This is a genomic window from Pseudomonas sp. NPDC087336 (assembly GCF_044744285.1).
Lineage (GTDB): Bacteria > Pseudomonadota > Gammaproteobacteria > Pseudomonadales > Pseudomonadaceae > Aquipseudomonas.
Genome location: NZ_JBIUYA010000016.1, coordinates 112,861 through 160,001 on the forward strand (window position 1 = coordinate 112,861; position 47,141 = coordinate 160,001).

Here is a 47,141-nt window from a genome sequence, read left to right on the forward strand (position 1 = left end):
TTTTTCGCCAGTTCCTGCCACAGCGCCTTGACCTCATCGTCTGCGGCCTTGGGCATTACGGCTTTGAACTGGATGAACAGGTAACCGCGCTCACCCGCCTTGTTCAACAGGCCGTGTCCCTTGGCGCGCATGCGTTGCCCGTTCTGGCTGCCCGCCGGGACCTTGAGGTTGATCTTGCCGGTCAGGGTCGGCACGGCGACTTCGGTGCCCAGCGCCAGCTCCCACGGTGCCAAGGGCAAGGTGATGATCAGGTTTTCGCCTTCGACGTCGAATTTCGGGTGTGGCGCAAAGCGAATGGTCAGGTACAGGTCGCCATTGGCACCACCGCCGACACCCGGAGCACCCTGGCCCTTGAGGCGAATGCGCTCACCATCGCTCACGCCCGCCGGGATCTTCACGTTCAGGCTTTTGCTGGTGTTGCTCACATGCTGCCCGGCCGCATTGTACTGTGGGACCTGGAAGGTGACCTTCTTCGACTCGGTCGACAGGGTTTCTTCCAGAAAAACCCCAAGTTCCATTTCCACGTCTTGCCCCCGACGCCCGGTGCTGCGACGCGAATGTTCTCCGCCGCCACCAAAACCGGGGCCGCGGTTACCGAAGATCGAACTGAAGAAGTCCGAGAAATCGCCAGTGTCCTGGCTACCGCCGAAGCCGCCACGGCTCTGCCAGCCTGGTGGGCCCTGGAACGGTTGGCCATGCTGGCCATAGCGGCGCAACTCGTCGTATTCGGCGCGTTTGTCAGCGCTTTTCAGCGCCTCATAGGCTTCAGAGGCGTCCTTGAACTTGGCCTCGGCGTCCTTTTCCTTGCTGACGTCGGGGTGGTATTTGCGCGCCAGCTTGCGATAGGCAGCCTTGATCGCCTTGTCGTCTGCCGTCGGCTCAACACCGAGAATCTTGTAATAGTCTTTGAAGTCCATCGCGGGAATCACCATCCGTTATCGAAATCGCGCCACCTGCCACAGCATGCGCCTGTTTGCAGCGCAGAGGTTGACCGATCTCAAGATTGTGACCGGGCAGCGCATCAGAAGTTTATCGGCAGCGTGCAGGGCGACTTGTGCTCGCCCCGGGGCTATCCGGTTGATGCAGGGTAGTTTGGGGGTGATGGCGCGTCTTTCAAGCGGTGAACGGCAAGATTTAGCGGATAACCGGCCTTCGATTCTGTGCCGCACTGACATACACTGCGCGGCCGTTTTTTAACCGGAACCCCAAAGACATGAAAAACGCATCTCCAGCCCGTGCCGTGGGTATCGACTTTGGCACGTCCAACTCCACTGTCGGTTGGCTGCGCCCCGGCATGGAAACGCTGATTGCGCTGGAGGATGACAAGATCACCCTGCCCTCGGTGGTCTTCTTCAACCTCGAAGAACGCCGCCCGGTGTACGGTCGACTGGCGCTGCACGAGTACTTGGAAGGGTACGAAGGTCGCCTGATGCGCTCGCTCAAGAGCCTGCTGGGCTCCAAGCTGATCAAGCACGACACCAGTGTTCTTGGCACGGCGATGCCATTCAAGGACCTGCTGGGCCTCTTCATCGGTCAGCTCAAGAGCCGTGCCGAAGCCGCCGCCGGTCGGGAATTCGAAGAAGTGGTGCTGGGCCGCCCGGTGTTCTTCGTCGACGATGATCCGATGGCCGACAAAGAAGCCGAAGACACCCTGGTGGACGTCGCGCGCAAGATCGGTTTCAAGGAAGTGTCCTTCCAGTTCGAACCGATTGCCGCCGCGTTCGACTACGAGTCGACCATCGAGAAGGAAGAGCTGGTACTGATCGTCGACATCGGCGGTGGTACCTCCGACTTCTCGCTGGTGCGCCTGTCGCCAGAGCGTCGGGGTTTGGATAACCGCCAGGATGACATCCTCGCCACTGGTGGTGTGCACATCGGCGGGACCGACTTCGACAAGCAGTTGAGCTTGCAGGGCCTGATGCCACTGTTCGGCTACGGCAGCCGGATGAAGAGCGGCGCCTACATGCCGACCAGTCATCACATGAACCTGGCAACCTGGCACACCATCAACTCGGTGTATTCGCAGAAGTCCCAACTGGCCCTGGGCAGCATGCGCTACGACATCGAAGACACCGGCGGCATCGACCGCCTGTTCAAGCTGATCGAGCAGCGCGCCGGGCACTGGCTGGCCATGCTGACGGAAGAAACCAAGATCGAACTGACCCATGTCGATAGCCGTATTGTCCCCCTGGATCGCATCGAGCCCGGATTGAGCGTGGAGTTGAGTCGGGCATTGTTCGAATCGGCCATCGACAATTTGCTGGAGCGTGTGCGCAACAGCGTCAGCCGGTTGCTGGCAGATGCCGACGTGAGGGTCGATCAGGTGGACACGGTGTTCTTCACCGGTGGTTCGAGCGGGATACCGGCGCTGCGCAACAGCGTTTCGGCGATGTTGCCGAATGCGCGGCATGTGGAAGGGAATATCTTTGGCAGCATTGGTAGCGGCCTGGCCATTGAAGCGGCCAAGCGCTACGGCTCGATGGACTGATCCAAAACCGAGGCGCGACATTCGCTGGCGAGCCAGCTCCTACAGGTAGTGCGTCCCTTGCAGGAGCGGGCTTGCTCGCGAAGACGTCAGTTCAGGCAACGCCTTGCGACCTGATCAAACCATCCCCACCTGCTTCAACTCGCTCTTCAAATACGCGTAATAAATCGGTCCTGCCACCACCCCCGGCAGGCCGAACGCGGCTTCGAACACCAGCATTGCCAGGAGCAACTCCCACGACTTGGCACTGATCTGCCCGCCAACGATCCGCGCGTTGAGAAAATACTCGAGCTTGTGGATGACAATCAGATAGCCCAGCGCGGCCATCGCCACCCAGATCGACAGCGACAGGCCGACAATGGTGATCAGGGTGTTGGACATCAGGTTGCCAATCACCGGCAACAGGCCGAGCAGGAAGGTCAGTACGATCAGGGTCTTGGTCAATGGCAGCTTGATGCCGAACATCGGCAGCACCACTGCCAGGAATATCCCGGTAAAGAACGTGTTGAGCAGGGAAATCTTGATCTGGGCGAACACGATGTTGCGAAACGCCTGCACCAGCAAGTGCAGGCGGTCGAACAGGGCCGCGGCCAACGGTTTGCGCTTGGTCAGGTCCGGAATTCGCTGCAGGGCAATGATCGCACCCAGCACCATGCCGATCAGCAACGTCACGAACATGTGCGCAGCGTCCTTGCCTACGAGCTGCAAGTCACTGAGGTGTTTACTGATCCACTCGCCGATCGCCACGCGGAACTCGGCGGCACTGGCGGGCAGGTAGGCATCGATGAAGGGTGGCAGCTGACCGCGCGCGCGATCGACCACGCCCATGAACTTGTCGAGAGAGGCGCCGGGGTTTTCCGCCTCGTGTAGCAGAAAGCTGATGGCGCCGGCAAAAATCAGCGCCAGCACACTGACAATCAAAGTCCCCAACAATGCCACCGCGAGCCACCGCGCACGCCGTCCTTCGATCAGCCGCTGCAACTGTGGGGTGAGCATGTTGACCAGCTCGAACACCAGCAACCCGGCCAACAGGCTGGGCAGCAACCGCAGTGGAATCACCAGCAGCAGTCCGCCGAAAATGATGACCCAGCTGATGACCAGCAAAACTTGGCGTTGAGAAAACGTTGGCATACAGCCTCAAAACGAACGGCGTAAAAGGATTGGCAGTCTGCCAGCGATCCGGTGTCAGCACTAGGAATTGTGTGAAGGCCTCATCGCGAGCAAGCTCGCTCCTACAATGAGCCGGACGAACCCGTTCAAATGTGGGAGCGCGTTTGCTCGCGATGGGGCTCACAGCCCCCGATGTTATTTTTTCTTCAGGCAGTCACTCATGAACGCCTTGCGCTCATCGCCCTTGAGGGCCTTGGTCGCAGCATCGGCATTGCAGGTTTTCATCTTCTCCTGCTGCGGGGTCAAGGCCTTGGCATCATTGACCGCTGGCGCCGCCTTGAGGCAATTGCTCATGAAGGCTTTGCGCTCATCGCCCTTGAGGCTTTTTGCCGTGGCGTCGGCGTTGCAGGTGGTCATCTTGTTCTGTTGGTCAGTGGCGGCGAAGCCTTGGGAACACAGGAGCAAACCGATCATCAGCAAAGGGGCACGCAGCATCTTCATGGAGTTTTCTCCTTGTCACCGCACCGAGGGGAACGGCCTTGCCTTGGATTGTAGACAACACCTATTAGACCTTCATCTTGTCTCCAGGTGGCTGCGTCGATACTGCTCCGGCGTACACCCTGCCTGGCGCTGGAACATGGCGATGAAGGCCGAGCCGGTGCTGTAGCCCAAATCGAAGGCGACGTCCTGGATGCTGCGGTGGCTGTCCAGCGCCTCGATCGCCGTCAGAAAGCGCAGGCGTTGGCGCCATTCTCCGAAACTCATGCCCAACTCACGGACAAACTGCCGCGCCAGCGTGCGTTCGCTGACATGAATCTGCGCGGCCCATTCGGCCAGTGGCCGGTTATCCCCAGGCTCGGCCTGCAGCGCCTCCAGAATGCCAAGCAATCGGTAACTGCTGGCGTAGGGCAGATAACACTCCTGCACCGGCGCTTGCTGCAGTTGATCCACCAACACCTGGGCCAGACGCTTGTCCGCGGCTTGCTCGGGGATCTTCACGTCCCGGGCGGCAAAGTCTTTGAGGATCGCCTTGAGAATGTCGCTGATGGCCAGTGTGCAGGCCTCTTGCGGCAGATCAGCGCACAGGGTGGGCGCCAGGCAGACCGCGCGATAATTGATCGGCTGGTTGCTGTAGAAGCTGTGCTCGGTTTCGGGGGGCACCCAAACCGCGTATTGCGGCGGTGACATGAAGCGACTGCCGCCAATTTCCATATGCAGCACGCCATGGGCCGAATACTCCAGCGTGCCCCAGGGGTGGCGATGCGCCGAGGCAAAACGATGTGCATCGAAATCGGCGTAGCGGAAGTACACAGGGGCGGGTAGCTCACTGAAATCCAGCAGGTCGATGTGTTTACTGGTCATGCTGTCCGGAATCAGGGGCGGGTTGTCTGGATCGAAGTATAGGCCTGTATCCAGACAAGGGATAATTACCCCTCATTAACGTTCTGGTTTTTCCCATGCAATACGCTTATCCGCTGCTGGCCATTTTCATCTGGGCCGGTAACACCGTGATCACCAAAATGTCGGCCGGGGCGATCTACCCCGCCGAGATCGGTTTTTACCGCTGGCTGCTGGCCGGGGTTTTGTTCACGCCCTTCATGCTCAAACCGGTGATTGCCCACTGGCCGTCGATTCGTCCGAACCTGGGCAAGATCTTTGTCCTCGGTGTGCTCGGCATGGCGGTTTACCAAAGCCTGGCGTACTTCGCCGCGAGCCTGACCTCCGCGACCAACATGGGCATCATCCTGTCGTTGATGCCCCTGATGTCGCTGGCTATGGCGATCATCAGTCTCGGCCAACGCCTGACGATCGGCGCACTGGCGGGTGCGGTGCTGTCGTTTGCCGGGGTTCTGGTGGTGGTCTCGTCCGGCAGCCTTGGCGTGCTGCTGGAGCATGGGGTGAACCTGGGCGACGCAATGATGCTGATCGCCACCCTGGCCTACGCGATCTACAGCACTTTGCTGAAAAAATGGCAGCTGCGTTTGCCGCCCTTGGTGTTGCTGTATCTGCAGGTGCTGGTAGCGGTGGTGGTGTTGTTTCCGCTGTTTCTCGCCTCGCCGAAAATCGGCCCGACCCTGCACAATATTCCGCTGGTGCTCTACGCCTGCCTGCTGGCCTCGATGGTCGCACCGCTGGCATGGATGCAAGCCGTGGTGCGCTTGGGGCCGAGCCGGACCACGCTGTTCTTCAATTTGCTGCCGCTGATTACCGCGCTGATTGCGGCGGTGGTGCTGCACGAGCAGTTGGCGATGTACCACCTGGTGGGCGGGTTGTTGACGTTGGGCGGGGTGATTCTTTCCGAGCGCTGGACCACCGTGCTGGGCCGCAAGTTCAGCGTTGCCTGATCTGGTGATCCTACAGGCCTGCAGCCTTTAGCCGCGCCGCATGCTCGACAAACAACCGGATCGGCTCAGCCCCCTTCCCCACCAGTCCCAACGACTGATTGACGATGTCGAAATGGTCCAGCGGATACTCGTCGCCAATCACTGTCCCCAGGTGCGAGCTGTAACGCCCGACCATCCCGTCGCAATGCCCGGCCTCGCGAACGAAGGCTCTGGCAAACAGCCGGCAACTGCGGTTGGTGCCATCGAACAGATTGCGTCCGCGGTTGGTCTTGCCCGGCTGCAAGGTGCCGGACCAGGAGTAGTAACGCACGCCGTTCACCTCTTCCGGTCCTTGCCCGCCCCAGGTGTCGGGCAGCCCCTGTGGATAACGTTGATTGAACAGCGCCACGCCCGCAGTGGTGAGTGAATGATGGGACGCATGGATATCCACCGGCAGCTTCACTCCGCGATAGCCGGTTTCCAGCAGACTCATCACCGCGGCGATCCACCGTAGTAACAAGGTCATCAACCGCCCCATGACACTGTCATGCGGATAGTGCTTATGTAGATAGTCGGCCAGTTCCGAACCATGGTTGGGCCCCGCCACCGAGGTCACCGAGGCGACCAGATCCGGGCGTTTGGCCGCCGCGTAGCGAGCGGTCAGCGAGCCTTGGCTGTGGCCGATCAGGTTGACCTTCCCGGCACCGGTCTGGCGCAAAATCTCTTCAATCCTCGCCAGCAATTGCTCGCCGCGCACTTCGCTGGAGTTGAGCGGCGAGACCTGCACCGCGAACACTACCGCACCACCACGGCGCAATGCCTCGGCGATCCCGTACCAGTACGGATAGAGCACCAGACGGATAAACCCGAGCATTCCCGGGACCAGCACCAGTGGGTAACGCGTGGCCGAACCTTGCGACATGGGCGAACATCCTTGTGATCGGTGGGGTGACGCCTGGCGGTGGCAAGACATCCGCCAAGCTTCGCCAGCGAACATGACAAACCGACGACCAGTCTAGGACATCCGCCCTACTTCAGCCCCACCACACCCGCCACGATCAGCCCGACCGACAGCAGCTTGACCGCGCTCAGGCTCTCACCGAGCAAGGCAAAGCCGAGTAACACCGTGCCCAGCGAACCGATGGCGGTCCAGATCGGGTAGGCGATGCTCACCGGCAATTCGCGCATGGCCAGAGTCAGGAAGTAGATCCCGCCCACCGCCGCGACGACGGTCATCAGAGAGGGCCAGAGCCGGGTGAAGCCTTCGGCGTACTTCATGCCCATGGCGAAGGTGACTTCGAACCCGGCGGCGATCAGCAAAAATAGCCAGGCCATCTAGAACGCCCTGGCCAGTGCCAATAAGCGCTGCTCTGCTTCGGCGGCAGAGACTTCGAAGGTGCGCACCTCGGACTCTTCACCTTCGGCGGCGACCACGGTGACATCGGTGATGCCGATGAAACCCAGCGCCGTGCGTAAAAGCGTATCCGCATGGTTCATGGCCTCCAATTCGCCGCCCGGGCCGAACCCGAAACCTCCGCGACTGGTCACGATCAAGGCCTTTTTACCCTGCACCAGTGGCTCGTACTGCGCGATACCGTTGTCCAAAGTGTGATTGAAGGTCAGCCCGAGTCGCACGATCTGGTCGATCCAGGCCTTCAAGCCGCTTGGCACGCTGAAGTTGTGCATCGGCGTGGAAATCACCAGCAGGTCATGCCCAAGCAACTCGCCGACCAGCGTGTCGCTGAACGCCAGGTCCGCTTGCATCGACAGCGGTCGTGCATCGGGTTGGGGGTAGAACGCGGCGGCTACGAACGCCTCGTTGACCGGTGGAATCAAGGCTCGGCCGACTTCGCGGCGCGTCAGCTTCGATTGCGGGTGACGGGCCTGCCAGGCCGACAGAAAGACTTCGGCCAAACGCCGGGAGTGCGATCGTTCACCGCGTGGGCTGGCGTGAATTGCAAGAACTGTACTCATCTTACTCTCCTGGGACTAAACTCAAATGGCTCGTGGCTTGCAGCTTGTAGCGCACAGCCGTCTCACTTCAACTGAACAAAAATCAGTCTGGATGAATCCATTTCATCCATGGAGTTGCCATGTTCGCTTCATTGCCATTGACCGCCCTGCGCGCTTTTGAATCCGCCTCACGCCTGCTGAGCTTCAAGGCCGCGGCTGAAGAACTGTCGGTCACTCCGACGGCGGTATCCCATCAAATCCGCTCGCTGGAAACCTGGCTCGGCGTGCAGCTGTTCGAGCGCCTGCCGCGCCAGGTACGCCTGACCGAAGGCGGCGAGCGCTTGTTCCACAGCCTGCACGGTGCTTTCCTGGAAGTGGCGCAAAGCGTCGACACCCTGCGCCCACACCGCAGCGGCACGAACCTGACAATCTCCACCACCGCCGCCTTTGCCGCCCTGTGGCTGGTGCCGCGCCTGGGGCGTTTCTATGCCCGACACCCGAACATCAGTCTGCGCCTGGACACCCATTGCGAGGTCATCGATCTGCATCAGGACGCCAGTGTCGACCTGGTGGTGCGCTACAGCCTCGATGACTATCCGAATCTGTATGGCCTTTGCCTGTTCGACGAGTCTTTCGGCGTTTACGGCTCGCCCGGACAAGTAGCCCTGGCTGCCCATCACACACCTACGCTGATCAGCGTGCGCTGGCACAACTCCAAACTCTACGCCCATGGCTGGGAGGCTTGGTGTACGCAGTCCGGTGAGGCCTGGCTGGCGGGTCAGCCCACCGTGCGCGAATACGATGAAGAGCACTACGCCCTGCAAGCGGCGATTGCCGGACAAGGCCTGGTGCTGGCGAGCAATATTCTGGTCTCCGAGAGCGTCGCCAGCGGTTTGCTGTTGCCTTATCGGGGCGATGTGCAGGTGGAGGGTGCCGGTTACAGCGCGCTGTGTGTGCCGGGACGCGAGCGACATCCGCCGGTTCGGGCTTTTTTCGCGTGGTTACGGGAAGAGGCAACCGTATCCGGTTTTGCCTTCGCGTAAGTAACGTAAGGCGGTGCTGCAAATTGGCAACGTCCTAATATTTTGCAGCGCCCCCCTTCTCAACACGCCAACCAACAACCAGAAGTTACAATCCCTCGGTAGACTTCGCCAAGAACAAACTTATTATAACAGCCACAACCCATCGGTTGTTTATATAAGCCAAGTAAAGGAATACTCATGCACATTGAAGAGCGGCTCGAATTCATCGATTCACTGGCGCCACTGCCAATCTTGAAAACTCGGTCCTTCGCCAACTTTCCAGATCAGTACAACGCTCCCCCCCACGATCCAAACAAACCAACCGCAAGTGTCATGCCTGATACAATTGACGCTTTTCTCCCGGGGGTATCCAAACAAGTTATCGACGACGTCAATCTCTGCAAATTAATCATGCAGAATGCTGCCGACCAACGATACCCCAAAGACGATCAACTCTTCGAGTGGTATAAATACTATGTTGATGGTCTGGGTAAACTGGGCTGGGTGATTCAAAACAAGAACCTCCAGGAGGTCACCATCAAGAAAATCGGCCTCACGATGGACCAGGTTGCCTTGGAGATCGTAGCAGGCTTAATCGGCCCTAATCCTGCGGCGACCCTGGCAAACGTTGCTAAAAAAGCGATAGAAGAGGTGAAGAAAACCCCTCAGGCAATTCAAGTCTTTGATAAAAACAGCAAACTCGGGACACAGGCCAAGTTCGACATTGCCCCTGTCTGGGTGGATAACAGCGGCATGCCGAACATGATCCTTAACTGCATCTCCCTGGATGCACGGGAAAGCAGCCGTGGCATCCTGTTCTGGAAGTCGACCCGGCAATCCACCACCATCAAATCAGGCGCCGTGCGCACTTACCTGGACAGTAAAGTTTTCTCCCGCCTGAGCGACATGCTGTATGACAAGTACACCGAGTCCGGGAAAAAATTCATTTTCGATCTGCCGGACCTTTAAGTTTTACTGAATTTTAAATCGGCAAGCCATTGCCGATTTAAATATCTTTTCGCGCGCCACCTCCCAGCAGAATCCATCATGAAAGAAAACAATTTTGACGCCTACCTGACTAATGGCAAAATAACGTTATTCTGTGGCATGCACACTAACAGTTTCAAAAACGATATTTTGCACGCCACCCTGTACGCTGATCTCCTTGCGACAAGGGGAGGCAATGACCAGGAAGTGTGGTGGCAAACCTATACTCAAACCCTGAACAGGTTTGGCTGTACCCTCAATAGCCGGGAGGTCCGGCGTCTTGAGTTTCACAACACCCGTTTGTTCAATATCGTCGTTGAAAGTACGGAGAGCGCCCTCTCGGAAAATGAACAACAAGCGCTGTCCAGCGTCTTCTCGGAATTGGGAACACTGCCGGCAAACTCCTTGGCCATTGAGGCGATCATCACCAGGCTTCAGGCCAATGCTTACAATGGAACCGCTGACATTGCGGACGCTCGCACAAAAAAACAACCGGTCTCGACAGCAATGCTGCTGACGATCGTTCGTAACGATAAAACCCTGTTGACCCTGCAAATTTCCTTCAAGACCAACGCAGGGATCACACCCGACACCCTGAACCAACCTGTGCTCACGACCATCAAGGATGGGAAAAACAATATTCGCCTGTTGCACAGCTCACTGGATGAACGTCAATACAGCCAGATCAGAGAGACCATCATCAATAAACTGGGCAACAAACTGCAAACCGACTTGCTACATCTCACCCCGCCACCCTGCCCGAACTGAAAGGGTCCAGGCAAGCCATTGCTCTAATCGCTCCCCACGCCCGAGTGGTGAGCGATCAGAGGCTTTTCAGCATCGGCTCAGTTCTTTACTGTCTTGGGCGCCTTACCCGCCTTCATCTGCTCCAGCAACGGTGCGCACTGGTTCGGCTCACCCCCGCTGGGTGCCACCAGCGCCAACAGCCCCGCCGCCGGTGCGGCGATCACGCCCAGTACAACCATTCCAGCCCCGCGCAACATCAAGGGGACGGCTTTCACTCCGGCATCGGGCTTGATGAACTTGCCCCGCACATAAAGTGGAGAACGCAACGAGATCAGCCGCCAGCCCTTGGATTCTGGCGTGATGGTCAGGTCCAACTGCTCGGTGGCCATGTTCGCCGTGCCATCAATGTAGACGATTGCGTTCTCGGTATCGAAAACGAACAACCGCGTAGTGGCCAGTCCGCTCTTGATGTCAAAGTCGGCGGCGGCGCAGTTGATCTTCACTTCCTTGTCGCCAAAGATCTTGCCGATCACATAGTTGCCGACGTTCAGTCCCGCCAGCTCCATCAGTTCCCGGCTGATGGCGCCGTCGTTGATCAGCATTTTCAGATTGCCATTGGCGCTGCCCAGCAACTTGGCCACAGAATTGCCGCGCCCGGTAATGTCGGCATCGCCATTGAGTTGGCCGAAGCTGGTTTTCATCGGTTCGAAGGTGGGGAACAACTGCTTGAGCCTGAATCCCCGTGCGGTGAGTTGTGCCCGGCCTTCCAGCGGTTCGGCGTGCCCGTTCAGGCGAATCTGCGCGTCCAGCTTGCCACCGGCCACGCCAAATCGCAGCGGCTCCAGACTGAGCACACCATCGGTGAGCACCAGGTGCGTGTAGAGATCGTTGAATGGCAATCTTTCGCTGTGGACGATGCGCTTGCCGGTGAATTCGACATCCGCGTCCATGTCGCGCCAGCGATCGGTCTTGAACTCCTCGACCGGTAGCACCTTGTCCGCCGGCTGCTTGCTCTCGCCACCACGGGCTTTCTGCTTGGCATTGGAGTCGGCGCCGATCAACGGGGCCAGGTCGGCGAACAACAGTTGATTGGATAACACTGACCCGCTGAGTTTTGGGCGTGGCTGGCCGGCGACGTAGGCCAGGCTGCCATGGATGTCACTCGCGCCGATCGTGCCGTTGAACGCTTCGTAACGAAACACCGCACCGCCCGGCTCATGCAGCTTGGCGATCAGATGGCCGTCGGTGGCGTAGGGCGGCGTATCCGGCAGGGTCACGCCAATCAGGGGGTAAAGGTTACCCAGGCTGGTGCCGGCCAGTTTCAGGCGTAGATCCAGGGCGCCCAGATTCATCGGATCGGTCAGCGTGCCAGCCAGCTCGACGCTGGTGTCGCCGATCTTCGCTTGCGCCTGCAACGGAAACGGCCGGGCCGCGTCCTGCAGCGCCAGCAAGCCGCCAATTTTGCCCTGGCCCGTGAGTTTCTGAGCGTGGTACTGGCCTTTGACCTTAATTGCAAACGCGTAATCCTGAGGCGAGGCGTCCTGCGCGGAGGCCGTTTTCGCCGCTTTGTCACCGACGATTTCGCTGAAGGGAATCGGCTTGCCCAGGGGATCGATCAGCAGGTCCAGTTGAGTCTTCAGCTTCTGGTCGTCGAGGGTGACATGTCCCTTGTCGAAGCCGATCGCGCCGATATCCACCACCCATGGCGAAGGCTCGGCGTTCGGATCTTTGGGGTCGAACTTGAAGGTCCAGTTGGATCGACCGTCGGCCAGGCGCTGTAACTGGGCATTGGGTTCGGTGAGGTCGATGCGCGGGATCACCACGCGCTGCGCCAACAAGGCCAAGGGTGAGATGCGTAACTCCACACGCTTGAGGCTGGCCATCTGCGGTGTCTTCGACCAGTCCGGGTTACCCAGGCTCAGATCTTGCGCCACCACGTGCGGCCAGGGCACCCAGGCAAACCAGCCGCTCTCATCGGGTTCGCGCCGCCAGACCACGGCCAGATCGCCGTTGATGGCAAACGGCCGGTGCAGCTCTTCGGACACCTTCGCATTGAGGGACGGTTTGATCCGGTTCCAGTCGAAAAACACGATGACCAGCACCAGCACGGCCAACAACACAACGAAGCTGGTGATGCTCCAGGCGAGAATCTTACGGGTGCGCGTCATTGCACAGGGCTCCTGATACGGCTGAGCGTCACGATCGCGATGCTCAGGAGAAACGCAGGGCCAGAACCGGCCCGTCATGCAATCTACGACTGGCAAATGGCCCGCAGGTTTAATCGAACATCCGATTTTGCCGCCATTGACCGATTGAACACGCCCCCTGCTCCCGGTCAGCGTTACCGCCCCCCGCACTTTTGCGTGGCGCAGTTGAGTCGAAAATACCCACCTCGGTGCGCCGCAAAGGCCCGATTTAGAAGGGCTGTAGAGAACAATCAATTCCGTTGATTATTAACATTGCGTTTATGAACTTTTATATCGACTTATCAAGAGTAGCATTGCCTTCGTACCCAATTTATCGCACTCCTACGGAGCACCCCATCATGAAACGCCAACTTCTGCTTAGCCTTACACTTTCAATGCTGGCCAGCACCGCTTTTGCGCTGCCAGCCGCTGACCAGGCCACTCCGCAAGTGAAAGATACTCACTCGGCGTTCAGCCAAACCGTCGCCGCTGATGGCTCCGACCGCACCCCAGGTCAAACCGTCGCCGAAGGTGGTAACGATCGCCTGAAAGAAAAAGGCCTGCTCACTGAAGACGGCTACGATCAAACCCCACAAGGTCAAACTGTGGCAGAGGACGGCTACGACCAGACTCCTCAAGGTCAAACGGTTGCCGCTGACGGCTCCGACCGCACTCCTGGCCAAACCGTTGCCGCTGATGGCTCCGACCGCACTCCTGGTCAAACCGTTGCCGAAGGCGGTGGTGACCGTGTCATCGAACGCAACAGTTCCATGAGCTAAGCCCATGGTGGCCGTGAAAAAAAGCCCAATCACCGGATTGGGCTTTTGATTTTCTGGTCATTGCCTTTGTAGAAGTTGCAACGCCCCGCCTGATCCCCCCTATGTCGTTCGACGCCGGCAAAGCCTATTTGCTAGAGTGCGCCGCAGTCCTTTTCAGAAAACGCCCTTGCAATGCTGCCCCGCGCCGAACAGAAACAACAAACCCGCAACGCCTTGATGGACGCGGCCCGCCATTTGATGGAGGGCGGCCGAGGATTTGGCAGCCTGAGCCTGCGCGAAGTCGCGAAAACCGCCGGGATCGTCCCCACCGGTTTCTACCGGCATTTCGCCGACATGGATGAACTCGGCCTGGTGCTGGTGAGCGAAGTCGGCCAGACCTTCCGTGAAACCATTCGCCTGGTGCGGCACAACGAGTTCGTCATGGGCGGCATCATCGACGCGTCCGTGCGGATATTTCTCGATGTGGTGTCGGCCAACCGTTCGCAATTCCTGTTTCTGGCCAGAGAGCAGTACGGCGGCTCGTTGCCGGTACGTCTGGCCATTGGTCGCCTGCGCGAGAACATCAGCTCCGACCTGGCTGCCGACCTGTCCTTGATGCCGAAACTGCAACATCTGAACATAGCCGGCCTGAGCGTCATGGCGGACCTGATCGTCAAAAGCGTGTTCGCCACCTTGCCGGACATCATCGACCCGCCAGTCCAAGCGCTACCCGAGCACTTGACGCCGCAAGCAAAGATCACCCAACAGCTGCGGTTCATCTTTATCGGCCTCAAGCATTGGCAGGGACTCGGCAGTACCGAATAAGCACCGCCAAGGCACACTCACCCGGCTTCAATTTGGTGCGCATGGAAAAGCCTGCGCACCAAATTCAGCCAAAATCCAGCGCGCCTCGAAACTTTTCCTACGCTGCCTACGGATATTTCCTACGAATCCCCTGATTGGCAAGCCCCTTGCTCTAGCCTGAGCATTGTCCATTGCTGGAAGCTTTCCGATGCTGGTGATTCATCGCAGAATCGACCCTCAACCCGACTGGGCCGCCGAGCTGCACCTGACCTTCGAAGCCCGGAGCAAAAGCCGGTTGCGCTGTTTCAGTGCCGACGGTGAGGACGTCGGGTTGTTTTTGGAGCGCGGTCAATCACCCTTGTATGACGGTGAATACCTGCAAGCCGAAGACGGCCGCGTCGTGCGTGTCTGTGCCCGTCCCGAGCAATTGCTGCACGTCACCTGCGCCAATGCCTTCGAATTGACTCGCGCCGCCTATCACCTGGGTAATCGCCATGTTGCCCTGCAAGTCGGCGACGGCTGGTTGCGCCTGCTCGACGACTACGTGCTCAAGGCCATGCTCGAACAACTCGGCGCGCAAGCCGAGCCCATCGAGGCGGCGTTTCAACCTGAACACGGCGCCTACGGCGGCGGCCATCACCATTCGCGCCACGGTGACGAAGACTTCAACTATCCGCCAAAACTGCACCAGTTCGGCGTGCGCCCATGAACCCCGCATGGGCTTTGCTGCGCCTGGCCAGTCCGCAATTGCCGATTGGCGGCTACAGCTATTCCCAAGGCCTGGAAATGGCGGTGGACAACGGCCGGGTGCACGATCCCGACAGCGCGCGACGCTGGATCAGCGATCAGTTGCTGCTCAATCTCGCCCGCTTCGAGGCGCCGCTGCTGCTCGCCCATTGCATGGCCGCGGCCGAGGAAAACTGGAGCGAACTGCTGCAGCACTGCGAAGAACACCGTGCCAGCCGGGAAACCCGCGAACTGCATCAGGAAAGCCGGCAAATGGGCTACTCCTTACAGCAGTTGCTCAACGGCCTGCCTGAACTCGATGCACAGGCCCGCGCCTTTCTCGTACAACGACCCGAACCCCACCTGGCCCTGGGCTGGGCGTTGGCCGCTCGCGCCTGGCAGATCAGCCCGCAGGATGCACTGGCCGCGTGGCTCTGGAGCTGGCTGGAAAACCAGCTGGCAGTACTGATGAAAACCCTGCCGCTGGGCCAGCAGGCCGCGCAGCGCTTGACCAGTGAACTGCTGCCGCTGTTGCAACAGGCCCAGCAGGACGCTACCCGAATCACCCCCGAACACTTTGGCAGCGCCGCGTTTGGCCTGTCCCTGGCGTGCATGGCCCATGAGCGCCAGTACAGCCGTCTCTTCCGTTCCTAGGGCCTGTTATTTTGGCCGCCCTTTTTTGGAGAACCACATGAACACACAACCTTTGCGCGTCGGCATCGGCGGCCCGGTCGGTTCCGGTAAAACCGCCCTGACCCTGGCCCTGTGCCTGGCCCTGCGCGAACGCTACAACCTGGCCGTGGTGACCAACGACATCTACACCCGCGAAGACGCTGATTTCCTGGTGCGCAACGAAGCGCTGGCGCCGGAACGCATCATCGGCGTGGAAACCGGCGGCTGCCCGCACACGGCGATCCGCGAAGATGCCTCGATCAACCTTGAAGCCGTGGATCAATTGAACCGCCGTTTCCCGGGGCTGGACCTGATTCTGGTGGAGTCCGGTGGCGACAATCTCTCGGCCACCTTCAGCCCGGAGCTGTCCGATCTGACCATCTACGTGATCGACGTTTCCGCTGGCGACAAGCTGCCGCGCAAAGGCGGGCCGGGGATCTGCAAATCCGACCTGCTGGTGATCAACAAAATTGACCTGGCCCCCCTGGTGGGAGCCTCGCTGACGCTGATGGACAGCGACACCACGCGCATGCGCAACGGCAAGCCGTTCGTGTTCAGCAACCAGAAAACCGGCCAGGGCCTGGACGCGATCATCGCCTTCATCGAACGCCAGGGCCTACTGACGGCAGCTTGATCATGACTTATCAACAAGGAAGCTTCTGCATGACACTTAAACGCATTCTGGGCGCCATGGCCCTGCTGTTGACTCCCGCCATTGCGTTCGCCCACCCGGGGCACGGTGACAACGGCCTGCTCGCCGGGATCAGCCACCCGATCGGTGGTCTCGACCATTTGCTGGCGATGCTTGCGGTCGGCCTGTGGGCGGCGCAGCAGCAAGGTGCTGCGCGCTGGGCGCTGCCGTGCACTTTCGTTGGCACAATGCTGCTCGGCGGGCTGCTGGGTTTTGAAGGGCTGGAACTGCCGGTACTGGAAAGCGGGATTGCGGCATCTGTGTTGGCACTGGGCTTGGCGGTAGCCCTGGCGGTGCGTCCGCCATTGAGTCTGGCGGTGGGTGCCACCGCATTGTTCGCATTGTTCCATGGCGTGGCCCATGGCCTGGAATTACCGGACATGTCGAGTCCTTGGGCGTATGCCGCAGGATTTTTCGCGGCGACCGCAGCGCTGCATGCCGCGGGTTATGCGCTGGTGCGGGTGTTGCCGCAAGCGGCGGCTCCCTTGGTTCGATGGGTGGGTGCAGCGTCGGCGGCGACTGGCGTGTGGTTGTTGGCAGGCTGATCAATTCATGCGGCAAGCTGATTTGCTCTTGCTTGCAGCTTGCCGCTTGAAGCTTGATTCCTGCCCCTCTGCTAACATGTCGCGCAATCAACCCTGCCGTGACGACGCCAGCCAATGCCGCCTGTTTCCCGCTCCGCCTCCCAGCCTGAACTGACCACCCTGTTTGCCACGGTGCAACAGCACTTCCAGGACGTGATCGTGCCGCTTTGGCAAGGTCCCGGCTGGAATGCCGAGATGGCGCTGCCCTACGAGGCGCTGGATGCCGAGCATAATCCGCTGCCGCCCCAACGCTACCGGGCCATGGCCTGCGCGCGGCAGTTGTATCTGTTTGCCAGCCTGATCGGCCAGGTGCCAGGCGCCCACGAGCGCGCGGCGGCGCTGTTCCGTTCCCTGCAGCGGCACTTCCATGATGCCGAGCACGGCGGCTGGTTCTACAGCATCGACCCGCAGGGCGCGCCGCTGGATCAGCGTAAAGACCTCTACACCCACGCATTCATTCTGTTCGCCTGCGCCCATTACTGGGACAAAGTCCGCGAGCCGCTGGTGGAATCGGTGCTCAACGCGGCCCTGGAAGTGATCGCGCAACGTTTCGCCAGCGGCGACGGCCTCTACGAAGCGGAACTTGCGCGTGACTGGTCATCGCTGAACAGCGGACCGCTGCAGAATCCGTTGATGCACTTGGCGGAAGCCTTCCTCGCCACGTTGTCGGTGCGCGAAGACCTGGCTGTGCAACAGGCGCTCGTGGACTTATGCACAGGGATGCAGAAGCGCTTTATCGATCCGCAACACGGCGTGTTGATGGAAAAACCGCTGGGCGCTGTGGATAACTGGTTCGAACCTGGGCATCAGTTCGAGTGGTATTTCCTGCTGGAATCATCCGATCTGCTGCGCGGTTCATCCTTGCATGCTTCGCTGGAGCGCGCCTTTACCTTCACCGAGCAACTGGGTGTCGATCCACAGACCGGTGCCGTGCGGGCCATGCTCGACCTGGGGCCGGATGGCGGCTCCCGGGACGCGACGCAGCGAATCTGGGCCCAGGCCGAGTACCTGCGCGCATTGACCCTGCGACCGGACAGTGAGGCCTCGGTGTTGCGTCAATTGCAGGCGTTGCAGCAGCGCTCGCTGCACGCGGGCGGCTGGTATGAGTGCCGTGACGAGCACGGTGAAGTGAGTCGGAGGGACATGCCGTCGACCACGCCTTATCACTTGGCGACTTGTTACCGTGGGTTGATTGAGTATCTTCGCTGATCACTCAATCCACTTACGGTCTCCGGTAAAGCTGATCGTCAGCCAGCGCGCGGCGTCCGGCTCGCCAAGCTTTGCGGAAATTTCCTCGCGCAAACTGTCCAGTTGCCCCACACCGTCCAGCCAATAGTCCTTCGGCAACACGATGTGAATCTCGATGAAACACGCCCTTCCGTGTTTCTGCACGTAGGAAATGTAATCGTCGAAACCATGCTCGATCTTGGCCTCTTCCATCACCTGGCGCACCTTGTCGTCCAGTTGATCCGGGGCAATTCCCAGCACATCGCGCAACGCCGGGCCGAGAATCTTGAACGCCGGAGGGAGCATGCCCAGGGCCAGCAGGATCAGGATCATCGGGTCGACATACAACGCCCATTTGCCATAGCCCTGGGTCTTTAGCAGCAGCGCGATGAGGAAACTCACCAACAGGCCGGCCGAGAGCATCGCGTCCACCAGCCAACTGATGTTGTCGAACTGGATCAGTGATGATTTGAGTGTGCGATTGCGATGGCGGACATAGAAAAAATAAATGAGCTCGACGACGGTGAACACCGCCGCGTAGAAGATCACCAGGCCAAGCTCGACCTCGCGTCCACCACTGATGATGCCGAACACCCCGTTGAGAAAGGCATAAATGGCCACCAGCAACAGGAAACTGCCTTCGATCACCAGCACCATGGATTCCAGGTGCCACGAGCCGAACTGGAAGCGTTGATTGCTTTCCTTGGCGATCAGCCTGGCGGTGATCAGCATCAGGACCTTGATGAAGGCTGCAACCAGCGAGAAGAAGCCATCGAACAGGATGGATTGGGCACCCGAGACAAACCCGGTGATGATCCCGGCGAATGTCACCACCAGCATCAGGAAGGTCGATTGCTTGAGCAGCGCCTGCTCGCCTCGATTGCTCACATGCACTCCTCGAACCTTTGGCCCGCGGGGTTGTTGGGTGAGGAGTCTAGCTGATGTCCTGTGTTGCCTGTTCCGGCCTCTTCGCGGGCAAGCCTCGCTCCTACAAGGATCACGTTGAACCTGTAGGAGCGCGGCTTGCCCGCGACAGCCGTGATGCGGTCTTAGGCCTTGCCACCACTGCGATCAATCGCAAACCCGGCCCAGGTCTGGCTCACCGGCATCAGCTCGACGCTGTTGATATTGATGTGCGCCGGGGCATTGAGCACCCAGAAAATGGTGTCGGCGATGTCTTGCGGCTGGATCGGGTCAGCCCCGGCGTACGTAGCGTTGTAGCGCTCCTGGTCACCGGCGAAACGCACCAGCGAGAACTCGCTTTCACACAGGCCCGGTTCGATGTTGCTGACCCGCACGCCAGTGCCCTGGAGGTCGCAGCGCAGGTTCAGGGAGAACTGTTTGACGAACGCCTTGCTCGCGCCATACACATGGCTGCCCGGGTAAGGGTAGTTGCCGGCAATCGAGCCAAGGTTGACGATGCCCGCGCCACGACCATGGGCGATCAAGCGCGGCAGCAGCAGCCGGGTGCTGTACATCAGGCCCTTGATGTTGGTGTCGACCATGGTGTCCCAGTCGTCCAGATCGCACTTGGGCGCCGGGTCGACACCCAGAGCCAGGCCAGCGTTGTTGATAAGTCCGCGCAGCTTGGCGAAGGATGGCGGCAGGTTGGCAATGGCTTCTTCCATGGCCTTGCGGTCACGCACATCAAGCACCAGGCCGTGCACCTCGGTCTGCTTCGCCAGCTCGGCGCACAGCGCGTTGAGGCGCTCTTCACGACGCCCCGTCAGCACCAGTTTCCAGCCGGCCTCGGCAAAACGACGGGCACAGGCTTCACCAAAACCGGAAGTCGCGCCGGTAATAAACAGGGTGTTGGACATGGTGTTCTCCTTGCTACGGCTGATCGGCAGCCATTGGAATAGAAAATCAGCAGGCAGCATGCCCGGCCTTGCGCACAGCGGCAACCGGCGCGCTATCTGTACAAAAAACGAACAAAACTTGCAACGCCTTGCCGGCCGTGGCTTGCAGCCATATGCACGCACCTTATCCACAGCCCCATCCACACATTCCGGGGGCAAGTGGAAAAGCTGAAAGCCGCTATCCACAAGGCTTTGCAGGCCGATTTGAAACTTTTTTGCTTGACCCCCATTGGCCTGCTGTGTAACCCAGGATCAATTTCCCGACCGCGCGGTCAAGCCTGCGATGGCGCCAAGCCAGTAACCACGGCCCTCAGCCAAGTCTTTCCAGAGTTTAACCACAGACTTATCCACAGGCTTGTGCACTGCGATTTACCGCACTTTCCTTGCCAAGAAAAAGGTTGACAAAGCTGCCTTCGAGGCCCAGAAAAACCCATGATCAAAAAACAACCATAGCGCTGCAAGCCACGGATTCAAAGGCTTTCAGCCAGCTACTCCCACGTTATTCACAGCCAGCTCCACAGCAAACGGGGACAAGTCAAAACCGTGACAAAACAAGTAATTGCAGCGGCTTTATGTCGCGGTTTCGGAGGTCATCAATTTTGTTTTCCACAATTTCCCTCAGGCATGTCAACAACCCTGTGGGAGCGAGCTTGCTCGCGATGACTGGGACACAGATTACATCGTGGTGACTGACACGCCGCTATCGCGAGCAAGCTCGCTCCCACAGGGTTTAGTGGTGTTTGGGAGATGTAAAAAGCCCCGGCGATTGCTCGTCGGGGCTTTGTCATTGCAACAGCGAATCAGTGCCCGCCAAGATAAGCGTTACGCACATCCTCGTTGACCAGCAGCTCCTTTCCTGTACCGCTCATGCGAATCTCGCCGTTGACCATCACATAGGCCCGGTCCGACAGCCGCAGCGCGTGGTTGGCGTTCTGCTCGACCAGGAAAATGGTCATGCCGGTCTTGGCCAATTCCCGCAGCGTGGCGAAGATCTGCTTGACCACGATGGGCGCCAACCCGAGGCTCGGCTCATCGAGCAACAGCAGTTTCGGCCGGCTCATCAGGGCACGGGCGATGGCCAGCATCTGCTGCTCGCCACCCGACATGGTCATCGCACGCTGGGTGCGCCGCTCTTCAAGCCGCGGGAACAGCTTGAACATGCGTTGCATGTCTTCCTTGGCGTACTTGTCGCCAATGGGGATGGTGCCCATCAGCAGGTTTTCCTCGACGGTCATGTCGGGGAACACCCGCCGTCCTTCCGGCGACTGGGCAATGCCGTTGGAGGCGATGTAGTGCGACGACTTGTGGGTGATGTCCACGCCCTGATAAACGATCTGCCCGTCCGCCGCGCGCGGCTGACCGAAGATCGACATCAGCAGGGTCGACTTGCCCGCACCGTTGGAGCCGATCAGGCTGACGGTTTCCCCTTCGTTGATGTGCAGCGAAACGTTCTTCAGGGCCTGGATCGGCCCATAGAACACGTCCAGGTCCTTGAGTTCGAGGATGGGTTTGCTCATACCACTTCCTCTTCATCGGCGCCCAGGTAGGCGGCAATCACTTTCGGGTCGTTACGGATGTCACTGGGGCCGCCCTCGGCGATAACGACGCCGTGGTCCAGCACCACAATGTGGTCGGAAATACTCATTACCATGCCCATGTCGTGTTCGATCAGCACCACCGTCAGATCATGCTCGTCGCGCAGCAGCCGGATCATCGCGCTCAGCGCTTCGGTTTCCTGAGGGTTGAGGCCGGCGGCGGGTTCGTCGAGGCAGATGATCTGCGGACGGGTGCACATGGCCCGGGCAATCTCCAGTCGGCGTTGCTGGCCGTAGGACAGTTCACCGGCCAGGCGGTTGGCGCAGTCCACCAGGTCCACCACTTCCAGCCAGTAGAAGGCATGGTCCAGCGCATCGCTTTCGGCCTTGCGGTAACCCTTGGTGTTGAGGATGCCCGCCAGCAGATTGCGGTTGACCCACATGTGCTGGGCCACCAGCAGGTTTTCCAGCACCGACATTTCCTTGAACAGGCGAATGTTCTGGAAAGTCCGTGCCAGACCGGCACGGTTTATCAGGTGGGTGCCGCCAAACATCTTGTAGCGCAGCCGGGTGATGAAGCTTTTGGGCGAGACGAAATCGGTCGGTTTGAACGATTCGCCCAACAGCTTGATGACGTTGGTCTTCTGGCCACGCACGTTGAGTTCGATTTTGCCGCCGGAGGCCTTGTAGAAACCGGTCAGGCAGTTGAACACCGTGGTCTTGCCTGCGCCGTTGGGGCCGATCAAGGCGAAGATCGAGTTGCGCTTGACCTTGAGGCTGACATCATTCAATGCCTTGATGCCGCCGAAGTGCATCATCAGCTTCTCTACGGAGAGTACGACTTCGCTCATGGCGCTACTCCTTTACGCGGGGTCACACCGGTACGGCTGATTCGAATCAGGCCGCGCGGTCGCCAGATCATCATCAACACCATCAGGATGCCGAACAGCAGCACGCGGTATTCGGCGAAGCCACGCAGAAGTTCCGGGGCCACGGTCAGTACGAAGGCCGCAATCACCACGCCGATGGTCGAGCCCATGCCGCCGAGGACCACGATGGCGAGGATCAGGGCCGATTCGAAGAAGGTGAACGAGGTCGGGTTGACGAAACCCTGATAGGTGGCGAAGAACACGCCGGCCAGACCGGCCGTCGATGCGCCGATGGTGAATGCCGAGAGCTTGACCAGCACGTGGTTCAGGCCCATGGAGCGGCAGGCGATCTCATCCTCGCGCAGCGCTTCCCAGGCACGACCGACGGGCATGCGGGTCAGGCGATGCTTGATGTACAACACGGCCAGTACCACCAGGAACAACACTGCGTAGATGAAGTAGTACTTCACGTCCGGGTTGTAGGCGATGCCGAAGTACTCATGGAACGGCACGCCGCCATCCTTGGCTCGTTTGCCGAATTCCAGGCCGAAGAAGGTCGGCAGTGGTGCCGGCATGCCGTTGGGGCCGCCGGTCAGGGACAGCCAGTTGTTGAGGATCAAGCGGATGATTTCACCAAAACCCAGGGTCACGATCGCCAGATAGTCACCGTGCAGGCGTAGTACAGGGAAACCGAGGATGCAACCGGCCAGCCCGGCGGCGATCGCCGCCAGCGGCAGCACCGTCCAGAAACCCAGCCCCAGGTACTGATAACCGAGCGCAAGGCCGTAGGCACCGATGGCATAGAACGCCACGTAACCCAGGTCGAGCAGGCCGGCCAGGCCAACCACGATGTTCAGCCCCAGGCCCAGCAACACGTAGATCAACCCGAGGATGACCACGCCCAGCAGGTAGGAGTTGGAGAAAAACGGGAACACCACGGCGAGGACGATCATCACCGGGATGATCCAGCGCAACCGCGATTTGTAGTCGGGTGCCAGTACATGCACCCCGGAACCTGTGCTTTCAAAACCTTCGAGGATGCTCAAACCCTTGGGGGTTTGCAGGAACATGCTCAAGGCAAAGCGACCGGCCATGACGATAGCGACAATCCACGCCACGCGAGTGGTTTCCAGGTTGAATCCGTAGCCTTCGAGGACAACGCCGACAATCGGCCCGAACACGATCAGGGCGATGAGGCCGGCAAGAATCGCGTCAACCAGACTTTTTTTGAGATCAATGGTTTTATTAGTGGTTGAGGACATCGCTTACACCTTCGACACAAGAGGACGGCCGAGCAGGCCTTGGGGCCGAAAGACCAGAACGAGAACCAGCAGCGAGAAGCTGAAAACGTCTTTGTAGTCCGAGTTCACCAGGCCAGAGAACAGCGACTCGGAAATCCCGAGGATGATCCCGCCGAGCATGGCACCTGGCAGCGAGCCGATCCCGCCGAGCACCGCGGCAGTGAACGCCTTGATCCCGATGATGAAGCCGGCATAGAAGTCGAACGTGCCGTAGTTCATGGTGATCAGCACGCCGGCCAGGGCCGCCATCGCTGCACCGATGATGAACACATAGGAAATCACCCGGTCGGTGTTGATCCCCAGGATCGAGGCCATCTTGCGGTCTTGCTGGGTCGCGCGGCACATGCGGCCGAGCTTGGTGTACTTGATGATGTAGGTCAGCGCGGCCATGCCGACAAACGCGGCGACCAGAATGAACACCTTGGTGTAGGTCAGCTGCACGAAACCTGTGCCGACTTCGACACGCCACGCCCCGCTGAGCAACGTTGGAACGCCCTGTTGTTTGGCGCCCTGGGCGATCTGCGCATAGTTTTGCAGGATCAGCGAAATACCGATGGCGCTGATCAGCGGTGCCAGTCGGGTGGAGTTACGCAGGGGTTTGTAGGCGACGCGCTCGATGACCCAGCCATACACCGCCGTGACGACGATGGTGAAGATCAGGGTGCCGAGCATCAGCAGAGGGAAGGATTCAATACCGAAGTATGCCAGCAGAGCCAGACTGATCGCCGCGAGGTAAGCGGAAATCATGTAAACCTCGCCGTGGGCGAAGTTGATCATGCCGATGATGCCATAGACCATTGTGTAGCCGATGGCGATCAGGCCATAGACCGACCCGAGGGTCAGGCCGTTGACCAGTTGCTGCAGGAAAATACCATCCATAACGCAATCTCACGCAATGAGAACCTGTCCACCTGCCGGTGCGGTTCTTCTAAGGAAAATACAGATATACGTCGGAGCAATGTCAGTCAGGGTCCCACACCGCCCTTGTAGGAGCTGGCTTGCCAGCGAAAGCGGTGCATCAGCCAACAAGCTGTCGACTGGTCTGGCGCCTTCGCGGGCAAGCCCGCTCCTACAAAGGATCAGTGGGGTTCAGCTGATCGGGTCAGCCCTTACTTCTGTTTTTCCAGTTGGTGGTACTTGCCATCCTTGTCCCACTGGTAAACCACGTAGTCGGAGATTTTCAGGTCACCCTTGCTGTCCCAGGTCTTCTCGCCCATGACAGTCTTGACCGGATTTTTCTTCAGCCACGCAGCCGCTTCTTCGCCCTTGTTGGATTTGGCGCCGTTGAAGGCAGCCGCCAGGGCCTGGACCGAAGCATAAGCGTACAGGGTGTAGCCTTCAGGCTCGGTACCGGCCTTGCGGAATGCGTCTACCACGGTCTTGCTGTCTGGCAGCAGGCGTGGGTCGGCACCGAAGGTCATCAACACGCCGTCCACGAATTGCGGACCGCCAGCGGTGGTCACCAGTTCGTCGGTCACGATGCCGTCGTCGGACATGAACTTGACATCTTTCAGGCCTTGTTCACGCAGCTGGCGAACCAGAGGACCGGCTTCCGGGTGCAGGCCACCGAAGTAGACGACGTCAGCGCCGGCACCGCGGATCTTGGTCACGATGGTGCTGAAGTCTTTTTCGCCACGGGTCAGGCCTTCATACAGCACAGGCGTTACGCCGCGCTTGACCAGTTGGGCCTTGGTGGCGTCAGCCAGGCCTTGGCCGTAGGTGTCCTTGTCGTGCAGCACGACAACCTTCTTGCCCTTGAGCACGTCGACGATGTAGTCGCCGGCCACGATGCCTTGCTGGTCGTCACGACCGCACATGCGGAACATGGCGCTCAGGCCGCGCTCGGTCACCTGTGGGTTGGTGGAGCCTGGAGTGATGGCGATGATGCCCGCTTCGTCGTAGATCTCGGAAGCCGGGATAGTCGAGGAGGAGCAGAAGTGACCGACCACGCCGGCGACTTTCTGGTTGGTCAGGTCTTTGGCGACCGTCACAGCCTGCTTCGGTTCGCAGGCGTCATCGCCCTTGACCAGTACGATTTTTTCCCCGTTCACGCCGCCCGCTGCGTTGACCGCGTCGGCTGCTGCCTGTGCACCCTTCATGTACTGCTCGCCAAATGCCGCATTGGCGCCCGTCATTGGACCCGCTACGCCGATCTTGATGTCAGCCTGAGCAAACGCAGAAACACCCAACGCAGCTGCCACTGCGAGGGCCAGAAAGCCTTTCTTGTAAAACGTCTGGGACATGAGGTGGTGCTCCATGGTTTTTTTAATTGGCACTGCGACTTCACTGATTGCTCAGAGCAAGGGCCGTGCCATCGGTTTTTTATTCTTAAAAAAGTCGCTGCTTTATTCTTATTTCGACTATCTCGGGCCCATTTTCATTGGGCGTGCAACCGTCTAAACCGCGGAAGGTAAAACCATTATTTTTTTGAGGCGCAACCCGCCTGCGCCATCATTGCAACCGCGGCACTAAACGACGTGCAACCAGCCTGTAACAACGTGCGTCACCGAAGTGCACACTGCTGGTGCGGGACTGCTACAACCCGCACCACTACAGGCTAGCTGCTGATCAAAAAAGCGCCGCTTCCAACAACAAAAATCAACATTCAGATCACGATCCGCAAGCACTGGCCCGCGTGATACAGCGAAAAACCCGCCTCGTACAGACAACTGCGCAACCCCACTCCGGCCAATGGCTGCATCGGAGCGAAGGGAATCGGTAGCGCTTGAGGATTTCCGTTACACAAATAATCGGCGAAGGCTTTGCCGACCACCGTCCCGGTGGTCACGCCCCGGCCGTTGTAACCGGTGACTGCCACTAGACCGGGCGCAGGTTCGAACAGGCGCATCAAATGATCGGGGGTGAAGGCAATGCACCCGGTCCAGGTGCACTCCCATTCCACCGGCTTGAGGTAGGGGAAGTAATGCTGCTGCACCCGATCGGCCCAGGCCTTGAGGAACCAGGCCGGCTTCTGGTTGCCATTACCGAGACTGCCGAGCAGCAGGCGCCCGTCCTTGTCCCGGCGAATACTGCTGAGCACCTGGCGGGTGTCCCAGGAACCCTGGCCACCGGGCAGGATTTGCTGCGCGGCGTCTTCGGTCAGCGGTACCGAGGCCACCTGATAGTAATAACCGGGGAAGAAATTACGCCGCAGCTCCGTCCAGTCGCCTTCGGTATAGGCATTGGAAGCGATCACCACTTGCTCGGCCAGGACCGAACCCTGCGCGGTTTGCACCGACCAGCGCTGCCCCTGACGTTCGAGGCGGGTCACCGGGGAATGATCGAACAACTGCCCCCCCAGACCAATGGCCGCCTTGGCCAAGCCGGTGGTGTAAGCCATCGGGTTGAGCGTGCCAGCACGGCGATCGAGCAGTGCCGCAGCGATTTTTTTGGTACCCGTCGCTTGCTCACACGCTGGCCCGGTCAGCAGCTCGACAGGTGCGCCACGGCGTTTCCATTGCTCTTCACGACTGCGCAAGTCAGCTTCGCCACGGGCGTTGTGCGCCATGTGCAGCGTGCCTTCGCGGCGCAACTGGCAATCGATGTTGTACTTGTCCACAAGGCTGAACACCAGGGACGGTGCGGCGCCGAGCATGCGGTTGAGCTGGCGGCCCACCACCTCACCAAATCCGGCTTCGATCTCGTCCGGGGGAATCCACATGCCGGCATTGACCAGCCCGACGTTGCGCCCCGAACCGCCGTGGCCGGCGCGATGGGCTTCGAGCACACATACCGTCTTGCCCTGCTCCAGCAGATGCACCGCCGCCGACAGCCCGGTAAAACCTGCGCCAATCACGCAGACATCGGCCTTCATTTCACCCTTGAGCGCCGAGTTGTCGGGCCTTTGCGGCGTCAGTTTTTCCCACAGACACTCTTCGCGTAACGGCATTGCCAGACTCCAACCAGAAACCTAACAAACAAAAACAAAGCATCGCTGGCAAGCCAACTCCCACAGGGTTATGTGCCGCAACACAAATCCTGTGGGAGCTGGCTTGCCAGCGATAGTGCCCATCAGTCGAACGTGATGCCCTGCGCCAACGGCAACTCCAGCGAATAGTTCACGGTGTTGGTCTGACGACGCATGTAACCACGCCATGCATCGGAACCGGACTCACGACCGCCGCCGGTCTCCTTCTCACCACCGAATGCACCGCCGATTTCCGCGCCGCTCGGGCCGATGTTGACGTTGGCGATGCCGCAGTCACTGCCCACCGCCGACATGAACTGCTCGGCTTCACGCACGTCGGTGGTAAAGATGCAAGACGACAGGCCTTGCGGCACGGCGTTGTTCAAACGCAGCGCTTCGTTGAAATCGTTGTAGCCCACCACGTACAGGATCGGCGCGAAGGTTTCATGGCAGACCACATCGCTCTGCTCCGGCATTTCGACGATGGCCGGCGAAACGTAGTAGGCATTCGGGAATTTGTCTTCCAGCTGACGCTTGCCGCCGAACACCTTGCCGCCTTCGCTCAGAGCCTGCTCCAGCGCGTCCTGCATGTTGTCGAAGCTTTGCTTGTCGATCAGCGGGCCGATCAGGTTGCCTTCCAGCGGATGGCCGATGCGCACTTTGGAGTAGGCGGCCTTGAGGCGGGTGACGATTTCTTCCTTCACAGACTCATGGGCGATGAGGCGGCGTAGCGTGGTGCAGCGCTGGCCTGCAGTGCCGACGGCGCTGAACAGGATCGCGCGAACGGCCATGTCCAGATCGGCGCTTGGGCCAAGGATCATCGCGTTGTTGCCACCCAGCTCGAGAATGCTGCGGGCAAAGCGCGCGGCGATTTTCGGCGCCACTTCACGGCCCATGCGGGTGCTGCCGGTGGCGCTGACCAGCGCAACACGCGGGTCATCGACCAGGGCTTCACCGGCATCGCGACCGCCAATGACCACCTGGCTCAGGTGTGGCGGCGCATCGCTGAAATTCTTCAGCACGCGGTCGAACAGTGCCTGGCAGGCCAGTGCGGTCAGTGGCGTTTTTTCCGACGGCTTCCAGATCACCGGGTTGCCGCAGACCAGCGCCAGCGTTGTGTTCCAGGCCCAGACCGCCACCGGGAAGTTAAAGGCGCTGATCACACCGACGACGCCCAGCGGGTGCCAGGTCTCGCGCATGTGATGGCCAGGGCGCTCGGAGGCGATGGTCAAGCCATACAGTTGACGGGACAGGCCGACGGCGAAGTCGCAGATGTCGATCATTTCCTGAACTTCACCCAGGCCTTCCTGGGTGATCTTGCCCGCTTCCCAGGACACCAGTTCGCCGAGATCGGCCTTGTATTCGCGAAGGATCTCACCCAGTTGCCGCACCAGCTCGCCGCGACGCGGTGCCGGAACCTTGCGCCACAGTTCGAATGCATGATCTGCACGACTGATGTGCTGCTCGACTTCAGCGGCACCTTCCCAGTTGACGGTGGCAATCGTGCTGCCATCGATCGGCGAATGCACCGGCACTTTGCCGTTCTGGTACAGGGCCGGGTTCACACCAAGACGATCAAGCAATGCGGCAACCATGGGTCACTCCTCAAGCAAAAAACGGAACGTGTGCAGCCGCCGAATCACGACTGATCAGACCTGTAGTTTTAGCGCTCCCGAGGTTACTCAACAAACGACCATTAAGAGAGATATCATTCCGTTTATTCATGCTGTGCATTGTTGGCAATAAAGAGACAAGTACAAAGGACCGCCCATGCTGAACAAACGCTATTTGCCCTCGATCGCTGCACTGCAGTGTTTCGAAGCCGTGACCCGCCACCTGAGCTTCACTCGAGCCGCGGAAGAGCTCAACCTGACCCAGAGCGCTGTCAGTAAACAGGTGGCGCAACTGGAAGAGCTGTTGCAGCACCTGCTGTTTCGCCGGGTTCGCCGACGCCTGCAAATGACGCCTGCGGGCGATCTGTACCTGGTGGAGGTACGAAAAATCCTCACCCAGGTTGAGATGTCGACCCATTACCTGCGTTCCTACGGGGGTGAAACCGAAGTCCTGCGCGTCTCCACACCCTCGACCTTCGGCGCTCGCTGGCTGGTGCCGCGCCTCAAGGGCTGGCGCCTGCGCCATCCGTCGATCCATCTGGACCTGTGCAATGAACAGGAAGCCGACGATCTGTTGCAAGGGCGCAGCGACCTGGCGTTCTACTTCGGCCAGGGTTCTCGTCCGGGCACCGAATGCCTGAAGTTGTTCAGCGAAGAGCTGGTGCCTGTCTGCGCCCCGGGCAGCCTGCCCGACACGCCATTCACCGACCCGACGCAACTCACCGACCTGGTCCTGCTGCAAAACGCCTCCCGCCCCCAAGCCTGGCACGACTGGTTCGACAGTCAGGGCTACCACACCGAACACAGCTACCACGGCCCGCGTTTCGAAACCTTCTATATGTGCATCCGCGCGGCGCAAGTCGGCTGCGGCGTAGCACTGCTGCCAAGGTTTCTGGTGGAAGAGGAACTGGCCGACGGCAAGCTGGTCATTCCCTGGCAGCATGCGATGCCCAGCACCGACGCCTATTACCTGGCGTACCCGGAACATTCGGCGGAAGTGCCCAAGGTGCGCGATTTCGTGAAGTGGATGCTGGAGCAGGTGTAGGGACGCTTCAAAAATCGCTGGCAATCAACACCACCGATATGCGCCACTAGCCTTATTCAATGTGGAGAACCCCCGTTATGAGCGAGAGTGTGTTTGCCGATCGCATCGTGCAGAACCTGCTCGACACCGACTTCTACAAACTGACAATGATGCAGGCGGTGCTGCACAACTACCCGAACGTAGAGGTCGAATGGGAGTTTCGTTGCCGTAACAGTGAAGATTTGCGCCCGTACCTGGCGGAAATCCGTTTCCAGATCGAACGGTTGGCCGAGCTGAGCCTGAGCGCCGACCAATTGAGTTTTCTGGAGCGCATCAGCTTCCTGAAGCCGGATTTCCTGCGTTTTCTAGGGCTGTTTCGCTTCAACTTGCGCTACATCCACACAGGTATCGAAAACGGCGAACTGTTCATCCGTCTGCGGGGCCCGTGGTTGCACGTGATCCTGTTCGAGGTACCGATTCTGGCCATCGTCAGTGAGGTGCGTAACCGCTATCGCTATCGGGAGATTGTCCTGGAGCAGGCGCGTGAGCAGCTCTATCGCAAGTTCGACTGGCTGAGTGCCAACGCCAGCAGCGAGGAACTGTCCGAGTTGCAGGTAGCCGATTTCGGCACCCGTCGTCGCTTCTCCTACCGTGTACAGGAAGAAGTGGTGAACGTGCTCAAGCACGATTTCCCCGGGCGCTTCGTTGGTACCAGCAACGTGCACCTGTCCCGGGAACTGGACATGAAGCCGCTGGGCACCATGGCCCACGAATGGATCATGGCCCACCAGCAACTCGGCCCGCGGCTGATCGACAGCCAGATCGCCGCCCTCGATTGCTGGGTCCGCGAATACCGTGGCCTGCTAGGGATTGCGCTGACCGACTGCATCACCATCGATGCATTCCTGGGCGATTTCGACCTGTTTTTCGCCAAGCTTTTCGACGGCTTGCGCCACGACTCGGGCGATCCCGTGGCTTGGGCGGAAAAAGCCATCGCGCACTATCACAAGCTCGGTATCGACCCGATGAGCAAGACGTTGACCTTCTCCGACAGCCTGACACTGCCCAAGTCCCTGGAGATTTTTCGGTCGCTGCGGGGTCGAATCAATGTCAGCTTCGGCATCGGCACCAACCTGACGTGTGATATTCCGGGTGTCGAACCGATGAGCATCGTGCTTAAAATGACGGCCTGCAACGGCGCGCCGGTGGCGAAGATCTCCGACGAGCCCGGCAAGACTCACTGCAAAGACCCGAATTTCGTCGCCTATTTGCGACACGTTTTCCAAGTTCCTGCCCCCCTCTAGCAAGGAGTGAATTCATGCAAGCCGTACAGCGTGAGATTGCTGATCAGCTCAAGGTTCAACCGCCGTTCGCCGACGAAGCCGCCCTCGAAGCCGAAGTCGCCCGGCGGATTACCTTCATCCAGGATTGCCTGGTCAATTCCGGGCTCAAGACGCTGGTGCTGGGCATCAGTGGCGGTGTCGACTCCCTGACCGCCGGCCTGCTGGCCCAGCGTGCGGTCCGTGAACTGCGCCAGCGCAGCGGCGATGCCGCCTACAAATTCATCGCCGTGCGGCTGCCGTACGAAACCCAGTTCGATGAGCATGACGCCCAGGCCTCGGTGGACTTCATCAAGCCGGACGAGCGCCACACGGTGAATATCGGCCCGGCGGTCAAATCCCTGGCCAGCGAAGTCGCGGCGTTCGAAGGCAAACACGCAGTGTCGGTGGATTTCGTGCTCGGCAACACCAAGGCGCGCATGCGCATGGTCGCCCAGTACACCATCGCCGGCGCGGCCCATGGCCTGGTGATCGGCACCGATCATGCGGCGGAAGCGGTGATGGGTTTCTTCACCAAGTTCGGTGACGGCGCCTGCGACCTGGCACCGCTCAGTGGCTTGGTGAAAAACCAGGTCCGTGCCATCGCCCGCAGCTTCGGCGCACCGGAATCGCTGGTGGAAAAAATCCCGACCGCCGACCTCGAAGACCTGTCACCGGGCAAACCGGACGAAGCTTCCCATGGCGTGACATACGCCGAGATCGACGCGTTCCTGCACGGCGAGCCGGTGCGCGAAGAGGCGTTCCAGATCATCGTAAACACGTACAACAAGACGCATCACAAGCGGGTGATGCCGTTTGCGCCTTGATGGGTGAATGAATGAAAAAGCCCGCTGAAGTGTTGAGCTTCAGCGGGCTTTTTCTTTGGCCAAGGCATTTATTGACGCTGATGGCCTCTTCGCGGGCAAGCCCGCTCCCACAGGGTTTCAGGTGTTCACAAAAGTTGTGCCCGACATAGGACCTTGTGGGGGCGAGCCTGCTCGCGATGAACGATGACGCGGTGCTTCGGTTTACTTCAGGGTAACCGTACCTTTCATCATCGAGATGTGGCCCGGGAACGAGCAGAAGAAGCCGTACTTTTCATTGGCATCGAGCTTGGACACGTCGAAGGTCACCGAGTCGGTCTCCTTGGCGCCGATGATCTTGGTGTGGGCGATGATGCGGGCGTCGCCTTCTTTCAGGTAGTTCTTGTCGATGCCGGCGCTCAGACCGTCGGTCGCGATCGGCTGCATGTCGGCTTCTTTACTGATTACCAGGTTATGGCCCATGACGTTTTTCGGCAGGTTGCCGGAGTGCTTCAATTCCACGGTGAACGTTTTGCAGCTCTTGTCGATTTCAATGGCCTTCGTGTCGAAAGACATCTGGTCAGTGGAGTCAACGGTGACTTTGCACTCGGCAGCCATCAATTGGCTGCTGGCCAGTGTCAACAGGGATACCGCAACAAGTTTGGCAAACATGGTGAATCTCCAAGGCAGGGTGAATGAAAAATGCGAATGAACAGAAGACTGCCTGAAAACTTCGCAAGTTCCTATGACCTGAAGCAAAAATTGTATACAACTTTAGGGCTATGGGACCGATCGAGACAATCTACCAGCCAGGTGTCTGCCCCGGCCCTATCATCAGACCATCCTCATTTTCGGAGCGTCTGTCATGTCGATCAATACCCTGTTGTGCAGCTTGCTCGCCGCGTATGCCTGCGGTGCCAGCGGAACCTGCGAAACGCCCAAGCGCGAAGTTTAGCCCTTGGAGCGCAACTCGCCTGCCTTTACTCTGTGGCCCTGATCGACCCTGGAGTAAGGCATGTCTTTAACATCCGTTTGTGTATTCTGCGGCGCCAGCACTGGCACCAACCCCGCTTATCGTGAAGCAGCCGTCGCCCTAGGCCAGGCCTTGGCCGAACGCAAGCTGACCTTGGTCTACGGCGGTGGGGCCGTGGGACTGATGGGTATTGTCGCCGATGCGGCATTGGCGGCCGGCGGTGAAGTGATCGGGATCATCCCGCAGAGCCTCAAGGACAAGGAAATCGGCCACAGCGGCCTGACCCGCCTGGAAGTGGTCGACGGCATGCATGCGCGCAAGGCGCGGATGGCTGAACTCAGCGATGCCTTCATCGCTTTGCCCGGGGGCCTGGGTACCCTGGAAGAGCTGTTCGAAGTCTGGACCTGGGGCCAATTGGGCTACCACGGCAAACCGTTGGGCTTGCTGGAAGTGAATGGTTTCTACAGCAAACTCACGGGTTTTCTCGATCATATCGTCGGCGAAGGCTTCGTTCGCGCGGCACACCGTGACATGCTGCAGGTGAGCGAATCGCCGCAGACGCTGCTTGAGGCCCTCGATCGCTGGCAGCCGACCGTCGCGCCCAAATGGGTCGAGCAAAAACCCGACTAACGACTTAGGCTCCGATACAGGGCAGAATACGCGCCGCTCAAACCTCACCTTCGACCCCAGAGGATCGCCCATGGCCAAACCCAATTACTCCTTCGCCAAACGTCAGAGAGACCTGGCCAAGGAACAGAAGAAAGAGGAAAAACTTCAGCGCAAGAAAGCAATGGCTGACGAAGCGGCACTGAACCCTGACGGTGAAGTCGCGGCAGATGACGATGTTGATGATGTTGAAGCACCGAAAGATCAGGCGCCCGACGCCTGAGTCCCTCCGGGCCGGATGATCTGATCAGGCCCACGGATCTGTGTCCAGGGTCAGCAGCACCTTTGCTGACCCTCACAGGCCAATCTGCAATATCCCACCCGCGTCATTCCAATGGCATCACTGTGACACGAACTTCCGGATCATGGTTGCCCCCTCCCAGAATCACCCCACGCAATGGCGACACATCGGAAAAATCCCGGCCCCAGGCCAGGGTGATGTGCTCAAGCGCCGGCTGCACGTTGTTGGTCGGATCGAAATCCACCCAGCCCGACACCGGGCAATACACCGACACCCAGGCATGGGACGCATCGGCGCCGATCAATCGCGGTTGGCCTGGCGGTGGCTGGGTCAACAGGTAGCCGCTGACATAGCGCGCAGCCAATCCACGGGAGCGCACGCAGGCGAGCATCAGGTGGGCGAAGTCCTGACAAACCCCGCGCCGGCGTTCCAGCACTTCCACCAGGGGGGTAGCGACCTGCGTCGCTTCGGCATCGAAGGTGAACTCGCTGAAGATTTTCTCCATCAAAGCCTGAACTCCGAGCAACAGCGGCCTTCCTGCCGGAAAGCAGCTCTCGGAAAACTCGACGAAGTTGCGCTTCAAATGCACATAAGGAGACTCGAACCGGTAACGGCAGGCTTCGAGCAATTGCGGCGAAAGCGGCTGGCTGCTGTAGGTCAGCGCGTTGCGAGTGTCTTCCCACGCTGGGGATCGATTGAAATCAACCCGAGGTCGGGGCAGCACCTCAATCGTCAGGCTGGCATTGACCAGCAGTTCATCATGGGGGCGCTCGAACGCCAGCCGAGTCAACGGATTGCCGAACACATCCAGCTCATCGCGACGTGAAGTCGGGTCCGGACTGATCTGCAATTGCTGGTCGGAGCAACGTTGCCACGCACAAGGCCTGGGCCACAAATGCGCCAGTTGCTGGGCCAGGGACACCGGGCTGTCATAGTGATAATGGGTATCGTGGAAAATCTGGTAGTGAGCGCTCATCAGACGGACACCGTGCGCTGACTGACATCATCGACGTGGGCGAAGTGACGCAAGGCCAGGCGATCCGATACCTGCCCGCTGGCATCGGCAATCTCTTGCAGCAGATCGGCCAGCCCTTCGATGGCAGCACGCACGCTGGCGGCGCCAAACAACGGGTTTTCCAGGCAGCCCAGATCGAAGCGCGTCAGACGCTCCACTAACTGCGGCAGGCCCGCTTCGCGAGGTACGCCAAAGTCGTCGCACAGGCGTTTGAGCGTGCGGGTCACCAGCTTCAACTGGAACAGCACCGCATGTGGGTTCTGCTCATCGAGCAACAACAGGTCAAGAACCGGGATCAACTGCGCCACCGCCAAGTACCGCGAACGATAGGTGATACTGCTGTTGCCCAGCTCCAGCAACCACTCCAATCCCGCCTGATCGAAAGCTCCGGCGCCACGCAGGAACGCCGCCAGGCTGCCGCTGAGAAACTGCAGGCGTTCGAGCCGCCGGCCGATCATCAGGAAGCGCCAGCCTTCGTCCCGGGTCATGTCGTCCAGGGCAAAACCGGACAGCGCCGCCAGGGACATCACCAGCCGGTTGAGAAAGTCGAGCAACTCGCCGAAGTCCGGTTCATCGGTCTCGAGTTCCATCGCTTCGCGTTGCAACTCCACCAGCGCCTGCCAGTTCTCCCGCGAGAGCTTGCCACGCACCTGCGAGGCCGCCCACTGCAAACGTTGCAGGTTGCAACGCAGGCTGAACGGCCAGTCATCGCCACGTATCGCCGCCAGCAATCGCTCTGGCAGCTCACCTTCATCGGGCAGCAACATCAGTCGTTCGCCAAGATCGACCGCCGCATCCAGGGCCTGAGGGTCATCGCCGTCGACATAACGCGCCAGCATGATTCGCAGCAAGCGGGCGCTGTCATCGCAGCGTTCGCAATAACGGCCGAACCAGAACAGGTTTTCCACCACCCGGGACGGCAGATAAGGATCGCGCCGCACCAGGTCATGCACGCCGATATTGCGCTGGGCTTTCCATTGTTCGCCGCTCGGTGGACGTTCGCCCAGCACCCAGGTGTCCTTGCTCGCGCCGCCGCGCTGCATCGATACCACCTCGGCATCCGCCTGCGCGGCCACGCGGGTCAAGCCACCGGGCAACACCCGATAGCCGTCGCGACTGGCCACCGCGTACACACGCATACCGATTGCCCGGGGTTGCAGTTGACCGTCCTCGGCTTGCCATATCGGCGCCTGGGACAACTGCGCGAGTTCTTGCGCAACATAAGCATAGGGTCGAGCCTGCATGCGCTCGGCGAGCTCCCGGCGCTGTTTTTCACTCAAATCTCGACCAAAGAGCGGAGAAAAACTCTGGGACGGAAATGCCGGCTTGATCAGCAGCTCCGGCAGTTTTTCCAAGGCCTGGGCCAGCACCGGCGCCTCACCGCACCACCAGGTGGCAATGGACGGCAGGATCAGTTCTTCGCCAAACAGGAACTGGTTGATCTTCGGCAGGAAACCCAGCAAGCCCGGCGACTCCAGCACGCCGCTGCCGAGGGCGTTGGCCACCAGAACCCGACCCTGGCGCACGGCTTCAAGCAGGCCCGGTACGCCCAGGGCCGAGTCGGTGCGCAATTCCAGCGGGTCGCAGAAGTCGTCGTCGAGCCGGCGCATGATCGCGTGGACCCGACGCAGGCCGCTCAGGGTCTTCAGGTAGACCGTGGCATCGCGCACCGTGAGGTCGCCACCTTCCACCAGCGGATAGCCAAGCTGGCGAGCCAGGTACAGGTGTTCGAAATAGCTTTCGTTGAAACGCCCCGGCGTCAGCAGGACCACCAGCGGCGCCTCTTCGTCGCTTGGCGCCTGACGGGCCAGCGTCTCCTGGAGGGTGCGGAAGAATCCCGCCAGGTGCTGCACCTTCAAATCACGGTACAACTCGGGAAAGGCCCGGGACACAATGGTGCGGTTTTCCAGGGCGTAGCCAGCTCCGGACGGCGCTTGAGTGCGATCGGCCGTTACCCACCAGCGGCCATCGGGCGTGCGCGCCAGATCCACGGCGTACAGATGCAAAAAGGCTCCGTCGGGCGGCATGATGCCCTGACAGGGCCAGAGGAAATTGTTGTGGCCAAATACCAGCTCCGCCGGCAGCAGACCTTCGGCGATCAAGCGTTGCGGGCCATAGAGATCGGCCAGCACAGCATTGAGCAAACGCGCACGCTGGGCGATGCCGGCCGACAATTGCTCCCACTCATCGGCGGCAATCACATGGGGCAGCAAGTCCAGCTCCCATGGCCGATCGGCGCCCTTGGGATCGGCGTAGACGTTATAGGTGACGCCGTTTTCCTGGATCTGCCGGGTCAGTAGCGCCTGACGCTGCACCAACTGAGCGGGCGTGCTGCGCTGCAATTGGTCGAACAGCCGACGCCAGTGCGGCCGTATGGCACCGCTGTCGTCGAGCAATTCGTGATAGGTGCCCGCCGTCAGCGGGTAGCGGTCTAGCAGGTCAGGCATGGAAAGCTCGGCAGACAGCAGTGAACGGTCAGACTAACGCACGCTCATGACGCCCGGATAGACGAAAAATCCGGGCGTCGCGTACGAATTAGAAACGTCGTAAATCGAGCGTCATCGGTAGCTCGTCATTAATTTCCATATTCGGTATCGGAAGTTTCCCCGGCGTGTGTCCGATTCGGAAGAAACGCGCCATTCGCCGGCTCTCGGCTTCATTGGCGTTCACTGGCAACGTCTCGTAGTTGCGCCCACCCGGATGGGCGACGTGGTACTGGCAACCGCCCAGCGAACGCCCCATCCAGGTGTCGAGCAGGTCGAACACCAGCGGCGCATGGACCGGGATGGTCGGCTGCAGGCAGTTGGCCGGCTGCCAGGCACGGAAACGCACACCGGCGACGAACTCGCCGACCCGCCCAGTGGGCTGCAACGGCACAGGTATGCCGTTGCAGGTCAGCAGGTAGCGCTGCGGCGGCAAGCCGCTGAGCTTGACCTGCAGGCGCTCCAGGGACGAGTCGACGTAACGCACCGTGCCACCGACCGCACCCTCCTCGCCCAGTACATGCCATGGCTCAAGTGCCTGGCGCAGTTCCAGCGCGATGCCATTGACGGCGTAGTCGCCGACCTTGGGAAAGCGGAACTGCAGGTGCGCCGCAAACCACTCTGACCGCACCGGATAACCGGCGGCGTTAAGATCGGCAATAACGTCAGCAAAATCCTGTTCGATAAAGTGCGGCAACAGGAACCGGTCATGCAGCTCGGTGCCCCAGCGCGCCAGTTTTGGCGGCGCATAAGGCTCGCGCCAGAACCGTGCAACCAATGCCCGCAGCAATAGCTGCTGGGCCAGGCTCATGCGCGCATGGGGTGGCATTTCAAAGGCGCGCAACTCCAGCAAGCCCAGGCGACCAGTCGCGCCATCCGGTGAATAGAGTTTGTCGATGCAGAACTCGGCACGATGGGTGTTGCCGGTCACGTCGATCAACAAGTTACGCAGCAGTCGATCCACCAGCCACGGCGCGCACTCTTCGCCCGGCGCAGGCATCTGGGCGAAGGCGATTTCCAGTTCATACAAGGCGTCGTTGCGCGCTTCGTCGACCCGTGGAGCCTGGGACGTCGGGCCGATGAACAATCCGGAAAACAGGTAGGACAAGGACGGATGGTTATGCCAGTAGCTGATCAGGCTGCGCAGCAAATCCGGACGCCGCAGAAACGGTGAGTCCGCCGGCGTCGCGCCCCCCAGTACGAAGTGGTTGCCTCCACCGGTGCCGGTGTGCCGGCCGTCGATCAGGAATTTTTCGGTGGTGAGTCGGGTCTGGCGCGCTTCTTCGTAAAGAAATTCAGTGCGTTCAACCAACTCGTCCCACGTTGCGGATGGCTGCACGTTGACTTCGATCACGCCGGGATCAGGGGTGACGCGAAAGTTGCTCAGGCGCGGATCGCTCGGCGGTTCGTAACCCTCCAGCAATACCGGGCAATCGAGCTCCTGGGCCGTGGCTTCGATGGCGGCCACTAACTCCAGATAATCTTCGACCCGCTCCAGCGGCGGCATGAACAGGTACAACCGGCCTTCCCGTGCTTCGGCGCAGAAAGCGGTGCGGGTCAGCCAATCGGCGGACTCATCGACCTTCGGTGCCCGATCTTCAATCTGCGCCGCCGCGCCCTGGCGCTGTAGTTGTTCTGTATCAGGTAGCGCCGGGAAATCCTGGCTGGGATCCTTGGGGTGAATGAAAGGATACTCCGCCGCCTTCACCCACGGCTGTGAACCCAGAGGCAGGCGATACCCCAGCGGCGAGTCCCCCGGCACCAGGCGGCAGTGCTCGTCACGCAGATACCAACGGCCGCTTTGCCACTGATCACCCTTGGCGGTGCGCGCGAGCGGCAGGACCTGGCCAATCACCTTGTCCAGGCCCTGACTGAAGACTTTGCGCAAACGCGCCCGCTCCAGAGGCTCTTCGAGTCGCGAGTCTTCGGCGCTGACGTTCACCGGCAAAGTGCCTTCACGCCAGAGGTAATAGAAATTGTCTTCGTAGGCTGGAAACACAAAGCGTGTAGGAATGTTCAAGCGTTCGGCGACACTCGCCAGAAAACGCCCGGCCAGCTCGTCATTGGCGCCGTAATCCTGCTGCTCGTCGGCGATCAGCGCGCTGTCATGCCAGATCGGCACACCGTCGCGCCGCCAATAGCAATTGAGCGACCAGCGCGGCAGTTGTTCGCCGGGATACCATTTGCCCTGGCCAAAATGCACCAAGCCTTGCGGGGCATAGCGCTGGCGCATGCGCTGGAACAGTTCGGCGGACAGTCGACGCTTGTTCGGTCCCAGCGCCGCGGTGTTCCACTCGGCACCGTCCGGATCATCGATGGACACAAAGGTCGGCTCACCGCCCATGGTCAGGCGCACGTCGCCTTCGAGCAGGTCGGCATCGATCTGCCGGCCCAGCGCCTGGATCGCCAGCCACTGCTCTTGCGTGTAAGGCTTGGTGACCCTTGGCGCCTCCCAGATCCGCTCCACCGACATTTCGTGGCTGAATTCGCACTCGCACGGTTCCACCAAGCCACTGATCGGTGCCGCAGAGGACGGATCGGGACTACAGGCCAACGGAATGTGTCCTTCACCGGCAAACAGCCCCGAGGTTGCATCCAGGCCGATCCAGCCGGCACCCGGTAAATACACCTCGCACCAGGCGTGCAGGTCGGTGAAGTCCACTTCGGTACCGGAAGGACCGTCGAGGCTTTTCAGGTCGGCGGTCAATTGAATCAGGTAACCCGACACGAAACGCGCGGCCAGTCCCAGGTGACGCAGCAGTTGCACCAGCAACCACGCGGAATCGCGACAGGAACCGGAGGCCTGATCCAGAGTGTGCTCGGGCGTTTGCACCCCCGGCTCCATGCGGATCAGGTAGTTGATGTCTTCGCTCAGACGCTGGTTGAGCGCGACGAGGAAATCCACAGCCGGCAATGGCGTGCGGTCGATGCCATCCAGATAGGCCTTGAACTTCGGCGTCAGGGGCAAGGTTTCCAGGTACGGCGCCAGCTCCTTGCGCTCGTCGGTCGCGTAAGCGAATGGGATTTTTTCTGCGTAAGGCTCAAGGAAAAAGTCGAACGGGTTGAACACCGCCATTTCCGCCAACAAATCGACTTCGATACGCAGCTCGTCGGTTTTCTCGGGGAACACCAACCGCGCCAGGTAATTACCCTGGGGATCCTGCTGCCAATTGATGAAGTGCTGCTCGGGCGAGACTTTCAGCGCATAGGAAAGTATCCGCGTGCGGCTGTGGGCGGCGGGACGCAGGCGAACAATCTGCGGGCCCAACTCGACAGCGCGGTCATAGCGGTAATGTGTTACGTGGTGCAATGCGACATGAATCGACACGGCGTGCCTCCTGCGAGCCCTAAGCGTATTGGAAAGCGCGCAAGACTTATGCCATCGAGCAGTGCTGGCGCTTTCTCCGGTTGCAGGAGGCAGTACAGCACCAAAACCGGGCGATGCGGGAAATTGGTTGGAGAGAGTTGCACGGATTTGTGGCGGCCAGTTGCATAGTCGTCGCCCACGCTGGCCTCTTCGCGGGCAAGCCCGCTCCCACAGGGATCTGCTGCGAACACACAATCGCGTGCAACCTCGAACACTGTGGGAGCAGGCTTGCCCGCGAAGAGGCCAGTGGCTCCAGCACAAATGGTTAAAGCCTGAAATGCAAAACGCCAACCCGAAGGTTGGCGTTCTGTTCAGCTCAAGCGAGGCTTAGCGCGGCACGACCGGCTTGCGCGCAGGCTTGGGTCCCTTGCCCTTGGCCGCTTCCTTGCGCTCCTTGGCCGCCTGCTGGTTGCGGGCAAATGCCGCCGCCTTGGCCTGCTCACGCTTGTCCCACGGGTTGCCGCCATCGCTGGCGCGCGGTGGCAGGCCGGTGTGCTGGGTCAGGATCTTGGTGGTCTTTTCCCCTGCGACCTTGTGGCTGCCGGCCGGCGTCGAGTTCTTACGACGGGCACTCTGGTAGCTGTCAGTGGACGGCTGGTGCAGCGGGATCAACTGGTTCTTGCCCGGCCCGATCAGATCGGCGCGGCCCATGCGGGTCAACGCCTCACGCAGCATTGGCCAGCCCTTCGGATCGTGATAACGCAGGAACGCCTTGTGCAGGCGACGCTGCTCTTCGCTCTTGACGATGGTGACCGCGTCACTCTTGTAGGTGACCTTGCGCAGCGGGTTCTTGCCCGAGTGGTACATCGCGGTGGCGGTGGCCATCGGCGACGGGTAGAAAGCCTGCACCTGGTCGGCACGGAAACCGTTGCCCTTGAGCCACAAGGCCAGGTTCATCATGTCTTCGTCGGTAGTGCCCGGGTGGGCGGCGATGAAGTACGGAATCAGGTACTGCTCTTTCCCGGCTTCCTTCGAATACTTCTCGAACATGCGCTTGAACTTGTCATAGCTGCCGATGCCCGGTTTCATCATCTGGTTGAGCGGACCTTCCTCGGTGTGTTCCGGGGCGATCTTGAGGTAGCCACCGACGTGGTGGGTCACCAGCTCCTTGACATATTCCGGCGACTCGACCGCGAGGTCATAACGCAGGCCGGAGGCGATCAGGATCTTCTTCACACCCGGCAATTCACGGGCGCTGCGGTACAACTGAATCAGCGCCGAGTGATCGGTGTTCAGGTTCGGGCAGATGCCGGGGAACACGCAGGACGGCTTGCGGCACGCGGATTCGATTTCCGGGGTCTTGCAGGCGATGCGGTACATGTTCGCGGTCGGGCCGCCCAGGTCGGAGATCACGCCGGTAAAACCGGGAACCTTGTCACGAATTTCTTCGATTTCGCGAATGATCGATTCGTGGGAGCGGTTCTGGATGATCCGGCCTTCGTGCTCGGTAATCGAGCAGAAAGTGCAGCCGCCGAAGCAGCCACGCATGATGTTCACCGAGAAGCGGATCATGTCGTAGGCCGGGATTTTCTCCTTGCCATACGCCGGGTGCGGAATACGGGCGTAAGGCATGCCGAACACGTAGTCCATTTCTTCGGTGGTCATCGGAATCGGTGGCGGGTTGAACCAGACATCGACTTCGCCATGCTTCTGGACCAGGGCACGGGCGTTGCCCGGGTTGGTTTCCAGGTGCAGCACGCGGTTGGCGTGGGCGTAGAGCACCGCGTCGTTGCGGACCTTTTCCACCGACGGCAGACGGATCACGGTCTTGTCGCGGGTCATCTTCGGGCTGGCCAGGATCTGCACAACCTTGGCTTCCTGCGGGTCCTCAACCGGCCCCTTTTCCTGCTCGATGGCGCAGGCCTGGGTGTCCTGGGTATTCACGTACGGGTTGATAATCTTGTCGATCTTGCCCGGACGGTCGATACGCGTGGAGTCGACTTCGTACCAGTCTTTCGGTGTGTCGCGGCGGATGAACGCAGTGCCGCGCACATCGGTGATGTCTTCGATCTTGTGACCGTAGGACAGGCGCTGGGCGACTTCGACGATCGCACGCTCGGCGTTGCCGTAGAGCAGGATGTCCGCGCAGGCGTCGATCAGAATCGAGTTACGCACCCGGTCCTGCCAGTAATCGTAGTGGGCGATGCGGCGCAGGGACGCTTCGATGCCACCGAGCACGATCGGCACGTGCTTGTAGGCTTCCTTGCAGCGCTGGCTGTAGACCAGGCTCGCGCGATCCGGACGCTTGCCCGCCAGGCCACCCGGGGTGTAGGCGTCGTCGGAACGGATTTTCTTGTCGGCGGTGTAGCGATTGATCATCGAGTCCATGTTGCCGGCCGCGACACCGAAGAACAGGTTCGGCTCGCCAAGCTTCATGAAATCGTCTTTGGACTGCCAGTTCGGCTGGGCAATGATCCCGACGCGAAAGCCCTGGGACTCCAGCAGCCGGCCGATGATCGCCATGCCGAACGACGGGTGATCGACGTAGGCATCACCGGTGACGATGATGATGTCGCAGGAATCCCAGCCAAGCTGATCCATCTCCTCCCTGCTCATTGGCAGGAATGGCGCTGGTCCGAAACATTCGGCCCAGTACTTGGGATAGTCAAATAACGGCTTGGCTGCTTGCATGTCGATAACCGGTGTTGGCTTTCATTGAATTTCGCGGGCGCGGAATATAGCACAAATTTTGACCAATTCCGACGGCTGTGGTCGGAAATTGCGGCGACCCCATCGCGGCGGTGCGACGACTCGACAAGCCCGCTCCCACAGGTTTTTTGTCGAACACAACATCAGCGTCCGGTGCATACCCTGTGGGAGCGGGCTTGCCCGCGATGGGGCCCGCTGAGACAACGAAAGTTACTCGTCGTCGTCGAAGTTATAGCTGCCCGGCGCCAGGTTCTCGAATCGCGTGTACTTACCGATAAAGGCCAGCCGAATAAAGCCGATCGGACCGTTCCGCTGCTTGCCGATGATGATCTCGGCAATGCCTTTGTGCTCGGTCTCCGGGTGATACACCTCGTCGCGGTACACGAACATGATCACGTCGGCGTCCTGCTCGATCGCTCCGGATTCGCGCAAGTCGGAGTTCACCGGGCGCTTGTTCGGGCGTTGTTCCAGGGAACGGTTGAGCTGTGACAGCGCAACGACCGGACAGTTGAATTCCTTGGCCAGGGCTTTCAGGGATCGGGAGATCTCGGAAATCTCGTTGGTCCGGTTGTCACCGCTGGAGCCCGGGATCTGCATGAGTTGCAGGTAGTCGATCATGATCAGGCCGACTTCGCCATGCTCACGCACCAGACGACGGGTCCGCGCACGCATTTCCGACGGGCTGATACCAGCGGTATCGTCGATGAACAGCTTGCGATCGTTGAGCAGGTTCACCGCCGAGGTCAGGCGTGGCCAATCGTCATCTTCCAGTTGACCGGAACGCACCTTGGTCTGGTCGATGCGCCCAAGCGACGACAACATACGCATGATGAGCGATTCGCCTGGCATCTCCAGCGAGTAAACCAGAACCGCCTTCTCGCTGCGCAACACGGCGTTTTCCACCAGGTTCATGGCAAAGGTGGTCTTACCCATGGACGGACGGCCGGCAACGATGATCAAGTCAGCCGGCTGCAGGCCGCTGGTCTTCTCGTCGAGGTCGGTGTAACCGGTGGACAGGCCGGTGATGGCGTTGTCGGTGTTGAACAGGGTGTCGATGCGGTCGATGGCCTTGGTCAGCAGGTCATTCACACCCACCGGGCCGCCGGTTTTAGGCCGGGCCTCGGCGATCTGGAAGATCTGCCGTTCGGCTTCATCGAGAATCTCCGCAGCGGTACGGCCTTCCGGGTTGAAGGCGCTGTCGGCGATCTCGGTGCTGATGCCGATCAACTGGCGCAGGGTCGCCCGTTCACGAACGATTTGCGCATAGGCCTTGATGTTGGCGACGGACGGCGTGTTTTTCGCCAGTTCACCCAGGTAACCGAGGCCGCCGACCTGCGACGTCTGACCTTCCTTGTCCAGTTGCTCGGACAGGGTCACGACGTCGATCGGCATGTTCTGATCGGCCAGCTTGGCGATCGCACGGAAAATCAGACGGTGGTCATGTCGATAGAAATCGCCATCGGAGACTTGATCGAGCACGCGCTCCCAGGCGTTGTTGTCCAGCATCAGACCACCGAGTACAGCCTGTTCGGCTTCGATGGAATGCGGCGGCACCTTCAGCGCGGCGGTTTGCAGATCGTATTGCTCGGGAGCAGAGATTTCGTTCATGGCCACTTGGTTTTTTGAAAAGCAGGGGTTTGAAAACGGGTGTTACCAGAAAGACAAAGGGCACGACCTGTGAACAGGATCGTGCCCAATGTTACCGGCAAGCACCCGAGGGTGCCAGCCGACAAGTGCTGCTTAAGCTGCTACCACGACAACGCGTACGGTGGCTTCAACTTCGGCGTGCAGGTGCACGGCTACGTCGAATTCACCTACGTTGCGGATGGTGCCGTTCGGCAGACGAACTTCGCTTTTCGCTACTTCAACGCCGGAGGCGGTCAGTGCGTCAGCGATGTCGTGAGTACCGATCGAACCGAACAGCTTGCCTTCGTCGCCAGCGGTGGCAGTGATGGTCACTTCCAGCTCGGCCAGTTGGGCAGCGCGGCTTTCAGCCGACGATTTACGATCTGCTGCGGCTTTTTCCAGCTCAGCACGACGCTCTTCGAACGCAGCCAGGTTGGCTGGGGTCGCAGCGGTAGCTTTGCCGTAAGGCAGCAGGTAGTTACGACCGTAACCAGCCTTAACGTTCACTTTGTCACCCAGGTTGCCCAGGTTGGTGACTTTTTCCAGAAGGATCAGTTGCATGTGAAAATCCTCTTAACTTTTAACCTTCACCGTTCGCGCCATCGGCGTCTTTCGGCGCCAGACGACCGCGAAAATCAATCAGGCTGTCGACGATGGCCAAGACCACCAGCAACGGATAGATCAGCTGCATGAACAGCAACAGCGTGACGTACAACCCCACCAACCAGAACCTGGCCAGTCGCTTTTGCGCCACCAGCCCGTGAATCAGGGCCAGCCCGGCGAAAACCAGCGGTACGCTGCACAGCGGTACCAACATGGACATCTGGACACCGAGATTCGGTGTCACAACCATGCCCGCCAGCAGCAACATCGCGGGACCCAGCGGGATTCGGACGGCGCGAAACTCGCGACCGAAACCACCGGGGTTGTACAACAACGCCTGCCAGTAGCGCCCGACAATCAGGCTCAGCACACTGACGATTTGCAACAAGGCCGCAATCAGGCCGGTCAGGATCGGTGTAATCAGGGACGCGAAACGCGCTTGCTCGTCTACCGACATTTGCTGGTAGACCTCACCGAGTAGCGACGGCATGACTTTTATCAAAGCCTGCGCCAGCATCTCGATCTGGGGACCGAAAACCGCCCCCAGCACCACTGAAAACACCACTCCCATCGCTATGCTGACCAGCAGCACGCGGTTCCAGGACTCGCTTGCGCGCAAAACCAACGCAAGGCTCGCAGACCCCAGCAGCACCAGAAGTGCCCGTGGGTCGTCGGAGTACAGCCACCAGGCCAATGCCGGCAGCAGTCCCAGAGCAAGAACGCCCAGGGCGTCCCTCAATCCGCGCCGCAGGAGCACAAGGCATCCAGCGGCAGCACCCAACCAATACAACAACGGTAATGCCGCGCATCCAGCCACTACGAGAGTGGCCTGCATACGGCCCCGCATGATGAACTCAGCTAAGGCACGCATACATTCAATCCTTTGCTACGTGTCGACTGCCCGGTCTCAGCGGCCGTGGCTGTCGGTGTAGGCCAGCAGGGCCAGGAAGCGGGCGCGCTTGATAGCGGTGGCCAGCTGACGCTGATAACGAGCTTTGGTACCGGAGATGCG

The 47,141-nt window shown here is 60.0% G+C and carries 43 protein-coding genes (1 of these 43 running past the window's edge); 17 read left to right on the forward strand and 26 right to left on the reverse strand.

The features are described from left to right. Window positions 1-917, reverse strand: partial view of a DnaJ C-terminal domain-containing protein gene (locus ACIO0C_RS17760; protein ID WP_401314138.1) — the 5' portion only. Its footprint begins 31 nt before the window's first position; 917 of the gene's 948 nt are visible here — the first part of the coding sequence; its start codon is at window positions 915-917; its stop codon lies off the left edge, out of view. Window positions 918-1,213: 296 nt separating this feature from the next. Between ACIO0C_RS17760 and ACIO0C_RS17765 the strand changes: the two genes are divergently transcribed. Continuing rightward, a complete protein-coding gene (locus tag ACIO0C_RS17765; RefSeq protein WP_401314140.1) occupies window positions 1,214-2,488 on the forward strand; it encodes an Hsp70 family protein in 1,275 nt (424 codons plus the stop codon). Window positions 2,489-2,602: 114 nt separating this feature from the next. On the opposite strand, the gene ACIO0C_RS17770 is transcribed toward ACIO0C_RS17765, so the two are convergent. The 3 genes from ACIO0C_RS17770 to ACIO0C_RS17780 all read right to left on the reverse strand — a co-directional run bounded on the left by ACIO0C_RS17770 (window position 2,603) and on the right by ACIO0C_RS17780 (window position 4,957). After that, window positions 2,603-3,616 carry an AI-2E family transporter gene (locus ACIO0C_RS17770; protein WP_008058906.1) on the reverse strand — a complete coding sequence of 338 codons (1,014 nt, stop codon included), beginning with the start codon at window positions 3,614-3,616 and terminating at the stop codon, window positions 2,603-2,605. A 174-nt stretch (window positions 3,617-3,790) separates the two neighbouring features. After that, on the reverse strand, window positions 3,791-4,096 hold the full coding sequence (locus ACIO0C_RS17775) for a PsiF family protein (protein ID WP_401314142.1): 306 nt from the start codon (window positions 4,094-4,096) through the stop codon (window positions 3,791-3,793). A gap of 72 nt (window positions 4,097-4,168) precedes the next feature. After that, window positions 4,169-4,957 carry an AraC family transcriptional regulator gene (locus ACIO0C_RS17780; RefSeq protein ID WP_401314144.1) on the reverse strand — a complete coding sequence of 263 codons (789 nt, stop codon included), beginning with the start codon at window positions 4,955-4,957 and terminating at the stop codon, window positions 4,169-4,171. 95 nt (window positions 4,958-5,052) lie between these two features. Between ACIO0C_RS17780 and ACIO0C_RS17785 the strand changes: the two genes are divergently transcribed. Continuing rightward, the gene (locus tag ACIO0C_RS17785; RefSeq protein ID WP_401314146.1) at window positions 5,053-5,940 is read left to right on the forward strand and encodes a DMT family transporter; all 888 of its coding nucleotides are present in this window, start codon (window positions 5,053-5,055) and stop codon (window positions 5,938-5,940) included. A 10-nt stretch (window positions 5,941-5,950) separates the two neighbouring features. On the opposite strand, the gene ACIO0C_RS17790 is transcribed toward ACIO0C_RS17785, so the two are convergent. From ACIO0C_RS17790 to ACIO0C_RS17800, 3 genes are all read right to left on the reverse strand, one after another. Next, window positions 5,951-6,841, reverse strand: coding sequence for an esterase/lipase family protein (locus tag ACIO0C_RS17790; RefSeq protein ID WP_401314148.1), 891 nt, complete (start codon window positions 6,839-6,841; stop codon window positions 5,951-5,953). Between the two features lie 107 nt (window positions 6,842-6,948). Then, window positions 6,949-7,254, reverse strand: coding sequence for a DMT family transporter (locus ACIO0C_RS17795; RefSeq protein ID WP_401314150.1), 306 nt, complete (start codon window positions 7,252-7,254; stop codon window positions 6,949-6,951). After that, window positions 7,255-7,893, reverse strand: coding sequence for an FMN-dependent NADH-azoreductase (locus ACIO0C_RS17800; protein ID WP_401314152.1), 639 nt, complete (start codon window positions 7,891-7,893; stop codon window positions 7,255-7,257). Window positions 7,894-8,012: 119 nt separating this feature from the next. Here ACIO0C_RS17800 and ACIO0C_RS17805 point away from each other — a divergent pair, with 119 nt between their 5' ends. The 3 genes from ACIO0C_RS17805 to ACIO0C_RS17815 all read left to right on the forward strand — a co-directional run bounded on the left by ACIO0C_RS17805 (window position 8,013) and on the right by ACIO0C_RS17815 (window position 10,649). Continuing rightward, window positions 8,013-8,915, forward strand: coding sequence for a LysR substrate-binding domain-containing protein (locus ACIO0C_RS17805; protein WP_401314154.1), 903 nt, complete (start codon window positions 8,013-8,015; stop codon window positions 8,913-8,915). Between the two features lie 177 nt (window positions 8,916-9,092). After that, the gene (locus ACIO0C_RS17810) at window positions 9,093-9,863 is read left to right on the forward strand and encodes a hypothetical protein (RefSeq protein WP_401314156.1); all 771 of its coding nucleotides are present in this window, start codon (window positions 9,093-9,095) and stop codon (window positions 9,861-9,863) included. A gap of 78 nt (window positions 9,864-9,941) precedes the next feature. Further along, the gene (locus tag ACIO0C_RS17815; RefSeq protein ID WP_401314158.1) at window positions 9,942-10,649 is read left to right on the forward strand and encodes a hypothetical protein; all 708 of its coding nucleotides are present in this window, start codon (window positions 9,942-9,944) and stop codon (window positions 10,647-10,649) included. 77 nt (window positions 10,650-10,726) lie between these two features. Here the strand turns inward: ACIO0C_RS17815 and ACIO0C_RS17820 are convergent, their stop codons facing one another. Then, window positions 10,727-12,796 (reverse strand): AsmA family protein, encoded by a 2,070-nt coding sequence (locus ACIO0C_RS17820; RefSeq protein ID WP_401314160.1) that lies wholly within the window; start codon window positions 12,794-12,796, stop codon window positions 10,727-10,729. Window positions 12,797-13,173: 377 nt separating this feature from the next. On the opposite strand from ACIO0C_RS17820, the gene ACIO0C_RS17825 reads away from it, so the two are divergent. The 7 genes from ACIO0C_RS17825 (at window position 13,174) to ACIO0C_RS17855 (ending at window position 18,258) form a co-directional block, all read left to right on the forward strand. Then, window positions 13,174-13,593 (forward strand): hypothetical protein, encoded by a 420-nt coding sequence (locus ACIO0C_RS17825; protein WP_401314162.1) that lies wholly within the window; start codon window positions 13,174-13,176, stop codon window positions 13,591-13,593. A 171-nt stretch (window positions 13,594-13,764) separates the two neighbouring features. After that, window positions 13,765-14,397 (forward strand): TetR family transcriptional regulator, encoded by a 633-nt coding sequence (locus ACIO0C_RS17830; RefSeq protein WP_401314164.1) that lies wholly within the window; start codon window positions 13,765-13,767, stop codon window positions 14,395-14,397. A gap of 187 nt (window positions 14,398-14,584) precedes the next feature. After that, window positions 14,585-15,085 (forward strand): urease accessory protein UreE, encoded by a 501-nt coding sequence (gene ureE, locus ACIO0C_RS17835; protein WP_401314166.1) that lies wholly within the window; start codon window positions 14,585-14,587, stop codon window positions 15,083-15,085. Next, entirely contained in the window at window positions 15,082-15,756 is a 675-nt protein-coding gene (locus ACIO0C_RS17840; protein WP_401314167.1) for an urease accessory protein UreF, read from the forward strand. Before ureE ends, ACIO0C_RS17840 begins: the two co-directional genes overlap by 4 nt. A gap of 37 nt (window positions 15,757-15,793) precedes the next feature. After that, window positions 15,794-16,408, forward strand: coding sequence for an urease accessory protein UreG (ureG, locus tag ACIO0C_RS17845; RefSeq protein WP_008058937.1), 615 nt, complete (start codon window positions 15,794-15,796; stop codon window positions 16,406-16,408). 29 nt (window positions 16,409-16,437) lie between these two features. Then, the gene (locus ACIO0C_RS17850) at window positions 16,438-17,010 is read left to right on the forward strand and encodes a HupE/UreJ family protein (RefSeq protein WP_401314169.1); all 573 of its coding nucleotides are present in this window, start codon (window positions 16,438-16,440) and stop codon (window positions 17,008-17,010) included. A 114-nt stretch (window positions 17,011-17,124) separates the two neighbouring features. Further along, on the forward strand, window positions 17,125-18,258 hold the full coding sequence (locus ACIO0C_RS17855; RefSeq protein WP_401314171.1) for an AGE family epimerase/isomerase: 1,134 nt from the start codon (window positions 17,125-17,127) through the stop codon (window positions 18,256-18,258). Here the strand turns inward: ACIO0C_RS17855 and ACIO0C_RS17860 are convergent, their stop codons facing one another. The 9 genes from ACIO0C_RS17860 to ACIO0C_RS17900 all read right to left on the reverse strand — a co-directional run bounded on the left by ACIO0C_RS17860 (window position 18,259) and on the right by ACIO0C_RS17900 (window position 29,342). Then, window positions 18,259-19,164 (reverse strand): cation diffusion facilitator family transporter, encoded by a 906-nt coding sequence (locus tag ACIO0C_RS17860; RefSeq protein ID WP_401314172.1) that lies wholly within the window; start codon window positions 19,162-19,164, stop codon window positions 18,259-18,261. A 161-nt stretch (window positions 19,165-19,325) separates the two neighbouring features. Continuing rightward, the gene (locus ACIO0C_RS17865) at window positions 19,326-20,096 is read right to left on the reverse strand and encodes an SDR family oxidoreductase (protein WP_401314173.1); all 771 of its coding nucleotides are present in this window, start codon (window positions 20,094-20,096) and stop codon (window positions 19,326-19,328) included. An 839-nt stretch (window positions 20,097-20,935) separates the two neighbouring features. Further along, window positions 20,936-21,652: an ABC transporter ATP-binding protein gene (locus tag ACIO0C_RS17870; RefSeq protein ID WP_008058947.1), complete on the reverse strand. Its 717-nt coding sequence runs from the start codon at window positions 21,650-21,652 to the stop codon at window positions 20,936-20,938. Then, the gene (locus ACIO0C_RS17875) at window positions 21,649-22,521 is read right to left on the reverse strand and encodes an ABC transporter ATP-binding protein (protein ID WP_401314176.1); all 873 of its coding nucleotides are present in this window, start codon (window positions 22,519-22,521) and stop codon (window positions 21,649-21,651) included. Before ACIO0C_RS17875 ends, ACIO0C_RS17870 begins: the two co-directional genes overlap by 4 nt. Continuing rightward, entirely contained in the window at window positions 22,518-23,801 is a 1,284-nt protein-coding gene (livM, locus tag ACIO0C_RS17880; RefSeq protein WP_401314178.1) for a high-affinity branched-chain amino acid ABC transporter permease LivM, read from the reverse strand. Before livM ends, ACIO0C_RS17875 begins: the two co-directional genes overlap by 4 nt. A 3-nt stretch (window positions 23,802-23,804) precedes the next feature. After that, window positions 23,805-24,719: a branched-chain amino acid ABC transporter permease LivH gene (locus ACIO0C_RS17885; RefSeq protein WP_401314180.1), complete on the reverse strand. Its 915-nt coding sequence runs from the start codon at window positions 24,717-24,719 to the stop codon at window positions 23,805-23,807. A gap of 230 nt (window positions 24,720-24,949) precedes the next feature. Further along, window positions 24,950-26,083: a branched-chain amino acid ABC transporter substrate-binding protein gene (locus tag ACIO0C_RS17890; RefSeq protein ID WP_401314182.1), complete on the reverse strand. Its 1,134-nt coding sequence runs from the start codon at window positions 26,081-26,083 to the stop codon at window positions 24,950-24,952. A gap of 362 nt (window positions 26,084-26,445) precedes the next feature. Then, window positions 26,446-27,729, reverse strand: a complete 1,284-nt coding sequence (locus tag ACIO0C_RS17895) for an NAD(P)/FAD-dependent oxidoreductase (protein WP_401314184.1) — start codon at window positions 27,727-27,729, stop codon at window positions 26,446-26,448. A 122-nt stretch (window positions 27,730-27,851) separates the two neighbouring features. Further along, complete coding sequence (locus ACIO0C_RS17900) at window positions 27,852-29,342, reverse strand: aldehyde dehydrogenase family protein (protein ID WP_401314186.1); 1,491 nt, start codon at window positions 29,340-29,342, stop codon at window positions 27,852-27,854. A 175-nt stretch (window positions 29,343-29,517) separates the two neighbouring features. Between ACIO0C_RS17900 and ACIO0C_RS17905 the strand changes: the two genes are divergently transcribed. The 3 genes from ACIO0C_RS17905 (at window position 29,518) to nadE (ending at window position 32,530) form a co-directional block, all read left to right on the forward strand. Further along, entirely contained in the window at window positions 29,518-30,405 is an 888-nt protein-coding gene (locus tag ACIO0C_RS17905) for a LysR family transcriptional regulator (RefSeq protein WP_020797622.1), read from the forward strand. Between the two features lie 77 nt (window positions 30,406-30,482). After that, complete coding sequence (gene pncB, locus ACIO0C_RS17910; RefSeq protein WP_401314188.1) at window positions 30,483-31,688, forward strand: nicotinate phosphoribosyltransferase; 1,206 nt, start codon at window positions 30,483-30,485, stop codon at window positions 31,686-31,688. A gap of 14 nt (window positions 31,689-31,702) precedes the next feature. Next, window positions 31,703-32,530, forward strand: coding sequence for an ammonia-dependent NAD(+) synthetase (gene nadE / locus ACIO0C_RS17915; RefSeq protein ID WP_401314190.1), 828 nt, complete (start codon window positions 31,703-31,705; stop codon window positions 32,528-32,530). A gap of 201 nt (window positions 32,531-32,731) precedes the next feature. Here the strand turns inward: nadE and azu are convergent, their stop codons facing one another. Continuing rightward, window positions 32,732-33,178, reverse strand: coding sequence for an azurin (azu, locus tag ACIO0C_RS17920; protein WP_008058963.1), 447 nt, complete (start codon window positions 33,176-33,178; stop codon window positions 32,732-32,734). A gap of 343 nt (window positions 33,179-33,521) precedes the next feature. Between azu and ACIO0C_RS17925 the strand changes: the two genes are divergently transcribed. Together ACIO0C_RS17925 and ACIO0C_RS17930 are read left to right on the forward strand one after the other, a co-directional pair. Next, window positions 33,522-34,109, forward strand: a complete 588-nt coding sequence (locus ACIO0C_RS17925; protein ID WP_401314193.1) for a TIGR00730 family Rossman fold protein — start codon at window positions 33,522-33,524, stop codon at window positions 34,107-34,109. A 70-nt stretch (window positions 34,110-34,179) separates the two neighbouring features. Then, window positions 34,180-34,368, forward strand: coding sequence for a hypothetical protein (locus ACIO0C_RS17930; protein WP_401314195.1), 189 nt, complete (start codon window positions 34,180-34,182; stop codon window positions 34,366-34,368). 103 nt (window positions 34,369-34,471) lie between these two features. On the opposite strand, the gene ACIO0C_RS17935 is transcribed toward ACIO0C_RS17930, so the two are convergent. From ACIO0C_RS17935 to rpsR, 8 genes are all read right to left on the reverse strand, one after another. Further along, the gene (locus ACIO0C_RS17935; RefSeq protein ID WP_401314197.1) at window positions 34,472-35,362 is read right to left on the reverse strand and encodes a transglutaminase N-terminal domain-containing protein; all 891 of its coding nucleotides are present in this window, start codon (window positions 35,360-35,362) and stop codon (window positions 34,472-34,474) included. Next, window positions 35,362-37,848, reverse strand: a complete 2,487-nt coding sequence (locus tag ACIO0C_RS17940) for a circularly permuted type 2 ATP-grasp protein (protein ID WP_401314199.1) — start codon at window positions 37,846-37,848, stop codon at window positions 35,362-35,364. The genes ACIO0C_RS17935 and ACIO0C_RS17940 overlap by 1 nt, the downstream gene beginning before the upstream one ends. Window positions 37,849-37,936: 88 nt before the next feature. Continuing rightward, window positions 37,937-41,212 (reverse strand): DUF2126 domain-containing protein, encoded by a 3,276-nt coding sequence (locus ACIO0C_RS17945; protein WP_401314201.1) that lies wholly within the window; start codon window positions 41,210-41,212, stop codon window positions 37,937-37,939. A gap of 366 nt (window positions 41,213-41,578) precedes the next feature. Beyond that, complete coding sequence (locus ACIO0C_RS17950; RefSeq protein WP_008058979.1) at window positions 41,579-43,882, reverse strand: YgiQ family radical SAM protein; 2,304 nt, start codon at window positions 43,880-43,882, stop codon at window positions 41,579-41,581. Between the two features lie 228 nt (window positions 43,883-44,110). Then, the gene (gene dnaB, locus ACIO0C_RS17955) at window positions 44,111-45,508 is read right to left on the reverse strand and encodes a replicative DNA helicase (RefSeq protein WP_008058980.1); all 1,398 of its coding nucleotides are present in this window, start codon (window positions 45,506-45,508) and stop codon (window positions 44,111-44,113) included. 132 nt (window positions 45,509-45,640) lie between these two features. After that, the gene (gene rplI, locus ACIO0C_RS17960; RefSeq protein ID WP_008058981.1) at window positions 45,641-46,087 is read right to left on the reverse strand and encodes a 50S ribosomal protein L9; all 447 of its coding nucleotides are present in this window, start codon (window positions 46,085-46,087) and stop codon (window positions 45,641-45,643) included. A gap of 19 nt (window positions 46,088-46,106) precedes the next feature. Continuing rightward, a complete protein-coding gene (locus ACIO0C_RS17965) occupies window positions 46,107-47,000 on the reverse strand; it encodes a hypothetical protein (protein ID WP_401314204.1) in 894 nt (297 codons plus the stop codon). Window positions 47,001-47,036: 36 nt separating this feature from the next. Next, window positions 47,037-47,141: 30S ribosomal protein S18 (gene rpsR / locus ACIO0C_RS17970; protein WP_401314212.1), on the reverse strand; the 105-nt coding region annotated here is incomplete at its 5' end.

Coding starts and splice junctions, on each gene's coding strand:
- ACIO0C_RS17765 (WP_401314140.1), top strand. CDS start 1,214: ATGAAAAACGCATCTCCAGCCCGTGCCGTGGGTATCGACTTTGGCACG.
- ACIO0C_RS17840 (WP_401314167.1), top strand. CDS start 15,082: ATGAACCCCGCATGGGCTTTGCTGCGCCTGGCCAGTCCGCAATTGCCG.
- ACIO0C_RS17925 (WP_401314193.1), top strand. CDS start 33,522: ATGTCTTTAACATCCGTTTGTGTATTCTGCGGCGCCAGCACTGGCACC.
- ACIO0C_RS17965 (WP_401314204.1), bottom strand. CDS start 47,000: ATGCGTGCCTTAGCTGAGTTCATCATGCGGGGCCGTATGCAGGCCACT.
- ACIO0C_RS17805 (WP_401314154.1), top strand. CDS start 8,013: ATGTTCGCTTCATTGCCATTGACCGCCCTGCGCGCTTTTGAATCCGCC.
- ACIO0C_RS17855 (WP_401314171.1), top strand. CDS start 17,125: ATGCCGCCTGTTTCCCGCTCCGCCTCCCAGCCTGAACTGACCACCCTG.
- livM (WP_401314178.1), bottom strand. CDS start 23,801: ATGTCCTCAACCACTAATAAAACCATTGATCTCAAAAAAAGTCTGGTT.
- ACIO0C_RS17865 (WP_401314173.1), bottom strand. CDS start 20,096: ATGTCCAACACCCTGTTTATTACCGGCGCGACTTCCGGTTTTGGTGAA.
- ACIO0C_RS17790 (WP_401314148.1), bottom strand. CDS start 6,841: ATGTCGCAAGGTTCGGCCACGCGTTACCCACTGGTGCTGGTCCCGGGA.
- ACIO0C_RS17930 (WP_401314195.1), top strand. CDS start 34,180: ATGGCCAAACCCAATTACTCCTTCGCCAAACGTCAGAGAGACCTGGCC.
- ACIO0C_RS17810 (WP_401314156.1), top strand. CDS start 9,093: ATGCACATTGAAGAGCGGCTCGAATTCATCGATTCACTGGCGCCACTG.
- rplI (WP_008058981.1), bottom strand. CDS start 46,087: ATGCAACTGATCCTTCTGGAAAAAGTCACCAACCTGGGCAACCTGGGT.
- ACIO0C_RS17815 (WP_401314158.1), top strand. CDS start 9,942: ATGAAAGAAAACAATTTTGACGCCTACCTGACTAATGGCAAAATAACG.
- dnaB (WP_008058980.1), bottom strand. CDS start 45,508: ATGAACGAAATCTCTGCTCCCGAGCAATACGATCTGCAAACCGCCGCG.
- azu (WP_008058963.1), bottom strand. CDS start 33,178: ATGTTTGCCAAACTTGTTGCGGTATCCCTGTTGACACTGGCCAGCAGC.
- ACIO0C_RS17885 (WP_401314180.1), bottom strand. CDS start 24,719: ATGGATGGTATTTTCCTGCAGCAACTGGTCAACGGCCTGACCCTCGGG.
- ACIO0C_RS17935 (WP_401314197.1), bottom strand. CDS start 35,362: ATGAGCGCTCACTACCAGATTTTCCACGATACCCATTATCACTATGAC.
- pncB (WP_401314188.1), top strand. CDS start 30,483: ATGAGCGAGAGTGTGTTTGCCGATCGCATCGTGCAGAACCTGCTCGAC.
- ACIO0C_RS17825 (WP_401314162.1), top strand. CDS start 13,174: ATGAAACGCCAACTTCTGCTTAGCCTTACACTTTCAATGCTGGCCAGC.
- ACIO0C_RS17870 (WP_008058947.1), bottom strand. CDS start 21,652: ATGAGCAAACCCATCCTCGAACTCAAGGACCTGGACGTGTTCTATGGG.
- ACIO0C_RS17830 (WP_401314164.1), top strand. CDS start 13,765: ATGCTGCCCCGCGCCGAACAGAAACAACAAACCCGCAACGCCTTGATG.
- ACIO0C_RS17875 (WP_401314176.1), bottom strand. CDS start 22,521: ATGAGCGAAGTCGTACTCTCCGTAGAGAAGCTGATGATGCACTTCGGC.
- ACIO0C_RS17900 (WP_401314186.1), bottom strand. CDS start 29,342: ATGGTTGCCGCATTGCTTGATCGTCTTGGTGTGAACCCGGCCCTGTAC.
- ACIO0C_RS17895 (WP_401314184.1), bottom strand. CDS start 27,729: ATGCCGTTACGCGAAGAGTGTCTGTGGGAAAAACTGACGCCGCAAAGG.
- ACIO0C_RS17775 (WP_401314142.1), bottom strand. CDS start 4,096: ATGAAGATGCTGCGTGCCCCTTTGCTGATGATCGGTTTGCTCCTGTGT.
- nadE (WP_401314190.1), top strand. CDS start 31,703: ATGCAAGCCGTACAGCGTGAGATTGCTGATCAGCTCAAGGTTCAACCG.
- ACIO0C_RS17890 (WP_401314182.1), bottom strand. CDS start 26,083: ATGTCCCAGACGTTTTACAAGAAAGGCTTTCTGGCCCTCGCAGTGGCA.
- ACIO0C_RS17770 (WP_008058906.1), bottom strand. CDS start 3,616: ATGCCAACGTTTTCTCAACGCCAAGTTTTGCTGGTCATCAGCTGGGTC.
- ACIO0C_RS17780 (WP_401314144.1), bottom strand. CDS start 4,957: ATGACCAGTAAACACATCGACCTGCTGGATTTCAGTGAGCTACCCGCC.
- ACIO0C_RS17850 (WP_401314169.1), top strand. CDS start 16,438: ATGACACTTAAACGCATTCTGGGCGCCATGGCCCTGCTGTTGACTCCC.
- ACIO0C_RS17795 (WP_401314150.1), bottom strand. CDS start 7,254: ATGGCCTGGCTATTTTTGCTGATCGCCGCCGGGTTCGAAGTCACCTTC.
- ACIO0C_RS17940 (WP_401314199.1), bottom strand. CDS start 37,848: ATGCCTGACCTGCTAGACCGCTACCCGCTGACGGCGGGCACCTATCAC.
- ACIO0C_RS17800 (WP_401314152.1), bottom strand. CDS start 7,893: ATGAGTACAGTTCTTGCAATTCACGCCAGCCCACGCGGTGAACGATCG.
- ACIO0C_RS17820 (WP_401314160.1), bottom strand. CDS start 12,796: ATGACGCGCACCCGTAAGATTCTCGCCTGGAGCATCACCAGCTTCGTT.
- ureE (WP_401314166.1), top strand. CDS start 14,585: ATGCTGGTGATTCATCGCAGAATCGACCCTCAACCCGACTGGGCCGCC.
- ureG (WP_008058937.1), top strand. CDS start 15,794: ATGAACACACAACCTTTGCGCGTCGGCATCGGCGGCCCGGTCGGTTCC.
- ACIO0C_RS17950 (WP_008058979.1), bottom strand. CDS start 43,882: ATGCAAGCAGCCAAGCCGTTATTTGACTATCCCAAGTACTGGGCCGAA.
- ACIO0C_RS17785 (WP_401314146.1), top strand. CDS start 5,053: ATGCAATACGCTTATCCGCTGCTGGCCATTTTCATCTGGGCCGGTAAC.
- ACIO0C_RS17905 (WP_020797622.1), top strand. CDS start 29,518: ATGCTGAACAAACGCTATTTGCCCTCGATCGCTGCACTGCAGTGTTTC.